The sequence below is a fragment of the Rhodococcus sp. MT28 genome, from assembly GCF_058792695.1.
On sequence record NZ_JBXAFD010000001.1, the window covers coordinates 841,071 to 897,200 of the forward strand.

The window sequence follows — 56,130 nt, forward strand, 5'->3', positions numbered from 1 at the left end:
TCCGGAGGTGGCCGCGGAATCGGCCGGGCCACAGCGGAGTTGTTCGCAGCTCGCGGCGCACTCGTCTGCGTCGGCGACCTCGACGAGGAGACGGCCGTCGACACCGCCGCATCCATCGGCGCACGGGCCCGCGGGTACGCTCTGGACGTCACCTCACGCGAATCCTGGGATGTGTTCGTCTCCACAGTGATCGGCGAATTCGGTCACATCGACATTCTGGTCAACAATGCGGGCGTGATGCCGCTCGGCAGCTTCCTCGACGAGTCCGACGCCACCAGTCGAGTAACCCTCGACGTCAATGTCTGGGGCCCGATTCACGGGATGCGCACCGTGCTGCCCGGCATGGTGGATCGGCGACGCGGCCACGTCGTCAACATCGCATCCATGGCAGGCAAGCTACCGGTGCCAGGAATGGCCGTGTACAACGCAAGCAAGTTCGGTGCGGTGGGCCTTTCCGCCTCTGCTCGTGTCGAATTCGCAGATTCCGGCGTCAGCGTCAGCGCCATCCTGCCCAGCGCGGTGCGCACCGGGCTCTCCTCCGGTGTGCCACTCGGAAAGGGCATGCCGACGGTTGAACCCGAGGTCGTGGCCAAAGCTGTCGTCGACACGGTCGCGCACCGGCGAGCCGAAACTACTGTTCCGCGTTACCTTGCGGGCTGGGACCTCATCGACGCTGTAGTACCCGAATGGATGATCAACATCGGACGCCGGGTGATCGACGATCGCCGCGCGCTGACATCGGTAGATCCGAACGGGCGTGCGGATTACGAAAAGCGAGTGGCACGTCAGGCCGAAAACGAGGAGCACGATCGGAGATGAAGCGGGTAGTTTCGTGGCCATGTACATCCGCCGCGAAACTTCTTCCGACCGTGACGCAATCTATTCACTGCTCGGGGCGGCGTTTGCCGACCAAGCGCCGCCCGGCGAGTCTCCCTACGAGATCGAACTGACACGTCAGCTCTTCGCCTCGAACGACTACTTACCGAAGTTGTCCCTTGTCGCCGTCGCCGGTGATGAGATCGTTGGTTTCGTGATCGGAACACGCGGATGGGTCGGTCCCGTTGAGGCGGTTGGCCTCGGCCCGTTGGCAGTCACACCGGACAACCAACGCAGCGGCGTCGGTTCGGCGTTGATGCACGCGGTGATCGGTGCGTCCGACGCTCTGGACGTGCCACTGCTCGCCCTCCTGGGCAGCACCGAGTACTACCCGCAGTTCGGGTTCGTCACCAGCACGGACGCCGGGATCGATTCTCCGGAAGCCGAGTGGGGCGAGCACTTTCAGATCAGGACCCTCACCACGCACCGCCCCGATCAGACGGGGAAGTTTTCATACGCAGCGCCTTTCGGGGTCGCTTGACCCTCAGCGCGATGTAAGAGTTCTTTGACATCCAGCGCACGTAGACCTACGCTCAGGCATGTCAAAGAACTCTTACACCTGGGAGGCTTCATGAGCACCACGGCACGGTGGAGCCTGATCATCGGTATCGGCGTCGCAGCAACGCTAGCCTTCAGCTTTTTTGCAGCATCGACCGCCGATGATCGGAAGACGTTGGCCTTCATCGTCTTCGCAATCGTCATGGCACCGGCTTGTATCGGGTCGGCGTGGGCCCTTTTTCCATCGGAGAACGACAAGGCCCCCGCCTACCCCGAGGACACCGTCGAAACAGAATGGAGTCGCAAGGCCGGCTTCGGCGCGTTCACCGACTTGATCACTGCCATGGGGATCGCGCTGATCGCGCACAATGTCTTCGGCGCTCCCGAACTGCCGCTCGTAATGTTTACAGCCCTCGGGCTGGCCGACTTCGGAATCCGGTACTGGGCAGTGTCGAGGGACCGCACCCCACAATCGAGATCTGACGAGATCTGATGCGCAACAACCTTCAAGAACTTCGTACGGCAGCCGGATTGTCACAGCAAGCGTGCGCCGACGCGCTCGGCATCACACGCCAGACCGTCATCTCGATCGAGAAGGGACACTTCGACCCGCGTCTGTCACTGGCGTTCCGAATCGCCGAATACTTCGACAAACGCGTAGACGACATTTTCTCCAGCTGACGCCGTCTCGAACTGACGGAAGATCAGTCGAGCTGCGGTTTCAGTCGAGCTGCGGTTTCAGTCGAACAGAGTTGGCGATCCGTTTTCGTCGTTCCCGTCTTCGACGGCCGTTGCCTTCTTGCCCGAGCCCTTGCGGACGACGGTCAACGTCGTCGTTCGACGCGACAACCTGTGCCCGTCACTGTGTTCGAGCAGCGCCATCCCCTGGCGAACTTCGACCACCGTCCACGGACCCGCATGGCCGGCTGCCTGCACGAGGTCACCGGACTCCACCTCAGTTGCCATGACCACTCCTTGTTCGTCGTGTCCTGCACGTTCTCCTTCCTATTATCGACGCGGCCACCTGGTAGTCGACGCGCAGGGTACCTACGCTGCAGCTGCAACCTTGACCGCATGGCCGACTTCGGCTCGGAATGCCGCGTATTCGGGTGAGCCTCGGAGATCGTCGGGATCGACGCCGGTTCGTGGCAGATCGATTTTCAGGTCGAGCGCGACCTTGCCCGGTCGGCTTGTCAGAACTACGACGCGGGAGCCGAGAAAGGCCGCCTCGTCGGCACTGTGAGTGACGAAGACACTTGTTCGCCCCGATTCGGCACTGACACTGCGCAGGTCCTCCTGCAGACGCTCGCGAGTGAGGGCGTCCAGCGCGGCAAAGGGTTCGTCCAACAGGAGCAACGACGTTTCGGCCGCCAAGGCACGAGCAATTGCCACCCGCTGCTGCTGCCCGCCGGAGATTTCCCAGATACGCCGGTCCGCAGTGCCGACCAGACCGACGCGGTCGAGAAGCTCGTCACGCCTTTGCCCGCGTTCGCTCTTCGCAACGCCGGCGTATTTGAGTGCCAGATCGATGTTGCCGCCCACCGATTTCCACGGAAAGAGCCGTGGCTGCTGAAACACCACTCCCGCACTCGACCCGGGAATCGGGTCGGATCCGGAGACCTGAACCGTTCCACTGGAAGGACTTTCGAAACCCGCGATCAGCCGCAGCAATGTGCTCTTGCCGCAACCCGACGCTCCGACGAGAACCAGAAACTCACCAGGTGTGACGTCGATCGATACGGGCCCGAGTGCCGTGACGGACTCTCGACCGTGGCCGTACCTGTGCGAGACGGTGTCGATTCGGATCGCGCCCGGGCGGTCGGGGGCGAATCCACCCGAGGCCTGCTGCGCGGTCACGCTACTGGTCAAGGACATCGGGAAGCCCCTTCACATAGAGAGCACTCTGAAAGACCGTCAGGTCAGGCACACTGTCGATCTGCTTCTGCTCGGCCAGGAATTGCGCTGCACTCTGCAGGTTCACTGCCAGATTCCCGGGAGCGCCCTCGGTGCCCAACCATTCCGGCGAGGAGATCTGCTCCGGAGTGAGGAACACACCCTGTTTCAACTGCGCTGCCGCGTCTTCCTTCGAGGCGCCTAATTGTGCGGCAACAGCTTCCGCTGCCGCGTTCGGATCAGTGGCGATCGTCGTGAGCGCGCGGGCCTGAACCTGGCGCCAGGTGTCGACGATCTCGGGGTGATCCTTGGCAAACGCAGTCGACACCACACCAAGATCGAGTGTCGGCTTTCCTGCTGTCGCGAGCTCACGGCTGGCGATCAACTGTGTTCCGTCCTTACGGAGTTCGTCGAGCGTGGGCAGCCAGGTGTAGACGGCATCGATGTCACCGCGCTGCCAGGCTGCGAGGGATGCTTGCGGCTGGAGATCCACCAATTGGACGTCGTCGGCACTGAGTCCGGCCTGGTTCAGCGCTGCCAGCAGACTGTAGTGCGCGGTCGAGGCGAATGCCGTGGCCACTTTCTTGCCGCGCAGATCTGCGACGGTCTTGATTCCGGTTGCGTTGCGCGCCACCAGGGCTTCGTTGTCGCCGGCCACGTCCAGAACAAACGCGACCTGATACGGAATGTTCAGCGGTGCCGAGAGGCCACGAGCAACCGGACTCGAACCGATTGCGCCGAAATCGATTTCACCGGCGATGAAGGCGGTGTTGATGTCGGCTCCCGAATCGAACTTCGTCCACTTCACGTTGTACTCGGGCAGTGCGTCTTCGAGCCAGCGATTGTTCTTGACTATCAAGTCGCCGCTCGGGAACGACTGGTAAGCGATACGGATCGTTTCCTTGGACGAATCCTGGCCCGAATGATCAACCGAGCACGCACCGAGAACAAGGGCAAGGACGCCGATCAGCACCGTGAACGCCGTCCGGGCAGCCCTTCCTTCATTGGGCGTCGAATTACTGCTGCGCTTCAGATTGCTGCTGGCGTGTTTCTGATTGTCAGTCATACTTTTCCCCTCCAGGGAACGGCGCGGCGCTCTGCAGCCCGCAGCAGTCCGTCGATGATCAGGCCGGAGAATCCGATGGCAAAGATCCCCACCAGCACGACCGGTGTGTTGTTGTAATTGCTTGCATCCTTGACCATTCCGCCGATTCCGGGGATGCCGTTGAACAGTTCGGCCGCGACCACCGACGAGTACGCCATACCTACCGACAGCCGAATGCCCGTGAAAGTTTCCGGTAAGGCCGACGGGACGACGACGTCCCGGATCACTTGCGCCCGTGAGGCTCCCAGGGCCCTGGCCGCTTCGACTAGTCCGACCGGCGCCGCGACCACAGCAGCTGTGGTGGCCACCGCTGCCGGCGGAAGAGCAGCGAGCGCCAGCAATGTAATCTTCGGCGCCTCGTCGATTCCCAGCCAGATCACCAACAGGAAGAAATACGCCAGGGGCGGCAGTGCGCGCAGGAACGTCAACCACGGTTCGAGCAGGCTCCGCAGCCATGTCACCGATCCCATGGCCAAACCGAGGATCACGCCCAATCCGACGCCGATGATCACACCGACCAGCACCCGTCGCAGCGTCATGTAGAGGTGCTCCCAGAGCAGGTAGCCCTGGTAGCCGCGCACTCCGTCGTGCGTGGTCATCGTGTTGACGAAGGCATGCCAGACCGTGCTCGGGAACGGCACGAAGGTCTCACTCCAGGTGCCGCTCGCGGCAGCGACCTGCCACAGGGCCAAGAATGCGATCACGGAAAGCACCGGCAGTCCGACAGTGGTCGCACTTGAAGTCCACGGCCGACGCGGCTCACGGTTCGGTTCCGTGACTGATGTTGGTTCTATTGCTTCGACAGGAGTCGACATCGCTGTTCTTCCTCGACGTACGGAAAATTCCGGCACACATGCAGCAACGGGCGCATATGCAGGGGCGAAGGCGCACAGAGCGGCGCCATTCTCACTCAGGAGAGTCGGAAGGAATCAACAGCAACAGCAATTGGCACCAAGACGGCACAGGTCGACGGCGATGCGTCGTGTCAGTGGCGTCGAGGGCATGGGGGTAATTACTACCTGTGTCTGCAATTACCCGCAAATGCGGGGGAAATAGGCGTCAGTCGGCCAAGCGAACCGACAGCGAATACATGAGCGGGATCTCGGGTCGTCCGGCCGGGACTCCCCAACGCTTGCCGCCGAGTTCAGCCATCTCCTCGAATCCTTGCCAACCGTTGGCGTACGGGTACTCGTCGAAGGACTCGAGCGTCAATCCGGCGCGCCGCAAAGCTCCTAGCACCTCGGAAATGGACCAGTTGAATTCACATGAGGGGAAAGGATTTTCGAAGTTCTCGACTCCGTTTCCCTCAGCGCCTGGCAAGATGAGATCGGCCGAATCTGCCACGTAGTCGCCCACGCCACGGGGTTCGGTCACGGGAGTCCCGCCTCCGTACGGGTATGTCAGCGACCACTTCTCGTCGAAACACATGGCAAACGGATGAAACTCCACCAGAACGAATCGACCGTTCGGCGCCAGAACACCGGCAATCCCCTCGGCCCACTCGTCGAGATCGGGTAACCAGATCACCGTTCCGTACGAAGAAAAGACTCGGTCGAACTTTCTCTGGCCAGCGGCAGCAGCGCGGAGCCACGCAGATACATCGGCACGCTCGAAATCGGCGGCAATATCGGATTCCGCGGACAAGGTTCGGGCGAAGTCGATCGCGGAATCCGCGATGTCGACGCCGGTCACCGCGGCACCGAGAGCGGCCAAACTCAACGAATCCTGACCGGAATTGCACTGCAGATGAAGAATCGAGGAGCCGTCGATCTCGCCGAGCAGCGCCAGTTCTTCCGGATACAAGGTCGACCCGCCGTTGCGAAAGAACTGTGCCTGGTCTCCTTTGTGACTGTTGTGAGCGACGGTCGCCGCATTCCATGACAACCGATTCATCTCCGCTGCATCCATCACTACTGCATCCACCTCTACTGCATCCACTTCTCGACCCACAACAAGTCCGCCCGAGTTCACCACGTCCCCGGTCACGTCGGCAATCGATTTACTGGGCTGGAAACCTATCCGAACGAAGATGCAACAGGTTACAGTTTTTCGACGGACCATCGAAGGAGAACCAGTGCGCTACGGACTCAGCCTGTTCACCAGTGATCGCGGCATCCGCCCTGCCGATGCAGCAAAGGCGGCGGAGGCGAATGGATTCGACGCCTTTTACGTTCCGGAGCACACTCACATCCCCGTATCTAGGGATTCCGATCACCCCGGAACCCAGTCGGCAGAATTGCCCGACGACCGTTACATGCGCACACTCGACCCCTGGGTTGCCCTCGGCACCGCCGCGTCGGTCACGAACACCATCCGATTGGGCACCTCCGTGGCCCTCCCCCTCGAACACGATCCGATCACTCTCGCGAAAACCATCGCATCGCTGGACCATCTTTCCGGCGGACGCGTGGTCTTCGGCGTCGGATTCGGCTGGAATGCAGAGGAACTCGCCGACCACGGCGTACCGCCCAACAAACGCCGGACCGCACTCCGCGAGTATCTCGAAGCCATGGGCGAACTGTGGTCGACGGAAGAAGCGTCGTACGACGGCCAATTCGTGAAGTACGGACCCAGCTGGGCGTGGCCCAAACCAGTTCAGAAGCCCCGTCCTCCCATCCTCTTGGGCGGCGGCGGCAACGAGAAGACTTTCAAGTGGATCGCAAAGTCTGCCGACGGGTGGATCACCACACCCATCGAGCAGGAGATCGACGGAAACGTGGAACTGCTCCGAAAGATCTGGGCCGAAGCAGGTAGAGTCGGCGAGCCTGAAATAACCGTCCTGGCAGGCAAACCCGATTCGGAGAAGCTCGCCCACTGGGAAGACATCGGTGTCACCGAAGCAATGTTCGGCACTCCGGACAAGAGCCCCGACGAGGTTGTCGGATACATGGAACGTCTGGCAGCCAAGCTCGGACGGTGAGGTCCGCCACAGCATCTTGACCTCAACTGCACTCGAGGTTTTAACGTCGGTATTGCACAAGACAGTGCAACGGCAGCAAAACCCGAGACAGAAGAGGGGCGAGGAGTGACCACAAAACTGGTTGGCACCCAATCTGTTTCGGACGACTCTGTTGATGCGGAGCCGTCCATCCGAAACTCCTTCGTCGAGGCGTTCCGGAACCATCCCGCCGGCGTCTCGATCATCACCGCAACGGGCGATGACGGCCCGGCCGGCATCACGTCATCGTCGGTGATCTCGATCAGCGCCGATCCTGCAGTTCTGGCGTTTTCACTGCAGTCGTTGCGAGGCTCTGCGAGCGTCATCGCTTCCGCCCGCAGTTTTGTTGTTCACCTGGCAAATTCGGCGAACGAACGACTGGCTTCCACGTTCGCAACCCGCGGCGCTGTGCGCTTCGGAGACGATATGCCCTGGTCGTTTCTCTCGACGGGTGAACCGTTCCTACATGGGACAGGCCACGCCCTGCGTGCGGTTCCCTTGAATGCCACTACATGTGGCGCCGCAGTGATCGTCACTGCACGCGTCGTCGACGTCATCGATCCGCAGCACGTGTCAGCGCCGCTCGTCTATCACAATCGAACCTATCGAAATCTCTCGACTCACAACATTTCCTCAAAGGAAGGCATGTCACATGACTGAATACGTTCTCCCCGACCTGGATTACGACTACGCCGCTCTCGAACCGCACATCTCCGGCGAGATCATGGAACTGCACCACAGCAAGCACCACGCCACGTACGTGGCGGGCGCCAACAGCGCAATCGAGCAGTTGGCTGCTGCGCGCGAAGACGGCACGATCACCGCGAAGGCGCCGCTGCTCAGCAAGAACCTCGCCTTCCACCTCGGCGGCCACACCAATCACTCCATCTTCTGGAAGAACCTCTCCCCCAACGGCGGTGAGCGGCCAGAGGGCGAGTTGGCAGCCGCAATCGACGAGCACTTCGGCACCTTCGACGCATTCGTCAACCACTTCTCCGCTGTAGCAACCACTTTGCAGGGGTCCGGCTGGGCGGTACTGGCCTACGACACGGTCGGGCAGCGCCTGGTCATCGAGCAGCTCACCGACCAGCAAGGCAACATCAGCATCGGTATCGTTCCGTTGCTCATGCTCGACATGTGGGAGCACGCTTTCTACCTGCAGTACAAGAACGTCAAGGCCGACTACGTGAAGGCCTACTGGAACGTCATCAACTGGGAAGACGTTGCACAGCGATACGCGACGGCCACAGCGGCGACGGGCTTGATCGTCCCCGCCTGATCGTCCCCACCCGATCACTGCCATATCACCCCGATCAGCCCAACTCGGCACGGTGGCTCCGTTGCCGAGCTGGGTTTTTACACCCCCGAGATCGATGTATGTGAAGGCAGGTAACATACACCGAGCGTGGCTGACTCGGCCGTCCGCCGATTCGACTCCGAGGGGAACCAGTGCTCGATATCAGTGGTTTGATCGCGACGTGGCGTCCGACGCTGGACACCGCAGCACGCAATGCATGGGGACTCTCGTTCGGCGACGGTGTCGAGAAGACCGAACGCACCCCGTCCGTACTGATCAGCGAAGGTCCACACCGCGATCTGTATCGCTTCGGCGCATTGTGGAGGCCAAGAGGTAACCCGGTTCTCCTCGTACCGCCCCTCGCGGTTTCAGCCGACTGTTACGACCTTCGTGCGGGCCAAAGCCTCGCCGCGCACCTACTGGATGGGGCGAACACGCCCTACCTCCTCGACTACGGGACCATGCGGTACTCCGACCGCGGGATGGGTTTCGAGGCCTGGGTCGACGACATCATCCCGGAAGCGATCCGTACGATCTCGGACCTACATGACGGCGCACCGGTTTCGCTGATCGGGTGGAGCCTCGGCGGGACCATGTCTCTGCTCACGGGCTCCGCTCACTCCGACCTGCCGATCGCATCGATCACGGCAATCGGAACGCCAATCGATTACACGAAGATTCCCGCTATCAGCCCCTTGAGGCTGATCGGCAAATACACGGGCGACACCCCACTCACGTCCGCGACCAATCTTGTCGGCGGACTACCTGCTCCACTCGTTCAGGCGAGTTACAAGGTGACGGCGTTGCAGCGCGAAGTTCTCAAGCCATGGTTCATCATGCGCAACCTCCACAACACCGAGACACTGGCTCGCATGGAATCGATAGACAAGTTCATGGCAGCCATGCCTGGATACCCTGGCAAGGCTTTTCAGCAGATCTGCGAACAACTCATGCTCGGCAACAATCTCTACAACGACGCCGTCACGCTTGCCGGACGCGAGATCAAACTGTCAGCTCTGAGCGTTCCCGTTCTCGCGATCGGCGGCACCACTGACGTGATTGCACCCATCGCTTCGGTGGAAGCAATCACGTCGGTCCTCACCGGCGCGCCGTCGGTCCGGTTCGAGAAGGCGCCGGGAAGTCACCTCGGGCTCGTTGCCGGCCCCACCGCGAGAGACTCCACCTGGGCGCACATCGACGAATTCTTGAAAGAGAATGCACCGCAGTTGGTTTCGACCAGCTAAATCACGGCGTTGTGATTCCCGCGGCTACAGCTGCCTTGTGCCAATCCGGGAATTCACTCAGCAAACGGGTGTACAACTGGGCGTCGTCGACGGTGTCGATGTCGTCCAGCGCGAAGAATCCGGCATTGTCGACCACCCTGCCGTCGAGGTCGTCGAGCTTCTCCAGCACTCCGTAGTTGGCCTTGCCGATTCCGACGAACTGCCAAAAGGCCGGGAGCCCAGACGCTTCGCGCATCAATTTCGTGATTTCCTTGCGCTCGCTGAAGCCACCGTCGGTGAAGAACAGGACGAGCGTCGGCGCCGAACCACGTGTCAGGCCGGAAAGAATCTCAGTCATGATCGGCACTTCACGATTTGCGGCGCCGATCTTGTCATAGTTGAATCCGCCGTGCGAGCCGCGCAAGTGCAGGTAGGTATCCGACCACTCTTCCGCGTCATGGACAGAGATCTCGGGGAGTTTGACGAAGCTGACTGCATACAAGTACGGCTCCAGCTTGCCGTCGTCATCGAGTTGGATCGCAACGGGAATCATGCGTTCGACAACACGATGCACCACTCTGGTGCGGTACTGCTTGGCCATACTTCCGGTTTTGTCGATCACCAGGACCACCCGTGCCCGAATTCCGTTGCCACCCTTCGTCAGCAGGACCTTGGCCACTTCGCGCTTTCGGAGGTCCAGCTTCTCCCGCTTCACCATGGAGAGTTTGGCTTCGTCGGGCACGGTCCGAATGCCGTCTGTCGTTTCAGCAGAGCCGGCGGGTCGAGCCTGCGGTTCCTCGTCGACCGACACTCCGAATGCTGTTACCAGGTCCGCCAATCCGCTGTCCCAGCCAGCTGACACGTTTCGCAGCTTCCAGCCCGCGCCGCGGTGATAGATCTCGACGAGAACCGCTGCCCTCTCACTCGTCAACCCCAAAGCCTGAGCCACGATGGCGGTGGAACCAACCTGCTCCACCACGACCCCAAGGCCCCAAGGCCCCCGACAGCAGACAGGGTTCCGTTTGCCGCCGCATCAAGTGCCACGGCAACACTCAGCTGATGGATGTCAGCGGGCAACCTCGCAATGTCGATTTCGATGACGCCGCCGGGCTCCAAGCGCACCGCGCCTTCGGGTGAGACCGGCTGATTGAAGAAGACAAAATCTGCGTCGTCCCGTACTTTGTTCCGTTCGTCGAGCTGGAACACCATCAGGTCTACCGTGCCCGGGGCGCTACCGTTCACCGCCACCTTCAGCGAAGTTCCCTCAACGACTGTGTTCGCTCCACGCGCCAGCTCCATACCGGAAGATTAGCTGGCCACCAAAGAATCCACGGCCCCGCGGTCGGAAGAATCACAGCACACTTTCAGCAATCGCGAGGATTCTCGAGGCAGACTGTTCGTGGAAGATTTGTCGCACGCGGGACCAAGAGCCTGAACATCGACAGAATCCTAGGGTCGATCAGGAGGTCAAAAATGCCGCACGGCCAGGCGCGCACCATCCCGATGTTGCCACTCTTGCCACCTCTGACGAATTTCGACGACGCAAGTCGCTCGGTCGTGTCCTACCTCGACGAATATCTTCCGCTGGCACTGTGGTCGATCACGCGGTTCGACGGGTCCAATCAAATCTTTCTCACCGTCTCACCCAACCCACTTCACATCGAAGTCGGCGAGACCCGGGCTTGGCCAAACACCATGTGCAGCGAGGTGGTACTCGGAAATGCGCCGCCAGTCTCATCGAATCGCGCGCTCGTGCGCGCACTGTCCCGTGATGGCAGGTGGGAAGGCATTGGCGCATACGTCAGCATCCCAATCCTCCACAACGACGGCAGTCTCTTCGGCACTCTGTGTGGCGCCGACCCGAGTGCGGGCGACTCCGCACTCGAGGACAACCTGGCCCTCCTCAATCTCCTGTGCCGACTTCTCGGAACCATTCTCGATGTCGACTATCAGCGCGCGCAGTCAGTCCGACTGGCCGAAACTGCGCAACTCGATGCCGAGACCGACCCGTTGACAGGTCTTCTCAATCGGCGCGGGTGGAATCGCATCCTCGAGGCCGAGCAAACTCGGTACCGCCAATTCGCCGATCCGGGAGCTATCATCATCGTCGATCTGGACGGCATGAAGACCATCAACGACGAACTCGGCCACGCCGCGGGCGACGAATACGTTCAAAGGGCCGGCAAGATCTTGGCAGCGTGCGCGCACCCTGGTGCGGTGGTTTCACGGTTGGGCGGAGACGAGTTCGGAATCGCTCTGCCCGATACACAGCCGCGCGCCGTCGACTACCTGCTCGAGTGTTTGGAGAAGGCGTTCCGGAATGCCGACGTCTGTTGTTCGATCGGTCGAGCCGACTTTTCCATGACCCAAAGCCTTTCCGAGACTTGGGATACGGCCGATGCGGAGATGTACCGCCACAAGCGCTCGAAGCACTGATTCGACTCCTCCACGGCCGGTTGGCACCGCATCGGAGGATCCCTTCGATGCGGTGCTCGGTCCGTGTTCTGTTGTCGCCAAAGAGGTTTGACCTCTCAGGTTTTGAAGGTGGTGTTCGCCGGCCTGGGTTGCTGTCCGGGGTCGATCGAGGGCGGCGGGATGAACCAGGGTTTGTTGTCGACTCCGATTCGGATTTCCCATTTCCCGACGAACCCTGATTTTCGGTGCATCAGCCGGTGGTGTGAACGGCACAGCAGGACCAGGTTGTTCATCACCGTCGGGCCACCGTTCGCCCAGTGCCGGATATGGTGCGCATCAGTCCACGCCGGCACGCACGTGCAGCCCGGGAAGGCGCAGCCCTTGTCTCGGGCGATCAACGCGACGCGTTGTTCGGCGTTGACCAACCTCTTTCCTGGTTTCGCATCGAGCGGTGCGCCGTGATCGTCGATCAGAACGGTGGAGAGGAAGCAGTCGCAGCCGAGAAGTCGGGTCTGTGACACGGACAGTGGCCCGAGCCAGGGCATGTGCCCGACATCAAGATCCGACAAGTCCAGATCGGGTGAGCCTTCGTCGTCCACATCAGAAGGCGACGCGGCGCAATCCCGATGCTCAGCGAGATCACGCGCATTGATGTGCACGTTCACGTGTGGACGCTGACCACCATCGGTACCGGTCTTGGCGCAATCGAGATAGCGGCGGATCAGTTCGGCGAACCCGTCCGCGGTGCGTTTCGCCGCCGACCGAGCATCGGGAGTCCCGTCCGGTGCCGGGGTGGGCATCGTCAAATTCGACAGGGCCGACAGCAGCATTTCTCCGGTGAGGGCGTCGAAATCACCACGCACCACCACCCGACCGTTCAACGTCGACGCGATCCGCAACTCATTCCGATCCACATCCTCGGCGGGCGGAATCTCATCCGATTCGAAAATGCGCTCTAACGTCGCGATCACGTTCCGCACTTTCGTGGTTGTCGCTTCCACTCCGGACGCGGCAGCCAACAACAAATCGATACAGCGAGGGAGCGCTTCCTCCGGCATGCCCTTCGGTGGTGACTCGCAGAACGCCACGATCAACACGGCATGATCGAACGAGCAATCCCCGCCATCGAACCGAGCAGCCACCGCCGGAAACGGCCGCAACGCCGCACCCAACGCGGCGATCTTCTTCCCGTCCCGAACCTGCAGCATCGTGTTGGCCGCCAACCAGGACCCCACACCGCGGCTGGCAATCACCTGATCATCCGGGCGCAACGACAACTCGTCCACCACAGCCACACGCACAGCTTCGAGGCGCAGAATCTCCGCACTCGCCTCGACCGCAGCAGCGCGCAACTCTGCAGCAGACAACTGCCACAACCGTCCGCGTAACCCCACCGCAGAACCAGACACCACATCCGACAACAAGACACTCATTGAATCCCCCGATCCCCTCCCCAAATCATACTCGAACATGCGTTCGAGTCAATACCTCACTACCAGCGCAAATAAGAGCAGGGAATAGTTCGACGGTCGCACGCGTATTATTTGAGTAAGCAATACTTGCGGTCGCAAATAAATGGAGGGCGTCACCGATGACAACTGATGAACACGTACGTGGTCGTGTGTGGCGCGACCTCGTCGTCTCCCACAGCGTCATCCTCGGCAAGATGGAGGCGGACCTTCGAACCACCACCGGACTCACCCTTGGCCAGTACGACGTTCTGCTCCGACTGCAGGAAGCTCCGGGAAACACGATCCGAATGGGCGATCTGGCCGAACTGGTCCTGGTCACCACCAGTGGCGTGACGCGCGTCGTCGATCGATTGGTCGAGGCCGGATTAGTGGAGCGCGTTAGACCGGACAACGATCGACGCGTCGTGACGGTATCGATGACGCCTGCAGGCAAGAAGACGCTTCGAAAAGCGTCCGCCATACACACGCGAGGGATCGCCGAATATTTCTCCGATCTCATTGAAACCGAGGAGCTTCCGGTACTCGAACGCTTCTTCTCCCGACTTGCCACACATCACACCAATCAAGGCGGCGCATGCGATGCGCACGTAGGACAGCTTTCCATCACCCCCACGAACAGATAGCGAGAAACAACATGGCTTTCGAATTGGGCGTCTACCATTTCGGTGAACTCACCCCAGATCCCACTACGGGCGCGATGATGAATCCCGGTGTCCACCTTCGCCATTTGGTGGAGCAGGCAACCGTTGCCGATCAGGTTGGACTCGATGTCTTCGGCGTCGGCGAGCACCATCGCACCGACTTCGCAGTCTCAGCCCCGGCAGTTGTGCTCGCGGCAATGGCTCAGGCTACCGACAACATCAAGCTGTCCAGCGCCGTAACCGTACTCAGTTCCGACGATCCCGTCCGTGTGTTCCAACAGTTCGCGACAGTCGACCTGCTTTCCGAAGGCCGTGCCGAGATCATTGCCGGCCGAGGTTCGTACACGGAGTCATTTCCGCTTTTCGGGTACGACCTGTCCCAGTACAACGAACTCTTCGCCGAAAAGCTCGATCTACTACTGAAACTGCGCGACGAGAACCCGATCAACTGGGAAGGACAACTTCGCGCACCACTGATCGACGGTGACGTGACGCCCCGCCCGGACCGTCAGATTCCGGTGTGGATCGCAGTCGGAGGTACTCCGGCCTCTGTCGTCCGTGCCGCGAAACTGGGCCTGCCCCTCTCACTGGCCATCATCGGTGGAAGCTACCAACAGTTCGAACCGTTCGTCGATCTGTACCGCAGGGCTGCAGCGGAGTTCGGACACGATCCGAAGAAGCTCGCTGTCTCGATTGCTTCGCCAGGATTTGTCGATACCTCGAAGCAAACAGCACTCGACACGTCGTACCCGTACTTCCAGGCCGGGTGGATGCAGAATCATCATCAGCGGGGAAACGGAGTTCCCATGCCGCGCAGGGCATACGAGGCGCAGGCAATCACCGCGGGTGCGTTCTTCCTCGGCGGCCCGCAGGAAATCATCGACAAGACGATGGCGCAGTACGAACTGTTCCATCATGACCGCATCATGATCCAGATGGGGTTCGGCAACGTGCCACAGAAGGACATGCTGCGTGCGATCGAGATCCTCGGCACCGAAGTAGCCCCCGTTGTGCGTAAGGAAATCGAATCACTGAAGTCGTCCCAAAAATAGGAGTTTCGATGAGCACACCGCTCAAAATTGTTGCCGTTGTCGGCAACCTTCAAAAACCCTCCAAGACTCGTGCCCTCGTCGACCTGATCGTCGAAACCTTGGGAGACTTCGAGCAGATCGACACACGAGTTTTCGAGATCGTGGATCTGATTCCAGGTCTTGCATCTGCTCTGGATCGCGATCACGTCGACTCAGTGACCGCCGAAGCGCTGGCAGCAGTCGAGTCCGCCGATATCGTCATCGCGGCGTCACCGGTGTTCCGAGGCTCGTACACGGGAATGTTCAAGCATTTCTTCGATCTCGTGGACCAGTACGCGCTTGCCAACACTCCGGTGATTCTTGCTGCGACAGGTGGCAGCGACCGCCACGCTCTCGTGTTGGACCATGCCCTGCGTCCACTGTTCGCTTTCTTCCAAGCGCTGACCGCTCCGGTCGGGATCTATCTCAGCTCAGGTGATTTCGACGGAACGACTATCCTCAACCCCGAGGTATTCGAGCGTATCGAGATGGCAGCAAAGGACGTCCTGCCGGTAGCGAGGATGCTCGCGGAGCGGGATCGAGTTGCGCTGACGTGAACACCCCTCATTCGCACAACACGGCAACAGTTGCCGGTCTGAGGATGATCGAACAGCTACGTCAGGTTCACGAACCTCTGCGAGCCGATATCGAGGTACTCGAGAATGCCCTGCAACTGTTTTCGGACGAAACCGCCGATCTGACTCGGATACCCGAGATGATCGACAATCTGACGATCGCGGATTTCGTCTGGCAACTACGGGTCAACTGCGACTTCTACTGCAACACGCTGACTCTGCACCACACCATCGAAGATCAACGAATGTTCCCGGTAATGACCAGGAACTTTCCCGAGTTGGCCCCTGCGGTCGAACGACTGCAGGCAGAACACAAGCTTGTCGGGGAGATCGTGTCGGAAGCCAAGCGTGCGTCGCTCGCGCTGAGCACCGAATCCTCCACGGTCAATCGGGCACACGCCGCAATCTCCGAATTGGCGGATCATATGCAGTCGCACCTCGATTTCGAGGAGGCCACACTCTTTCCGTACTTCCGACGGATGGATCGCGACTGGCATTACGGCTGATCGCGCACACTCAGTGATTCTTCAGCTCCATCGCAGTAGCGTCGAAAGGGCCACCTCATGTCAGGAGCCCCCCCATGACCACCCCGGATCAACCCACTGTCCAGCAATCCGTTCCTCAGCACCCGATTCGACCACCCGTCAATGCGGGCTGGGCAGTGGTCTCGCTGCTGTTCTTCTGGCCGCTTTCCTTCTCCGCTTTCACGCACGCCTTCAACGTGTATCCGCTGTGGGCTGACGGCGATGTGGCCGGGTCGCGGTATGCGTCCGATCGAGTGAAACGGCTCGGTCAGATCTCGCTGTGGATCGCAGGCGGCCTACTACTCCTGGTCTGCATCCTGTACGCGATTGCGGCAATCGTGTGGTTCGCCAACGGTGGCCACGATTACGGTCCGCGGCGTATGCGCTGAACAGCCACCCTGAAACAACAACAACACCGCCGAACATCACCTCATCAATCGATCGACGAACTCCATGGTCTGGTCCATCGAAGCGACCGTCGTTTGACCGTGGCTGATTCCGGCGAGTTCTTGATACTCGAACTGCGTTCCCCGCGAACGCATGTCGACCAGTTGCGCCCAGGTAAGGGCGACAGGAACCGTTGTGTCCGACACGCTCTGCACCACGCGCAGTGGACGGTCGTAGCCGTCGACCGGCACCTGCATCATCTCGCGGAACAGGTCGTACATGCGCGGCGTCCATACCGACCGAGAAAACAACGAGCTCAACTGGATTCGTTCGGCTCGAATGTGTCGGCCGAGATCTCCGGCGCACAGTGTCCGAGCCTTTTCCATCCACTCGATCCCCTGCGGCGAGAGAACCTCGCGAATGTTCTCTTCGGGTCGTTGATCGTCGATCCCAGCCAGGACGTACAGCGCATATCCCACCAGCCCGGTGATACCGATGTCGGGAAACAGCGGGCCGCCCAACGGAAACAGCCCTTCCATGTGTGTGGGGCCTGCGACGACAACCGAGCCACGGAAATCCAATTCCGGCGCACGAGTGGTGGCATCGTGTCCCGCGAAGTACGCCGCATGACCACCTTCGGACAAACCCGCGACCATCCACCGCGGACTCAGCACATTGCCGTACAACTCGTGCGCGGCCCGCACGATGTCGACGGCATTCGCGCCGGCGGCATGTCCGTCGAGATAGGCCAGCACCCCGTCGGTACCAACTCCCGAGTAGTCGGTAGCGACCACCGCGTACCCCTGCTCCAACCAGCGTTCGATCGGTTCGATCTCGCCCGGACCGAATCCGGTCGACGAGGGTGCACACTGATCCGCACTGCCCAAAGTTCCGTGGGCATAGGAGATGACGGGCCAACCGCCCGCCGGTGGGGCGCCTTCCGGCAGAAACACGGACCCTGACGACTCTCCCCATCTGTCAGCGGTACGCAGAGTTCGATAGACGACCCGCTGCGTCTCACCGGCGCCGACCGGAAACACTGCGGCCGAGAGTTCGCCATAGGACTCCAGCGCGCCCGCGACTTCCGGTTCGTCCGCCGTCGCCACTGCAACACCTGACCCCCACCCGAGACCCGACAACAGAATGCTCGCCACCACGGCCGCAACAGAGGTTCTACCCGAACGACTCACCACGCCAACCCCTCCCGACCTATGCAGAGCATGATGTCGATATGCAGATCATCATCACCGGTCACAGCCTGCCCGGACGTGAGTGTTCCGAAACCGCAACCTTCGAAGAGCGCAGCAACATCCACGTCGGCGTTCAGCGCCGAGGCAAGCCACACGAAATCCTCGACCTCGTACCGGGAGATACCGAGACAGTGCGATGGGAACTGACAGCGAGTCTGGAGCGAAAGTCCGGTGCCTGGGACTTACTCGGTCCATACATCCAGGGTCCACCTCGCGGACGCTTCATCTACCTGTCCTGGGTGACGGTATCCGATGACCAGACGTTCGAGATGTTTCGGCGCGCAAAGCTGATGCTCGACGCGATCCCCGAGCACATCGCCGAGGAGGCCGACGCTTCCGGCATGCTCCACGGAGACCTCGGCCTCACCGACGCCGCAGGTAAACCACTGTGTGCGGCTATCCGACCGCCGACGATCACATGGTCATCCTCGCCTTACTGAGCATCGTTCAGTAGTGTGGAGATCGAACACTTAGCCTGCCCGGTGGCCCCACACGATCGATACGGAGTCCGAACTGATGAGCACCGAACACCTCGATGTCCTGATCGTCGGCGCCGGCTTGTCCGGCATCGGTGCTGCGTATCGACTCCAGACCGAGCTTCCCGGCAAGTCGTACGCAATCCTCGAGGCCCGCGCGAACAGTGGCGGAACCTGGGACCTCTTCAAATACCCTGGCATCCGGTCGGATTCCGACATGTTCACGCTCGGCTACCCGTTTCGGCCGTGGACAGATGCCAAAGCAATCGCCGACGGTGATTCGATCCTCCGGTACGTGCGCGACACCGCGCGAGAGAACGGGATCGACAAGAAGATTCGGTACAACCGGAAGGTGACGGCCGCATCATGGTCGTCAGCTGACTCGACGTGGACGGTCACTGTCACGACCGGTGACGAAGATGAAACCCTGACCTGCAACTTCCTCTATCTGTGCAGTGGTTACTACAGCTACGAAGGCGGATACACCCCCGACTTCCCTGGACGTGAATCATTCAGCGGCGACGTAGTGCACCCGCAGTTCTGGCCCGAGGATCTCGATTACTCCGACAAGAAGATCGTTGTGATCGGAAGCGGCGCCACCGCAGTCACTTTGGTCCCCACGATGTCGCGCGACGCGAGCCATGTCACCATGCTCCAGCGATCACCGACATACATTCTGGCTCTGCCGTCCAGCGACAAATTATCGGACACCATTCGCGCAGTACTGCCGAATCAGCTCGCGCACAGCATCGCTCGATGGAAGAGCATCGTAGTGAACCTGAGTTTCTACCAACTGTGCCGGCGCAGTCCAGCGCGCGCAAAGCGGTTGCTGAACCTCGCGATCAGTCGCCAACTCCCGGAAGAGATCCCACTCGATCCTCACTTCACACCCACCTACGATCCCTGGGATCAACGCTTGTGCGTCGTACCGGACGGCGATTTGTTCAAAGCCCTCCGATCGGGCAAGGCCTCGATCGAGACCGATCGCATCGACACTTTCACCGAGACCGGAATTCGTCTCGCGTCAGGTCGCGAACTCGAAGCTGACATCATCGTCACTGCAACAGGATTGAAGATGGAAGCGTGCGGCGGGATGTCGATCGAAGTGGACGGCGAACCCGTCACCCTCGGTGATCGTTACGTCTACAAGGGCATGATGATCAGCGACGTACCGAACTTCGCGATGTGCGTCGGCTACACCAACGCCTCGTGGACTCTGCGAGCAGATCTCACGTCGATGTACGTCTGCCGACTGCTGACGGAGATGGACAAGCGCGGCTATTCGAAGTGCGTGCCGCACGCGAGCGAAGAGATGGACCAGCGGCCGATCCTGGACCTGGCGTCGGGGTACGTCATGCGTGCTGTGGAACAGTTCCCGAAGCAGGGATCGAAGTCACCGTGGAACATGCGTCAGAACTACATCCTTGATCGTCTTCACTCGACGTTCGGGAGCATCAACGACCACATGACGTTCTCGAAGGCGCCAGCTCGACAGTCGACGCCGGTACCGAGCAAGAGTTGAGCGGACCACGAACAACCAGGTAGAGCAATCGGGCGAAGCCACCAATCGATCCGACGACAAAGAACACACCCGAACCTGCGACTACTGCACAGAGCGCACCGAGAACGATGATCGCCGACGCCTCTACCATTCGACCGGCGGACTCCGATCCGAGAACGTGTATTTCATCAACTCCTTCGTCCATAAAACTATTTTCAGCCAACCGTCCAGCCGGTTTGTAGGGACTTTAGTCGCGAGTCGGATCAAAATGGACTCATAATTGCAGGTCAAGCGTTCAGTTGGCCATTCCGGCCGGATGATCTCCAGTCCGTTCCGTTGTGATGGTCGGCAACCGAGTGCTGGTCGAATACATGGACGATTCACGAATCGACACGGTCGTATCAAATCTCCGTGCCTCTCCACCCACTCTTACGCAGGGTGTGGCCCAGCAGCGTGATCACCAGTGAAAACATCGGCAGGGCAATGATCACCCTCGCGGCAAACACCCCCGATCTTCCCGGCCGCGTCCTTCGCAGCGACAAGATCAACGAACTCGCGCAGGCCTGACAGCTTGGCCTCGAAAGACGAAACCGCGGGCGACGAGTTCCAACGCCACGGCCACCGAGCAGGTTTGTGCCAACAACAACCCTGCCAATACAAGAATTTGCACAGCACCGGCCTGAACGGCCGATCCCGTCGCGAGCAACACACCGACAAAGGCTCCGGGCAATGTCACGAGGCCGACGGTGCGTGTCTGGTCGACTCCAGGCAGCAGAGCATCGGAGGCAGCGGTGCGGGCTACCTCCCACCGCGCATCGCGTTGGGAAAATCCAAGGCTCAGTGCTGCTTCCACTTCCCCGTACCGGTCGTCGACGGCGTCGAGTCCGCGTTTGGCTGCCATCGATGTTGCAGTCATCGCGCCACCCAGAACAATGCCGCCGATCGGCACCAGAGCGACGCCTTGCAGCGGAACCACTCCGGACAGCAGCATCAGTGGCAGAACCACACCGATTCCCGACGCCAACGCGATGGTCAGCCAAACTCCGGACGTCCCCGCGTTCGAGCGTCGTGCCGCGGTGAAAGACGCTGCAACGAACATGCCGACGAGCACGAGGAGCGCCGACCAGATGTGAGCCAAGGCGGCGGCAAGGATCAACGAAATCGCAGCCAACTGAAGAGCGCCACGAGCGAGGGCACCGGGGACCACCCGAACGCTACCGAGATAGGTGAATCGGTAGACGAGCGTGGCGACAAGTGCCATGACGATGCAGAGCACAGCCAGACGGATGCCGGAGTCGGCTATCGAAAGGCTCATGGGTCTCAGTGTTCCCTACGAGCCGAGTCCGATCCGAATTCGAGAACCGCTCAGAACACCCAACCGCGAAGGGCGACGAATCGCAGGCCACCGACAATTCCGCTCACGGCGATCACAAGCCCGGCTTGAAGAAGCCCGTCGGCGCCCGGGAGAAGGAAGCCGAGCGCACTGATGGCGGCAGAACTGGCGATCAACCCGACCAGTGCGAGTCCACCGCCTTCCCACTGCGCGGTGAACCAGTTGACGCGATCCGCGGCATGGAAGGTGAGCCGGCGATGCAGTTCGTTGGCCAGAATGGTGCTCAAGACTGCACCAACTGCGTTGGCGACCAGCGCTCCGTCACCGCGCAGCGCCAGAAAAGCGGCAAAGTACAAGATGTTGCTGGCTCCGCCGACGAGGGCAAAACGAACGAGCTGAGCAAAGGCGCCGTCGCCGGCAAGAGCGCGAAGCCTCGTTGCCGCGAAACCTGCACTCCGCGTACCCACCATCGAGATCGGATTGCTCCCGACCCAGATGTCAGACGTGCTCATATCGGCTTCTCTCATACGGACAATCGGAACCACACGTTCCGCTTAGTAATATAGCACTAACGGAATCGATCATTCCGCTTAGTGCCGTAGACTGTGAGGATGCCGACAACACACCCCGACGCTTCTCATGCGGGGACCTCGGCCGACTGCTCACAGCCGCGCCTTCGGTCCGACGCCAAGGCCAACCTCGAGCGCATCCTCAACTCCGCTCGCGAGGTGTTCGCTGCCCAAGGACTCGACGCCACGCTGGCAGACGTCGCGAAGCACGCCGGCGTCGGCGTCGGCACCGTCTATCGCCGCTTCGCCAGCAAGGACGAACTGATCCAGGCACTGTTCGACACGCGGTGTTCCGAGATCGAAACGATCGCCGCCACCGCCCGAGAGATGCCCGACGCCTGGGAAGGTCTTGTCTACTTTCTCGACGTGATCTCTCTGCGCATGGCAGACAACCGCGGATTCGGCGATCTCCTGATGGACGGACGCTTCACGTCCGACACCTTCGCTCGCGCGCGCGCCGGGATCGCTCGACACACTGCGGTACTTGTCAATCGCGCCAAGGAACAGGGCACCCTGCGCAGCGACTTCGAAGTCAACGACATTCCACTTCTCATGCAGGTCGTCAAGATGGCCCAGAAGTTCGGTGGCGACGAGGCCCCTCAGGCTTACCGCCGCGCACTCGGGTTCATGATCGACGGACTCTGCGCGTCCCGCACCGACCATCGGGAACTGCCCGTGCCGGCGCTGTCCTCCGAGCAACTCGATCACGTCCTTCATCGGTTTCAGGCAACGCCCGGGAAGAACTGCTGAGTCGATTTCGGGGTCGACGCCATTGCGGCGTCGACCCCGAAATTTGCTGTCAGTGGGCGATTACCGGTTCACCTTCCGGCGAATCCGGAAGCAGTCCACTCCGAAGAACCAGTCCGGTCAAGACCGCACCGACCGCGAATATGCCTGCGGCCCAATAGAACGTCGTGGTGTAACTCTCGACGGCGGCCTGCGCCTGAGTCAGCGGATTCATCTCGCGGCCCACCAGATAGTTGGTAGAAGCCGAGGCGGCAATCGTGCTGAGCAGTGCAGTTCCGATCGAGCCGCCCACCTGCTGCATCGTGTTGACCGTGGCAGATGCGACGCCGGCATCTTCGTGATGCACGCCTGAAGTTGCTCCCTGCATCGACGGGGCGAAAATGCTGCCCATGCCGAGTCCGGTGACGACGAGCCCCGGCAGAATGTGTACTGCATAGGTGCTGTCCACGGAAATCTGGGCCAGCAGCGTCATTCCGATCGCCGCGATGACCATTCCGCTCACGATCAGCACTCGCGGACCGACGCGCGGCAGCAAAACCGCTGTCGAAAGCGTTGCCGCTGTCACGATTCCGAACACCATCGGCATGAATGCGAGGCCGGTCATGATCGGGCTGTACCCGAGGATCAGCTGCATGTAGTACGTCAGGAACAGGAAGACTGCGAACATGCCTGCGCCGGAAAGGAAGATCGCCAGGTACGAGCCAGCCCGGATTCGGTCGAGGACCACCCGCAGCGGAAGAAGTGGGTGCTCGGACTTGGTCTGCCAGTAGATGAACGCCGCCATGAACACGACGCCGGCAACGAGCCACGAGATAGTGGGAGTTGCACTCCACCCGTCCGACTCGGCCTTCGAGAATCCGAAGACGATGCTGAACAAGCTGATCGACACCAGGATCGTTCCGGGGATGTCGAGCTTGGGTCGCGAGTCACTGGTGTGCGGCGCGAGCAACAGGACTGCTCCGACCAGAGCGATCGCCGCGAAGAAGAGATTCACGAAGAGGCACCAGCGCCAGTCGACCCACTCGGTGAGTGCGCCGCCGAGCAGCAGTCCGATGGCGCCACCACCGCCGGCAACGGCACCGAAGATACCGAACGCCTTGGCACGCTCACCTGGATCCGTGAATGTCACGGACAGCAGCGACAGGGCTGCCGGGGCAAGGAGCGCACCGAATACGCCTTGGCCGGCACGAGCGGCAACAAGCATTTCGAAGTTGACGGCTGCGCCACCGATGGCGGAAGCGACTGCGAAGCCGATCAGGCCGACGATGAAAGTTCGCCTGCGCCCGAACAAGTCGCTCAATCGACCGCCGAGTAGCAGCAAACTGCCGAACGCCAATGCGTATGCCGTGATGATCCACTGGCGGTCCGAATCACCGAACTCCAGTGAGCGCTGCGCAGCAGGCAGCGCGATGTTGACGATGGTGGCATCCAAGACCACCATCAGCTGCGCAATTCCCAGAACCGCGAGAACCAGCCACCGCTTTGCGTGGTTGTCCCCTGAAGGCGCTGAGGACTGCTCGAATTCAGTCCGTTCAGCAATGTCTGACATAGTCCCTCGCCCAACCTATGCGGAGATGGCTTCTCCGGTTAGCAAAAACGCTACACGAAAACGGAGAGGCTGTCTCCACTTGGCGGGTAGAGTGGGGACATGAGTACCGCAATGGAGCGCCCCCTTCGCGCCGATGCTGCACGTAATCGGCAGTTGATCATCGACGCCGCACGTGAATTGTTCGCCGAAGAAGGGATCGACGTCACACTCGACGACGTCGCCCGGCGCGCGGGGGTCGGCGTCGGAACGGTCTATCGGCGGTTCGCCAGCAAGGAAGAATTGATCGACGGAGTCTTCCAGCAGAACTTCGCCGACATGGCAGCGGCCGCGGACGCGTCACTTGCCAATCCGGATCCGTGGGACGGACTTGTCACCTTTGCCGAATTCGCCTGCAGCCGTATGTCGGTCAACCGCGGACTCAAAGACGTCCTGAACGGAACCGACGAGGGATGCGAGCAAGTCGCATGCCAACGATCCATCATCGAGCCGTCGGTCGAGAGGATCTTCTACCGGGCCCAGGAGGCCGGGATGCTGCGCCCCGACGCCGTACCGACGGACCTGTTCGGCCTCATCTTCATGGTGGGCGCAGTCACCGAATTTGCTCAGCCCGTCAACCCGACCGTGTGGCGTCGATACCTCTCGGTAATGCTCGACGGCCTACGCACGGAGGGCCTGCACCGTGACGCACTGCCCCTTCCTCCACTGAGTTCGGAAGAATTGCACGAGGCCAAGCAATGCCTGAAAGACCGCCGCCGTTGAGCGGTTCGGTCAGATCTGCTCACGAGGAATGAAAATCCACATCACGATGTAGATCAGAAACTGCGGGCCGGGCAGCAGGCACGAGAGTACGAACAGCAAGCGGACAGTCGACGACTTCCAACCGAAGTACCGAGCGATTCCGGCGCACACCCCACCGAACATTGCTCCCGAGCGGGCGCGGGTGAGCTTGCGGGTATTCATCGGGGAGGTCATGTGTTGTTTCCTTTCAACGGAACTCGCGGTTCATCCGCGTCGACCTCCACTATCCGCTGCCGATCCACCTGTGCGCATCAGGCCATGGACCCATCTTTTCCGACGCGGTGTGTCCTCAGGTACGAGTCCGTCCCCGCGTCTGACTCAGGGTTCTCCCCCACACCCCGGCCTCGGACCTCAGCCTCGCACCTCAGCAGGGAAACATGCGTCGAAGCCGTTTCGGAGCCGCAAAAGGTTGCCAGTTGTCGACGTCCTGCGCCAGACGATCGGCAACGGTCCACAACGCCGACGGGTTGTGGGTCAACCCCATGTGACTGCCTTGCACCGCAATGCTTTCCGACAGGCCTGCCGAGGTTTCACAGCACGCTTGCCATGGAACGATACCGTCGTGCCTGGAGTAGACCGACGTGGCGGGAACGGAAATAGGCGATCCCTGTTCGGATTCGATGCCGTCGACCGGAGGCAGTATCGCGTGATTGCCGGACAAACGAGCGTAGAGAGATCCGACTCTCGTCTGCTCCAGACTGGTGAGACCGAAAGGACTTCCCAGTGTCACTACCTGACGCACCGAATCCGGCAGGTCCCTCGCCAGCTTTCGAGCGTAGATACCGCCCAGACTCCAGCCAATTACCGACACCTTCTGCTCGTATCGATCTGCTACCTCGGCCAATGCGGCAGGCAGTCCGTCGACCACCGTCGCCGTCGGACCGGTGTTCAGACCCAGATTCCAACCGTGAACCCGGTATCCGAGAAAGCTGAGGTATGTCCTCAAGGCGAGAGTCGAAACGTCCGAAGTCAGCAATCCGGGGAGAACGAGGACCGGATGCCCGTCCCCACGCGGCGATCGAAGCAACCAAGGAGCCGCGAGAAGCAGTGAAGCGATGTCGACCAGTCCGCGCGTCGGCTCGCTCAGACACATCGCCAAGGATGGTGGCCCCGGAACGAGTGGGTCGACTTCACGAATCAGCGTCGATCGCTGCGCCCAATCGAATTCGGTCTCCGCGAAATCGATCGCCGAGACTTCCGCAACTACGGACACCTGAACTCCTGTCGGCCGGTGCCCTCGTCGGGGCGTGTGGTGGGGCGGTTCCGCGAGCTGTGTGCTCAACCCGCGGAACCTTGTCCTCATCCACCACCGGTAGCGAACCAGGACCCGTTCTGCCCACAGATTCGTGACCAAAGGCCTCTCGACCACACGAACACTGTGTGATCCAGAACACTAGTTTTGGTTACGTTGCATCTACGTTGCGTAGATGTTTCGTCGCTTCCTACGAGATTTCGTCCCACAGAAGCGCGACCCACGCGGTCGCGGCGCCGGCGTCCTAGCGAGCGCTCAGTTCGAGCAACTCTCGGGTGGCAGATTTTCGGCGGCCCACGTTGTCAGTTCACTGAGAGCGGGGAGCAGCGCCTGCCCCGACGCTGTGAGTTCGTACTCCACGGCGATGGGCGGACCTGCATCGACGCTCCTCGTCACCAGGCCTGCCCCTGCCAACTCCGTCAGGCGTTCCGAGAGCACCGAATCACTGATCCCGCCCACCGCGCGCTTGAGTTCGGAGAATCCCGCCGGCCCGTTCAGCAGCGTGCCGAGAATGACGCCGTTCCACCGTTTGCCCAGGAAGCCGAACGCGCGGGCCAGAGCCCCGTCACATGCGCGGGGCTCGTGTCCCGCTTCGCTCTTGCTTGCCACCCCACCATCCTAGCCACAGTGCTAACGTATCCGTAGGCACTATTTTTTTACTAGCAACTAGCTTTACCGGGTGATGCTCGGTCGAGCTACCACGGAACGGAAACCCCCGATGTCTCTCGACGCAGCCACGCCATTCACCGCCCAGCAACTCGACGAAGCCGGCCGCGAACTCCTCTTCACTGCGGCTCGCACCGCCAACTCCTTCTCGAACGAACCTGTGACCGACGACGAACTGACTGCGATCTGGGAGCTCGCGAAGTGGGCACCGACCGCGGCCAACACCAATCCGCTACGTGTGCTGTTCGTCCGTACCGAGGAAGGCAAAGCACGCCTCGTCGAGCACATGGCAGACGGCAACAAAGCCAAGACCGAGGCCGCTCCTGCAGTTGCCGTTCTGGCGGTGGACACCGAGTTCTACAAGCACATCCCCAACCTGTTCCCCATTCGCCCGGAGATGAAGGACTACTTCGAATCCGACGAGGCTGCCGCCAGTTCGACGAGTCGGTTCAATGCCGCACTTCAGGCCGGCTATGTGATCCTCGCGATTCGCGCACAGGGTCTGGTCGCCGGCCCGATGGCCGGGTTCGACGCCGACGGCATCGACGGCGAATTCTTCGCAGACGGACGTTTCAAGACGATCCTCGTGGTGAACATCGGCCATCCCGGTGAGAACCCCTGGTTCGATCGTCTGCCGCGCCTCTCCGATGAGGATGCGCTCAGCTGGGCCTGAGGCCAATTCGGACAAATCAAGCAATGCGGGAGAGTTCTGCGGAACTCTCCCGCTTTGCCATCTCCAGCGCGTTTCAACTCTGCTCGCAGTGGGTACATACCCGCGTCTCGCAAAATCTCACGTCCAGAACAACATCCGACACGCTGCAATCGGAATTAGTTGCAGTATCTCAGTTTTTGGACGACAGTCGAGGGAAACCCCTCGGCCTACGGAGGCTGCGGGGAAAGCCCTTGTGCGCCGGTCGGTGTCGAGGGAAGACGTTCGAGCGAGCAGAAGTCCGAAGAAAGTGGGTTCGGAAATATGGGCGCCCTATGGGATTTTGTCGTTGCACGACGACAACAATTGATGACCGACTCGTACCTACATGTTTCAGCAGTTATCCAGTCCGTGATCATCGCGACGATTGCCGCCGTGATCATCGGTATTCTCGTCTACCGGAGCCCGGCGGGATCCTCCATCGCTACGGCGTTGGCCAGCACGATCCTGACGGTTCCTTCATTCGCCCTCCTCGGACTGCTCATTCCGATTCTCGGTCTCGGCGTCGCTCCCACGATCACCGCGTTGATCTTGTATGCCCTGCTCCCGATCATTCGGAACACGATCATCGGTCTGGATGCAGTCAACCCGGCGATCACGGACGCAGCCCGCGGTGTCGGAATGAATCGCATGCACGTACTGAGTCGAATCGAGCTACCGATCGCGTGGCCGTCGATCCTCACCGGCATGCGGGTCAGTACACAGATGCTCATGGGCATCCTCGCCATCGCGGCGTACGCCAAAGGTCCTGGTCTGGGAAACCTGATCTTCTCCGGACTCTCGCGTGTCGGTAGCCCGAATGCTGTTCCGCAAGCGCTGGTCGGCACCGTACTGATCGTCATTCTCGCTCTGATTCTCGACGGAATCTACGTCGTCATCGGTCGTCTCACTACTTCGAAGGGGCTGCAATGACTGAAACCATTCCGTCTGACGTATCCACAGATCAGAAGGTATCCGGGGTCGAGATCGTCCTGGAGTCCGTCACCAAGCGGTACCCGGGCCAGAAAGCTGCAGCGGTGGACAATGTTTCGCTGACTGTTCCGGCCGGTGAAATCGTGGTCTTCGTCGGACCTTCGGGTTGCGGCAAGACGACGACGATGCGCATGATCAACCGCCTGATCGAACCTACCTCCGGCAAGATCACCATCGACGGCAAGGACGCGCTGTCGATCGACCCGGACAAGCTCCGCCGTGGCATCGGGTACTCGATCCAGCAGGCAGGCTTGTTCCCGCACTTCACGATTGCGAAGAACGTCGCGACTGTCCCGGGTCTGATCGGTTGGGACAAGAAACGTATCGCAGCGCGCACCGACGAGATGCTCGACCTCGTAGGCCTCGATCCCGATACCTATCGCGACCGCTACCCTCGCCAATTGTCCGGCGGGCAGCAACAGCGTGTGGGCGTGGCGCGGGCGCTGGCTGCCGATCCTCCGGTGCTGTTGATGGACGAACCTTTCGGTGCCGTCGATCCGATCACCCGCGGCCTGCTCCAGGACGAACTGATGCGTCTGCAGTCGGAGTTGGGTAAGACCATTGTCTTCGTCACGCACGATTTCAACGAGGCAGTCAAACTCGGTGACCGTATTGCCGTGCTGGGCAATCAGTCCAGCATCATGCAGTACGACACTCCGGAAGCGATTCTCGCCAATCCCGCAAACGACATGGTCGCCGGATTCGTCGGGGCGGACGCCTCGCTCAAGCAGCTGACCCTGACACGCGTGCGCCAGATCAAACTCAAGCAGTGCCTCACCGCCCGCGAAACCGATTCGGTCGATGATTTGAGAACCGCACTCGCAGCGCGTAAGTGGAAGTGGGCCCTGATTCTCGATCAGCGCGGACGGCCGCTTCGCTGGGTCTCGCCCGGCCACCTCGCCCATGCGTCGACTCTTCGAGGTGTCGGTAACGAGATCGGCGAAGCCGTGTCCATCCAGTCCACCCTGCAGGATGCGTTGGAAGCTCTTCTCGCAGAGAGCAATGCGTCCACCGTGGTCACCGGACGGCGTGGCGAGTACGTCGGTCTCATCACCATCGACACACTGGTCAGCCATCTTTCCGAAATGCGCGAGGAGCATGCGCACGACCACGACGAAGAGCCAGACACCGAGAACGTCGAGGGTTGAACATGACTGCCACGACAGAGGAGCGCGTCTCCGCGCCTGAGATGGAACCGGACGCCCCCGATCTGGGTGCGGCCGAGAACGCCGCCACGCGCCGTGCTGAACGGATGCGACTGTATGTGCAGCCGGTCATCGTCCTGATCCTGGTTGCGGGCGTGTTGATCTGGGCATTCAGCCGAGATCTCAACGCGACGCAGAAGGCGAGCATCAACCTCGACAACATCGTCACTCTGACCTGGCAGCACGTACTGATCACCGCCGCCGTGGTCATCATCGTCGTCGCCATCGCGGTTCCACTCGGAACCCTGCTGACCAGGCCGAAATTCACCCGCCTGGCACCGTTCTTCGTGGGAATAGCCAACATCGGAGCCGCAGCGCCTGCCATCGGCCTGCTCGTGCTGTTCTATCTCGCGACAAGAACGACCGGCTTCTGGATCGGCGTGTTTCCCATCGCGTTCTATTCGTTGCTTCCGGTGCTGCGCAACACCATCCTCGGCTACCAGCAAGTGGACAAGACCTTGATCGATGCCGGGCGCGGGCAGGGAATGTCTTCGCTCACGGTCCTGCGTCAACTCGAGTTCCCGATGGCCGTCCCGTACATCCTTGCAGGACTGCGTACTTCGCTCGTTCTGGCCGTCGGTACCGCGACGCTGTGCTTCCTGGTCAGTGCCGGCGGACTCGGCATTCTGATCGACACCGGATACAAGCTCCGCGACAACGTCACCCTCGTTGTCGGTGCCGTACTGGCGGTGTCGCTGGCCTTGCTGATCGACTGGCTCGGCGCGCTCGCCGAAACTTATCTCGGGCCCAAGGGATTGCGATGACCAAGACTTCGATCACCAGAACGTCGGGCTGGAAACTCGCGGTTGCCACGATCGGCCTCACACTTGTCGCTTCGTGTGGTCTCGAGTCCGGTGGCGCACTGCCCCTGGCCGTCGGCCCCGGCAGCATCGAGCCAGTTCCGGAGCTCGAGGGTGTGAAGATGACCGTCGGCTCCAAGGACTTCACCGAGCAGATCGTGCTCGGGTACGTCATCGAATTCGCGATGGCCGCTGCGGGCGCGGATGTTCGAGATCTCACGAACATCCAGGGCTCGAACAGCACCCGTGACGCACAGTTGAACGGCCAGATCGATCTTGCGTACGAATACACCGGAACCGGCTGGATCAACTACCTCGGCAACGAGACACCGCTTCCCGATTCGCAGGCGCAGTTCGAGGCCGTCCGCGATGCGGACCTTGCTGCGAACGACATGGTGTGGACCGATCCGGCGCCGATGAACAATACGTATGCATTGGCGATGAGCAAGGAGACCGCTGAGAAGACCGGTGTCAAGACCGTTTCCGACTACGCGAAGTTGGTCGAATCCGATCCCGGAGCTGCGGTGACGTGCGTCGAGACCGAGTTCAACGTCCGCCAGGACGGATATCCCGGCCTGGCAGCGAAATACGGTTTCGACGCCTCTCGTGCCCAACGCCAGATCCTGCAGACCGGCATCATCTACCAGGCGACAGCCGATGGCGATCAGTGCAAGTTCGGCGAGGTGTTCACCACCGACGGTCGCATCATCGCACTCGATCTCGTTCTGCTCGACGACGATCTCCAGTTCTTCCCGAAATACAATCCGGCACTGGTGATGAAAAAGGACTTCGCGGAAGCACATCCGCAGGTAGCAGAAGTCATGGCACCGATCTCGGAGCGACTGACCAACGAGGTGATGACCGAGCTCAACCGGCAGGTCGACGTCGACGGCAAGGAGCCGGCGGACGTGGCCCGCGACTGGCTGGTCTCGGAAGGCTTTGTCACCGCGCAGTGATCGGCTGACCGCAACCCAGCCGAGTAGTTACCGTTTGTGTCCGACGCAGAACACCCGCCGGAACGGAAAGAGCGTTCCGGCGGCTGTTGCGGGGTAGGCCTCCCTCAGCAGATCGGAATACTGACGCTCGAACTCCGGAGCGTCAGCTTCGCCGAGAACGTCGAGCACGGGCCGTAACCCCGTCCCCCGTACCCATCCGAGCACCGGGTCGGCACCTGCCAGCACGTGTACGTACGTCGTCTCCCAGGCGTCGACGTCGAATCCGTGTTCTTGGAGACGCTGCGCGTACTGAACTGGACTGTCGACGCCTTCCGGGCCGCGTAGGACGCCACCCAGTCGCTCACTCCATTCCGCTGATTCCGCGAGATCTCGCATGAGCGCATGGGACGGAGCATCGAAGTTACCCGGCACCTGCCACGCCAGCCACGATCCGGATTCCAGGGTGTCCGTCCACTGGTCGATCAGCTCGCGATGGCTCGGAACCCACTGCAATGCAGCGTTACTGACGACCACGTCGTAACCGGTGGCGTCGAAGGACATGATGTCCCCCAACTCGACGGTGACGTTTCCCGGTAGGTCTGTAGGGGCCTGCGCGACCATTTCGGGAGACGAGTCGAATCCGGATACCGAGGCGTCCGGCCATCTTTCCCCGAGCATCGCGGTCAGGGTGCCTGATCCGCAGCCGAGGTCGGCTACCCGCGTCGGGTCTTCGGTGGCCACCCGTGACACCAGGTCCACGAACGGGCGTGACCGCTCACCCGAATAGCGGCCGTAGACTTCGGGATTCCACGTGACAGTGCGCATGAACCCATCCTGCACCCTGCTCCTGAGAATTGCCGCCCGTCAGATCTCGCTCTTCACGATCCGGCCATTCGAAAATCACCGACGCGGCACCACGGTGGACAGTACGTTCGGCAACCTCGACCAGTCCGCGGTGATGTAACTTGCGTGCTGCCCGGCCAACAGGTCGAGACGCTCGCTCGCCTCGGTTTCGGTGGCATGGGTTCCGTCGATCTGCGGAGCGACCTTGTGCGCGTCGGTCATGACGAGCAGGTAGCCGCGATCGTGGTACCAACTCGGATCCACGACTCCGGCGGTGTAGTCGAGAGCGTCGCCGTCGAAAATCACGAACCACGGACGGATCCCCGGGTCGGTATAGCGGTCGAGACGTGGGTCTCCCGGTGATGCACGGTGAACAGCGGGAAAGGCGGCGCCGAGTTCGACGAGCCCGGCGGAGGACAGATCTCGCAGGTGCGTCGCATACTGCCGGTCCGTCCACTCCGTATCGATAGGGTTTCCCTCCTCGATCGTTCCCGGTATCAGCTCGAACAGAAATTTCCCGGTCATTTCGGAGGTGCTCGGCCATCCACGCTCGGTGACGGCGGCATCCGGGGTGGAGTAGGACTCCCCCATCAAATCGGCCGGCGTGAAAACCGCGTCTCCGAGAGTCCCGAGAATCAGGGCGTCGAGATCCGCGGGCCCACGTCCGTACCCGGCAGTGAACCCGTCCTTGATTTCCAACTTGATCATCACGGGCGGATGCTCGGGATTGGCCTCGTGCCACGCCCGCATATCTGCCAGGCATCCACGGAATCCCTGATCTCGTAGACCGCTTCGCAACCCGGATGCGTCCTGAGCGCCGACGCAGTTGCTGTCGCTCACCACCGGATTCATGTGCGACACACGCCAGTCCGGACCGCCCCCGTTGGTCCACAGGTCCAGCTCGAGCAACGACGCCCCGGAATCCAAAGCGTCGGCGAAGTACGGAAACGTCGCCTTCTCGTAGGAATTGTGGACCCCGACTGACGTGGTCTCGGAAAACGAGCGCACTTGGTTCGTAGTCGTTTCGGCGCCGGCAGAGGGCGCCGAGACGACCGCCACGAACGCACTCATACCGGCTACCAGGATTGCTCGCATGTTCGACACTCTCGCAGAAATCACCCCACGGCAGGATGGAATCGTCAGAGTTAACTGGACAATCGTCTAGATTGCACCGGAGTGGGGCATGATTTCAGGCGGTGAGTGAGGGCAATTGTCAGGCCAATAGCATCAGTGCCGGAACTGATCCGAGTCAGAGCACTCGCCGCACACTCGCAGGAGGAATCGCATGCAGCTGACTCAATTCGTTCACCGATCCCTACGAGCGTCGCCCGAAGCGGTGATGACGATCTCCGATGGCCGAGTGCGCACGTCTCGCGAATCGGTCGACCGGATCAAGAGGCTCGCGGGCGGGCTGCAGACGTTAGGCCTGCGCACCGGTGACAGAGTCGCGATCTTGGCATCGAACTCCGACTACTACCACGAGGCGCTCCTGGCCTGCTGGTGGTTCGGAGCAGTGGCCAGTCCGGTCAATTCTCGCTGGAGCACGGCGGAAATCACATACGCCCTGGAAGATTCAGGGTCGACGGTATTACTCGTGGACGAGAATTTTGCTTCCGTCGGATCTACCCTTCGCGAGGCGTGTCCAGGCCTGACCACTGTCGTCTACTGCGGCAACGACCGAGTTCCGGACGGAATGCTCGACTACGAACAGGTGATCGCGGAGGCGATTCCGGTCGACGATCTGCGCGTCGGCGGCGACACGCTTGCACTACTTCTCTACACCGGCGGGACCACCGGAGTGCCGAAGGGCGTGATGATCAGCCATCAAGCGCTGATGACCTCGGCGCTGGGCACTCTCGCGGCAGGCGGCGTGGCAATCAGCAACGGAACGAACCTCGCGGTGAACCCTCTGTTTCACATTGCCGGGATCGTCGGATGGTTGGCTCAGTCGCTGATGGGTGGAACCCAGGTCTTCGTAGCGAACTTCAGCCCACGGACGTTCCTCGAGGCCGTGGACCGCTATCGCCCGACAACCGTGGGTCTGGTGCCGACAATGCTCCAGATGTTGGTCGCCCACAAAAACGAAACGGGCGAAGACGCAACCACCTACGATCTGTCCAGCGTCAGGATCCTGAGATACGGCGCTTCGCCCATATCTCCGACGCTTCTCGGGCAGGTCATGCAAATGTTCCCCAACAGTTCCTTCGCTCAGGGCTACGGGATGACTGAAACCGCGCACATCAGCATGCTGAGTCCAGCCGATCACCTCGAAGGTGGTGATCTCCTCCGCAGCGCTGGTCGCGCGCTCCCTCATTGCGAGGTGAAAATCGTCGACCCGGCCGGCTCGGAACTCCCACCCGGCAAGGTGGGCGAAATCGTCACGTTCGGCAGCCACGTCATGCTCGGCTACTGGAACAAACCGAAGGAGACCGCAGAAGTGCTCCGCGACGGGTGGATGCATACCGGCGACGCCGGATACCTCGACGCCCGCGGTTACCTGTTCATCGTCGATCGCATCAAGGACATGATCGTCACCGGTGGCGAGAACGTCTACTCCACCGAGGTCGAAAACGCTCTGGCACAACACGAATCCGTCGCGGCCTGTTCCGTGATCGGTCTGCCCGATGCCCAGTGGGGCGAGCGTGTCCATGCCGTGGTCGTCCTTCGGCATGGTTTCGACGCCGACGCCGACGAACTGCGCGCTCACGTGAAAACGCTGATAGCCGGATACAAATCTCCGCGCACTTTCCAATTCGTCGATGCATTGCCGCTGTCGGCAGCAGGCAAGGTGCTGAAGCGCGATCTTCGTTGCAACGCAACGTAATCCTTTACGACGGTCAGGATTACAGCTTCAATGTCGGTTCTGGGTCGGTGATCAAGCGGTGCAGTGACGGCGACGCCGCTACGGCCTCTCCTAGTTGCGTCGCACTCGCGATTTCGTCGCCGAACTCCGATCGCCAGGCGTGCAGTCGACGCGTCAGTTGTTGCAATCGGTATTCGCGGGTCATGCCGATTGCACCGTGTGCCTGGTGGGCGGCGCGGACGCTCACGAGCGCATTCTGCGAAACCACCAATTTGGTTGCGCTCACTTCGAAGTCGGCGTCGCCTCTGATGAGTGCATGTGCAGTGCGATCGACGGCCAGCGTGGACATCGAAGCCATCTGAGCAAGCGTCACGATATGCTGCTGGACTGCTTGAAACTGCGCGACGGGCCTACCGAATTGCACCCGGTCGGACACATAGCGCCGGGTCAACGTCGACGCCGACTCCATCGCTCCCGACATCTGCACCGAGCGCAAGAACGCGCCGAGCTTGCTGAGAATCCGGGCATCGACCGGGTTGTCGCCGTCAATGGTCCGCGCTTCGGAGAACGTCAGGCTCTCACGCGCTTGCCCCGCAAGATCCGTCCCGCCACCGATCTCGGCGTCGGAGATGTCAAGGAGTACGACGCGATCACCGAGAACTGCTGCCAGCACTGATGCAGCGCTACCCCACGGCACGTCGTGAAAGGTTCCCGAGAGGACACCGTCGTCGGTCCGGCGCACATCGTCGCGCGGCGAACCCGGGGCGACCGTTGCGATTCCGGAGGGCACGGGTAACCCGCCCGCTGTTGCCAGCCTGCCCGCGAGGTACGTCTCGGCGAGCGGCAGCGGCGCAGCGTGCCTCGCCGCCGCGCGCTGGACAGTCACGGCGTCGAGGAGCGAGCCACCGGAACCACCAACCGATTCGGGAAGACCGACCAGAGGTAACCCTAGTTCGACTGCCGCGCTCCATAATCCGGCGGGCAGACCGCCGATCTCCGCCTGCGCTACCACCTCGATGCCGGACTTCTCGGCGAAAAATTGCTCGACCATCGATTCGAGGTCGGCGTCGAATGTGTTCGCGTTGATCTGTGACCCCGAATTCATCGGTCCAACCCTTTCATGATCACGGTGCGGAGAATTTCGTTGGTACCGCCGCGAATCGACCACGACGGCGCCACCAGCACGGCCCGGGCGAGCAGCGACTCGTACGGATCGTCGGATGCAAGGTCCGGAGCCCGGCCGAGGTGCCGCGCGACGGTCGCAACACAGTCCTGTTCGAAGCGTGTTGCCATCTCCTTGATCAGCGCGGCCTCCGTGACCGGCGAGCGACCGGCGTCGACCATCCGTGCGATGGACAGCGACATCCCGCGAAAAGCCCAGCAGCGTGCGGTAATCGAGCCCAGATCGGCGAGAGCAGCTGGACCGCCTTGCGCTGCTTGGTTGGCCGCGAAGTTCTCGAGGACCGGCATCAGCGACATCCAACGGTCGACGCCACCTCGCTCGAGTGCGAGTTCACCGGTGTTTTGTCCCCAGCCCGCTCCGACGTCTCCGAGGCGACGCGAATCCGGCACGAAAACATCCTGGAACGACACCTCGCAGAAGTCCTCACTACCGTCGATGAACGGAATGGGTGAGACGGTCAGACCCTCGCTGTCGCGATCGACGATCAGCTGAGTGAGTCCGTTGTGCTTGTCTGCCGAGGTTCGAAGCAGGGCGAGTATGTGTGTGGCATGGAAGGCGCCGGTGGTCCAGATCTTGGTGCCGTTGACTTTCCAGCCACCATCGACACGTTCGGCGCGAGTGCGCACCGATGCCAGGTCCGAACCCGAGTCGGGCTCACTCATCCCGATCGAGAACGAGAACTCACCGCTCGCGATACCGGGAAGGAAGTACCGCTTCTGTTCTTCCGTGCCGTTGGCGGCGATGCTCGGACCCGACTGTCTGTCTCCGATCCAGTGATAGCCGACCGGCGCTCCCCGCGCGAGAAGTTCTTCGACGACGACCAGTCGATCCACTGCTGACCGTCCGCCCCCGCCGTATTCCTTCGGCAGCGACATGCCGAGCCACCCACGTCGACCCAGATCTCGCGAGAACACCGGATCCACCGCTCCGGCCATCCCGAGTCCGAGCGAGTAGGTACCGGGGGTGAGTCGCTTGTCGAGGTACTCCCGCACTTCAGCCTGAAGAGCAAGCTCCTCGATCGTCAGTTCTGTTGCGTCGAAACGCATGACGTCTCCGATCAGTTTCGTGAGTCGATCCGCCGCCCGTGGCGCTTACCCGAATTTTTCATGCGCCCAGCAGCAGGGCGCAGCCGATCTCGAAGAGTCTGTCCGACAGGTCGTCGCGACGGCGAAGCCGGCCGATTCGGACGGCGTTCTCCACAACTGTCAAAGTGGCATTGACGGTGATCCTGGCGGTGGCGGACTCGAGGCCCGGACGGACTTCTTCGAGCATCTTGACCCATAGCGCGACGTACTCACGTTGATTCTGTTCACACGTGCGGCGGAACTTGTCCGGTAATTGGTCGAGTTCGCTGATCAACAACCCGATCAAATGACGCTCGTTGATCGCGAAATCGATATGTGCGGCAAGCAATCCGGACAGCGCGTCCTCCGGGCCGGTTGCGGCGCCGAGAGCCTGTGCAACGCCGAGCCGGCGACGCTCGCCGCCCCTCGAGACCGCAGAGATCAGCAGGTCGATCTTGGCATCGAAGTGGTTGTACACATTCGGGCCTGTCGTCCCTGCAGCCTCACCGATGTCCTCGGTATTGACTGCTTGATATCCACGCTCGTCGAACAGCCGAATTGCTTCGGTCAACAAGAGTTCACGTCTGGGTATCACAACGGGCAGGTGACCCGTTGCCGCCACGACTTTCACTTCTGAGCGACCCAGTTCCGCGTATGCAGCGCGGTCTGCCAACTCGACAAGCAGCAGTTCCATCTGACGCCTCGGCAAGGACACTCGATGCGAAGACACACTGTTGAAGACTGCGATGACAGCCCAGGCGAGCAGATAGCTGTCTTCCTCGTCGAGGTCGGGACGCTCAATTCGGATCAGCGCTGCATCGCGCGAAGCTGCACTCTTGAGGGTCGAACGCATTTCCTCACGTTGCTTGTCAGGCAGATAGCGTGCCTCTCGCTGCCACAGGAGCGACAGACCCCGACGTTTGGACACCGATGCCGCAAGTTCGGTGATCAGTGTTTTCAGATCCTCGGCACCTGCGACCCGATCGTAGAGCGATTCGATGCCTGCGTTGACCGCGGCGTAAAGGAGATCCGGCTTGTTCTTGAAGTGCCGATAGAGCGCAGGTGCCGTGATTCCAACTGCAGCGGCCACCTGAGCGACAGACACGTTGTGATAACCGTGCTCACGGAAAAGCTCACCTGCAGCCGCAAGAATCTGCTGCTTACGGTCGCGGGGCCTGCGTACGACCATCGTGACTCTCTCCTTCGCGGCAGCGGACAAGCTCAGAGTACCGAGCCGAGGAATGAAGCAATGAACCGAACCGTCTACAGCAGCGACGATCCGATGCACCGTTCACGAACACGGAATCCCGCTCAGGAGTAGATGAACGACTCGACCATCCGTCGTTCGGCGGCCCTGTCTGCGAGAGGCCATGCCAAGAGCATCAACACGATCCGAACCACCCACTGCGACTCTTGACCTTCAGGATCCAAGCCCGCAAGTTCCAGCGCAGTACGCGGCAGCAACGGCGAGGACACGAGATACTCGTCGATTCCGTTGGCCCGCGCTGCCGCAAGACCGTGGCTCATGGCAGCGTCGGATCTGATCGCGTCGACGGCGACGAGGATCGACTCCACGATGCGCTCGTCGCCGTGCAGTGATTCGACGGCAGTCGCGACCTGGCTCGCCACGGATGCCGCGCCTCGTGACAACAACCCCTCGCGGATCGCGGACTTGCCACCTACGTAGCGGTAGAGCGTTGCTCTCGAACAGCCTGCGCGGGCAGCGACGTCGTCGGCGTTGAACCGATCGAATCCCCGTTCTCGAATCAGCTCCGCCGCAGCCGCGAAGATGCGCTCGGTTGCGAGTTCACTGCGGTTACCTCCGGCCAGCCAGTCCGCGGCGCGACGCTCGTTTGCACCGGTCACTCTCCGTCACCTCGTCTCACTCTGAGACAGATTCAATCAGAAATCTCTATGCCAAGGAAGGCGGTGGGCCTCTGACCAGGGAGAAGCATGGAAGGCCCAACGTGCGTGAGATTTTGACAAAATACCAGTTCAGAGACCTTTTCCATCTGTTGACTTCTCCTTCCTGTCCGTGAAATCTTCCCTTCGTGACACCATCGACGCTCGACATCAACCCTTTCCTGCCGTCGAACATCGACGACCCGTACCCGCTATACGACGTACTCCGGCGCGAGCACCCCGTGTATCGAATACCCGATACCGACTTCTATCTGGTGTCCACGTGGGAATTGGTCACAGAAGCCGTTTCCCGTACCGACGACTTCTCCAACAACCTCACCGGCGTGCTGGTTCGAACACCGGACGGTTCGGCCGTGACCTTCGACATGAACGGCGGCGGCCAAGCTGTTCACGTTCTCGCGACTGCCGACGAGCCCGACCATCAACACCAGCGCAAACTTGTCTTGCCGACACTGGTCGCCAAACGTATCCGAGCACTCGAGCCGACGATGCTCGCGTACACGCAGCAGTTGTGGGACAACGGCTTCGACGGTCGACGTATCGAATGGGTCGCGTCGGTAGCGGACACGCTGCCTCTACAGATGGTTGCCACACTGATCGGCCTGCCGGCACTCGACGTCCCCCAATTGCTGACGTGGTCGTACGACAGCACCGAACTTCTCAGCGGCATCGTGACCGCAGAACGGTTGACAGGCGTCGTCACCTCGGCGGCCGAACTCACCGGGTACCTCTACAGCAAATTTCGTGAGGCACGGGCTCACCCGGTGGATGATCTACTCGGAGACCTCGTCCGTTGCTGTGACGCAGGCGAACTCAGCGAAGACGTGGCCGTGCTGATGTTGGTGCAACTCGTCGGTGCGGGTGGCGAATCGACCGCCGGACTGATCGCCAACTCTGCACGGTTGCTCGCCGAGCGCCCCACGATACAGACGCAGCTGCGCGAGGACCCTCTACTCGTGGGCGCGTTCCTGGAAGAAACGCTCAGACTCGAGTCACCCTTTCGCGGACATCACCGACATGTCAACGCGGACACAACACTCGGCGACGTGGCGCTACCTGCCGGCAGTCACCTTATACTGCTGTGGGGCTCGGCGAACCGCGATCCTGAGTCATTCACCGAACCACAGGTGATGAACCTCGACAGGGTCAATCCCCGAGCGCATTTCGCCTTCGGTAAAGGAGCACATTTCTGTGTCGGGGCCGCGCTGGCTCGTCTGGAAGCAAAGACCGCGATCGCAGTCCTTCTCGAAAACAGTTCGCACGTCACAATCGATTCCGAATCCCCACCACGTTGGGTCCCCAGCATGTTCGTGCGCCGCCATCAGAGTTTGCGTCTCGCTGTCACCGGATAGTTTCACTCAGTTGTCGAAATTGTGGGCTATCCAGTCGATCGTCTGCATTCCGAACAGATCAGTTCCCCAACCGTATGGATCCGTGAATGCGCGATCCATACTGCAGTCCGTGGGCTGATAGCTCACGTCCGTCCCTCGGCTTCTGTACGTGTCCGCCAGTTCTCGCGCATCAGCTGCCGGCACAAGTGACATCGGGGAGTCGTCCTTTGCGCACGAAGCTATCAATACCTTCGACGCCGGAGCACCGTGACCCAATACGTTGTCGTCGTACGCGCGCTGGAAGCTGGGTTCTGTGGTCGGATCGATTCCCGGCTCGAAAAGGCTCGCCAGCGGTACGAACGGAAGCGTGAAGTACGCCGGCATCTGGCACTCATCCCGGTACACGTCGGCAATCGCTCGGCCCACGGGATTGAGCTTGTCGTTCAACTTCATCTCGGGGTACCAGGGTTCGAGGCCAAGGAGCGTCGCAAATCCGAAGCCGGCACCGACCGAGGAATCTGTTGTCTCCATGAATGTTCGGGGCTTGATCACCATTCCCTCGAGGACTGTCGAGACGATGTCGAGTTCCGGTGCGTAGGACTGCGCAGATTCGGCGGCGAATGCAGTACCGACTCCACCACCAGCGATTCCGAACAACGCAATCTCCGCCTCAGGATTCAGCCCGGAATCCTGCACCTGAAATGCTGCACGCACAGCATCCAACTGCGCGTGCCCCGCGAACTTGCCCGCGAAGACGCCGTGAGGATCGCGGTCTCCGTTGTTCCCGACGTCGGATATCACTACGGCATAGCCTTTTCCGAACATCAGTGCCAGCGGACCCAACGCCGACCAGGAGGCGCCGTCCAACGGATCGCCGCCCGTCCAGTGCGAACTCGGATGACAGTAGCCGCCGACGCTGTCGTTGGCCTCCTGGTAGCTGATGACTTTCTTCTCCGATGCCGGTGTTCCGTCGATCGGGATCATCATGATCCCGGTGCTCACCACCGGCGTCGAACCGTCGATTCCGGTTGTAACGTACATGATCTTGTAGGCGTCGAGCTGTCCCGGTTTGTATCCGGTGAACAGTACATCCACCTTCTTCGACTTCAGGAGATCACCGGGACGCTCGGCGCCGGTCAACACCGGCTCGTCGTAAAACGGATCATCGGGCGTGAGTGCAGTGAAGATCTCCTCTTCGGATGCGAACTCCCCCGACCTGAGCGCACCGACCGTGAACCCGTTGAAAATCTCTCCCAGAGTGGGAGTATCGGTCCGAAACTCCTGGGATGCCGGAGCTTGCGCATCGTCTGGAACACCACTGCCTGGGGCCTCGGCCCCAGCAGTCGCAGGCAGAACCAGCGCAACGGTCAGCGCTACCAGCGGGGCAAACCTTCGAAATCTGGCACCCGACATCACTGAACCGTCACTTTCAAACTGGAGAGGGCCGATTCGAGAGTTTGTGGGAGGCTCATCATCGGGCGGTGACTCTCCAATTGAATTTCGTAGGGAACACTCAATGTGGCTACGAGCCGTGGCCAATCTTCTTCGACCATCGCTCGGTACTTCGGCAAGAGCTGCGAGGTGATGTAGTCCCACCGGTCCTCGTACACCGACCAGTTCCAATCCGGGAGGGGCAGTGTCACTGTCGCGGTGCGTCCGTCCGCCAGTGTCGTCGCGAACTCGAGAGACCGAAACGAGCGAGGCGGTACGACGCCGGCGACCGAAGGTGAACCGGCGACAGTCGATGCGTAAGTGATCGCCTCTCCCACATCACCTTTGTAGGCGCGCACGGTATCCCACTGGTCGCGGATGACCATCCCTTGCTCACGTTGGAGCAGTGCTACGTTCCCACGTGCAATCCGATTCGAATCGCCGGAGGCTACATCACGCCAGGCGTCCATGACATCCTGACCGAACAATCCGGCACTCTGCATTTCCTCCAGCGCGGGAAGTCCTTCATCCACGTATGCCTGATGCATCGGCATCAGATCCGAGAAGATGTTCTTCTGCATCACCAGGATCATCCCCAGCACATAATCCAAGTCGTCCGCCGTGACGTTCCTGCCCACCGCGGCGAGTGCGCGCAGCCCTGCCGGCAATTGGTTCAGCGCTTGCACGCCAACCTGATCCGTGACCTGAGAAACTATCGAATTGGCAACATATTGCAGATTCGGAAACGAGTACATGTCCGCCATCAGTTCGAAGTCGATCAGTCCCCCGCCGAAGTCCGCACCAACCTGTCCGCCCATGCCCGCCCACTGCAATTCCGGGTGACCGAGTTGCAGATCCTCGTAGTAGCGGTACGACTTCACCAGGTTCGTGCGATTAGCCGACACTCCGGCGCGCGGATTCCACGATGAGAGATCGATTCCGGCGGCTTCCGTGGCAGCGACCAATCGATACTGAAACAGCAAGGCCGCATAGGATTCCGGACTGCGACCACTGGCGCGGGCTTCTTCCACAAGGGCTTGCAAGGTGCCGAGATCAGTCGGCAACGCGGGATGGACACCGCCCGGACCGTGTTCGGCATTCCGATTCACCAAAGGCAAATTCACGTACTCGTCCAGCTCGGACGCCGACGCTGAAATCTGTACCGAGAGCAACGCGGACATCGCCAGCGCACATGCCGTCGCGGCTGCGAATACGTCGCGCGCCCAACGACGTCGCCGAACACCTGCCCCCAGGTTCATCCGCATATCGATCCCTGTACTCAGGTCGGCATAGCCCCAATCGACTCCGACACCAAACACTTACTTTGCAGTAAGATAACTCGAGCCCCGAATAAGTGCCAATACACTGCGAACGCTTCAGGCATCTCTACACGTCGTTGCCGTCTGCAGTTGGTTTATCCAGTTCACGGGCGGCCGAAACCTCTCCAGCGGGCGACCAGCCGGTTACCTGATTGCCCGACACCGTCGGAACATGCGCAGCTACGACTGTGCCCCCGGGTCCGGAAACTCGGGGGCACAGTCCAGACGTCGAGTGATTGGCCGCTACCCGAAGTCAGGCATGTTCTGCCCGCTGTCCTTGTAGAACTTCCATGTGCCGTCCTGCGGTGACTCCATGATGCGGTAGACCTCGGTTGCCCCGACAATCCACAACTGGCCGTCGTACCAGTGCAGAGTGGAACCCGATTCGACACGGCCACTTGCGAGTTCGTTGCCGTCGGCGTCGACCACTGCAACCTTGTTACCACCCGCAGTCCAGCCGCCGGTGAGGCCGCCACTCTCGACTGTGTCCGTCAGAACCGGCTTCGGATCAGCCGAGGGGGTGGTCTCCGGCGACGTGGTTTCCGGGGTGGTCGGTGCCGGAGTTGTCGTGCTCGGTGCCGTCGTGGTCGTGGCCTCCGTTGTGCTGGTCGGCTCGGTAGACGTTGTCGGATTGGCGGTCTCGCTCGTGGACGGAGCTTGGGTGGTGGTCGTCTCCAACGCATCAGGCTCGTTCGGCACCATCGCTTCGGCCTGCATCCTGCTCAGAGGGTTCGCCCCGTTCGGTGCAGGGGTGCTCGGATCCCAAGTGGAGACGTTCTCCCATGCCTGGTTGCCAACGCCTGTCCCGGCTCCGCCTTCGCATTGGGTTTTGCTGTTGACCCAGTTCTTGAACGACATCCCCTGTCCGTTGGGCGCGACAGCAAAACCGGACGACTTAGCCGGCCCGTTGAGGGTGTAGACGCGGACATACAGCCCGGTGCGCCCGTCATCGGCCAACCGCCAAGTGCGGGCATCAGTACTAGAGAAGGTTTTCGAGGTTTTGACTGTGTTATTCGACCTGTTCATCACCTCGACGTAGTAGCCCGTCGCTCCCGGCACCGCCGCCCATGCGATATCTCCCCGAGGATCCCAGTCCCAAGTTCCCCAGTAGGTGGTGCAGGTCACTGACGAGGTCAGCGGAGTCGGATAGAAGTTGCCCGTCGCCACCTGTGCGCCAGTCGAATTGACCACGTCAGTTGGATTTGCCAACGTCCCAGTGGCCTGAGCCAGACCGAAAGCCATTGCAGCAGCGCCGCCGACAGCGATCAACGACCGCAGCGACTTCATGCGGGTGCTAGCCCGTCGCATTTCAATCATTATGAGCCTCCTGAAGCTCCCCGCAGGTTTCGTCAGCATCGACGCGGGCGTCATTTGTAGTGGCGGCGCGGGCATTCTCCAGACGCCGGTCTTTAGTTCGTCCAAATGCGATGACCAGCACCGCGCCTACCAATCCGCCGCCAAGGAAGGTTGCGAGCGGGCTGGAAAGCCAAGCAACGACATAGCCGAGCCCGCCGACGCTGATGAACACTCGGTCGGCCTCGGTGATGGTGTAGGGCAGTCGATCAGCCACATTGTTGGCATCGCCCTTGAGCGTGGCGAGCACGGTGTCCGCTCCTGCCGATTCGAGTTCGACCACGCGGTGGGTGATGCGCACGCCTTGGTCGTTGTCGACGCTGATCACGTCGCCGACAGCCAATTCAGTTGCAGGCACGGTCTTCGCCAGCGCCAGCGCACCGGTGGAAATTGCAGGTTCCATCGAACCCGAGCGAAACACCAGTGGTTTGATCCCGAATATCAGGGACGCGAGAGTGGCGATTATGCAGATGAGCCCGGCGACCGCAGCCACATTCAAGGCAATTTCCTTGCCACGACTGCGTCCCACGCTCACCTCCTCATCGGTGCTGTCCATCGCGATGATCACTGCCCCGTTGCGGTGAAGTTGAAGCCCAGATCGGCGATCTTGAACTGCTCCGTCTGACCCGCGGTCGAATCGACGGTCACCTTGATGCACACCTGCTCCGAAACACCGGCAGCGAGTGATCGGCCAGAGACGAGTGTCGGGTTCCCGGAGAACGCTTGCTGCGTCCCGATGATCGGTCCTGAACAGGTACTGCCGTCGTTGGCGCCGGTCTGATGTAGGGAAACCTTGAGCTTCCCGATCAGCGCGGACGAACCCGTGGCCGTTGCCGATACCGCCCACTGGAAGTTGGCAGTTCCGGTGTTCTGAACCGTCAATGCCCCAGCCTCACTCTGGCCTGGCAGCATGCTGTTGCGCTTGAGTTCGGTGAATTGGTGTGCGGGCCGCTGGTTGTCGACTTTCAGCTGGACCGACGAAGTGCTGAACATGCCGGTGGTCGCAGTAGCGCTGTCGGACCACGCCGCCATCGTGCCGACCGCTCCGAGGCCCAGGACCATGCCCAGTGAGAGCACGGCCCGGGTCCGTATCCAACCGGTCTCGCCCAGACGGCTTCGCATCCGCGCCCCGAGACGCGCGTCGCCGCCCGATTTCTGTTCTGTAGACATTCTGCTGTCCTATTTCGATTCGGAGGTTGGTGCCGATGGATCGGCGGGCAATACCGGCGCGCCGAGTTCAGGGCCGGAAAGAGTCGGGTCTGTGCCACTTTCGTCGTCACCGGCCTTGCCCCGCTTGTCGCGGATGCCACTGACGACCATCCACACGGCATATACAGCCAGGCCCGCAGCTACGCCTGTGGTGAGAATCGAACGCGATTGCCCGTTGATCACCGAGTTCACCCGGCCCAGATACGGCACCGAGTAGATGACCCGACCACGGATCTGCTCGGGCACCAGCGACCACGAGTCGGCGACGGGGTTGTTGTCGCCGCGAGTGTGGATGCGACGCTCCCCTTCCCCCGTGTAATAGATGCCTTCGATGCGGTGGGTGACCACCGCTGGATCGCCGGAGACGGGCTGGAACGTGATCACGTCCCCGGTGGTCAGATCCTCGTTGGGGGTCGGCTTGACCACGATGAGCGTGCCAGGGGGCATGGTCGGTTCCATCGAACCGGTGAGAACCGTGTACGCGGTGGAGCCGGTGAGTCGAGGGATAACGACCATCACCGCGAGAATGCCGACCATCAGCAGCAGCAGTACCCACGAGACGATGGTGCGAGTCCACCACCATAGGGTGGTCTTGTCGTCTCCGCCTTGTTCGGGATCATGTTGCCGCTCAGATGTTTCCACGTGTGCGCTGTGCCGGGGTCGATACTCGGCACGTTCGCCTGCACGCCGGCTTCTCGCGGTGACGGTCATGACTGGCTCACTGAGCTTGCGTCGAAAGTGAACGTCGCGTTGGACTGCTGGCTCGCTGCCGCGCCCTGGCCCAGCGTGGCCCGCAGGCACAACACCTGCATCTGCCCGGCCGGAACCAGCTGTTCGGAAAAGGCCGCGCCGTCCATGGCACCGTTGTAGAGCTCAGTGCCCACGTCGCCAGTGGCGGTGCAGGCCGCCTCGTTGGCTACCTTGGCCACGCGCAGGCTCAGCGGCGGTGGGGTGGCGCCGTTGAGTACAACATCGGAAAGCACGTAGTTCATCTGCACGTTGCCGGAGTTGATCACCGGCAGAGGCATCTGAATGCTGTCGCCCGGGCCCTTGTTGTCCAACTTGAACCCATCGAGGTTGAACTGCTTGACCCCTTCACCGCCGGCAGAGATATCGAGCATGCCTGCCTGGATAGTGCCGCCGGTCGATTCTGCGGTATCGCGCCACAGCGCGCCGGTCTGCTGCACCGAGACGAACCCGATGAGCAGAACCGACGACGCTGCGATCGCCCATTTGTACTGGGTCTTCACGTGACCTTCTTTGGCTTAGTTGAGCGTCTGCTCGAGGGTGACCGCGCCGCCGGCGAGGCTGGCGGTCTTCGTCTGACCGGTGTTGTCGCCCGCGGCCCCCGCGTTGAATGTGATGGTGGTCGTGAACGTTGCCGCCTGATCCAGGCCGGCGGTGTATGTAGTCACGGTGCCACTAGCCGGGGCCACGGTCAGCTGATTCAGCGTGACGAGGTCTCCGGTGACCCCCGTGAGCGAAGGCGTCAACTTCGCCTTCAGGTTCGTGCCAACGAGGTCGATGCTGTAGTTCGCGGTGTAGGTGACGACATCACCGGGCACAATCAGGTCGCTCGCGGGATTGAAGGTACTGCCGTTTGCCCACTTCCACACGCCGGCGCCGACCTGCTCGACCGACAGCGAACCGGCGCCAACCGTCTGCGGAGCGCCACCGTTGGTAGACGAGTTCCAAGCGGCCATGGTTCCGGCACCGCCTGCGAGCAGAACGGCAGCCGCACCAGCGGCGATGGCACCCTTTGTGGTCTTGTTCATCTGGTATTCCTCCTGTGCAGTTCGCGGCGGGACATCCGACGCGCTTGGTTGAGCCCGGGCCGTGCGGATGTGCACTCCGGTGAAACAGCCCCAGGAAGGGGCATGGGAAATGAAGCCGCCGAATTGAATTCGGTGACCGAGAAGGTTGGCGATGCGCGGAGATGGTCGAGATCGCCCCGCGCATCGCGAGGTCTAAGTGGCCGGTTGGGCCGGAGTGGTTATCCGCCGAGGCTGCCGAACAGGTCGAGACTTCCGAGCGAACCGGTGCTGCTTCCGAGCGAACCGCTGCTGCTGCCACCTGGATCGGTGGTTTTCGCCGTGACCTTCACCGTCACCGCGGTAGAGGCCGGGCTGGTCCCACCCTCATTTGTCGCAGTGGCGGTGATCGGATGACTGCCGGGCGTGGTGATCGTCAGGTTGCAGCTGAAGTTCCCACTCGTATCCGCGGTGGCGGTGCAGGTGGCGCCGCCTCCGGTCACGGTGACGGTACTGTTCGGCTCTGCCTTGCCGGAGACCTTGACGGGTGTGCCCGCCTCTACTTCGGCCGAACCCAGAGTCAAACCGGTCGGCGCACTGGGAGCAACAACGACGGGCTCGCCCTCCACCAGGACGAGACCCCAGCCGGGGTTGATCTCGTATCCCTGCAAAACTTCGCCGGCAGGGATGCCAATCATGAAACCAGCCATCACGTTGGCGTTCTGTGCGAGAGGCGTTTTCACCAGCTCGATCCGCGTCGACGAATTCGCATTCGGCCCGATCACGAACTGCTGGCCGACCTGGCCGTCGAGCTTGCCCCGCACTGTCGCAGTGCCGCCGCCCGAGACGGACCAGCTCTCACTGAAAAGAGTGAGCGTGGCAGGAAGGTCGCAGACATTACGAACGTTGAAGGCCAACTGCGTGCCCTCGTCACCGGGGATCGGGATGTAGTCGGTTCCACTGGGATCGAAGGCCGCCGGCTTCACCCAGGGTCCACCGTTCTGGGACATCTCCAGGCACTGGTCAGTGATGTCGTCGCCCGGGGCGGCCGCGGCGCTACCAGGTGCAAGCAGCGCACCCGAGGTCGCGAGGAGCAGTGCAGCCGGCAGAGCCGCCAACACAGCAGTGGCGCGCCGGGGGAGACGGGATTCTCGTCCGTCCCCGACCGGGAAAAATCGAGGCATGTGAAGACTCATTTCGTCTGTCCCGTTGCCGGGCATTGGGTGAAGAGATGGCGGAACGAGGTACATCCGCCATCGGTGCCAAACATGTTGCAGAAAGCTTGCGAGCCGAACCGTGACGCTGTGCATGCCCTCGCTCATACATAGCAACCGCTCCGCTTCGGATCAATTTTTATCACACGTATCAGCTTTTGTGGCGGTTTTACTGGTCAAACGTTCAGAAGGAATTTCGACATCCCTCAAGGGCTAATTCTGCACCCTGACCAGTACCGTTAGAAATAGTTAGCTGTGCATCGCAACTATTTACCAAAAAGTGTTCTGCGATCGAACGGGCGATTCATTCCGATCCAAACAAGAACAAGTTCTAGATACTCTTGGTATGTCCGGGAATCCACGAACGAACTCGCCGAGAACAGCGACCCTCGAGCAAACAGAAGGATCGAGCCGTTTCGAGACCCCCGCATTTCGTCCACTAGCGCCACGGACACGGGCGCCATCGATCGCTGCGCCCCGCCGGATCGGCCGGCCAGGACAAACTCTCGCGCGCTCCGAAACCAGCACTCCACCAATAACTTTGTCCGACCATCGAATCGCGACTGCCCGTTCTGCATCCAAAGCTGTGGGCCGGGAAGCAAATTCGCTCCCCGGCCCACGTGCATCTACAGTTGCGAAGCCGGTAAGGAGTTGACTACCGGCACCCAACCCCAAGGTAAAACGACGAGCATCTACGCCCCGAAGACGGTCTCACCTCCGACAACCGTGCGCAGGACCGACAGTTCATTCAAGTCTGTCGATTCGCTGCGCAGCGGATCTCCGTCGAGCACAACAAAATCCGCCAAAAGTCCCACCGCTATCCGACCTTTGTCCGATGACTCACCGGTGAGACGAGCGGCTGCGCTTGTGTAGCCGGCCAGCGCCTCGGACGCGGAAACCCGCTGCTCCGCACCCAGAACATGACCTTCTGGCGTCACACGATGTACGGCGGTGTTCATCGTGAAGAGCGGGTTCACTGGAGTGACAGGGCAGTCGCAATGCAGCGCGTAGGCAAGCCCCGCCGCCACGACCGACGCCACGGGGCTGATCCGCTCGCCGCGGCCCGGTCCGAGAAAACGATCGCGGTGCCGGTCACCCCAGTAGTAGACGTGGTTCACGAAGATCGACGCCACCACCCCGAGTTCGACCATCCGCGCGATCTGATCTTCCCGCAACGTCTGAACGTGCTCGAGGCGATGCGAGACTTCGATGTCCGGGTGCGCCGTCCGTGCCGCTGCAATTGCGTCCAATGCAAAATCGATGGCCTGATCACCGTTGGTATGAATCGCAACCTGTCGGCCGGCGGCGTGATGTTCCTCGACGAGTGCCCCGAGCGCACCTGCCGGGATTGCCATTCCGCCGCAGTGGCATCCGCCCAGATCGTGGTACGGCGCGGTCAGCGCAGCGGTGTGCAACTGAATCGACCCGTCCGAAATGAGTTTGACGCCGCCCACACGAACTCGGTCTGTCGAATCGGCGAGTTCACCCAACTGATCGTGCACCCCGTGGCCGAGATAGAGGCGCGCACGCAGCCTCAAGTCACCATCGGCGTCGAGTTGCCGGTACGCCTCGTACATCTCGGCCGTGACGTACATGTCGTGGAAACTCGTCACGCCCACCGACGCCATGACTTCCTGCGCCCGCAGCATCGCGATCTTGGACGCGTCCGGGTTCATATCCGGAACAAGTCCGTGAACCAGAGACATCGCCGGAACCTCGCACAGTTCACCGGTGGGTACACCGTCGCTGTCCCGAACGATGACACCACCTTCCGGATCGACCGTGGTGGCATCGATTCCGGCCTTCTCCAGTGCGACCGAGTTGACATAGATCCCGTGAGTAGACAAGTGCCGCACCAGGATCGGATGCTCGGTGGAAGCTTTGTCCAGATCAGCTACGGTCAGGCCTCGATCTTCCGCCACGAGGCTGTCGTCGAAGCCCCACGCTTCGATGGGCTCGCCAACTGGTGTGATCGCGGCCCGCGCGGCCAACGCCGTGATCAACTTCTCGATGGTCGGGCACGTATTCGTCGTTGCGTCGACCCCACTGAGCATCAAACCCCACATCATCGGATGAAGGTGCGTCTCGATGAACCCCGGCACAACCACCGCTCCGGCGAGATCGACAACGGAGGTTTCGGAATCGGTCAGCGCCGAGATCTCGGCGTCAGTTCCGAGGGCGACAAATCTGCCGTCCTTGACTGCCACAGCGGTGGCGTTATCGCCGACCGCACCGTCCATGGCCCTGATGTCGCCGTTGATGTAGATGTGGTCAGCCGCCGTGGTCATACGCTTGTCTCCATTCGTTTTCCGACAACAGTCGTCGAGGATTTCTTCGCGGGTATCCGCGTCGCCACAACCACTCCGGCCAAAATCATTCCGGCACCCGCAAGTTGGACGAGAGTTGGGGTCTGCGCAAGCATCACCGCGCCGAACAACAGTGCTGACGCCGATTGCAACACGAGGCTGGCGGCGACTGCACTGGCAGGCAGACGCTGACTGGCGCTGGCTACCAGCAGCCACCCGATCACCTGAGATACCAACGCGAGCAGCACAAGCCAGCCTTGAGCTACGAGTGAAGGGGTCAGATCCAAAGTTCCACTCACGAGGCCGTATGCACCTGCCGTAAGGGCAGTGGCTCCCGTCGAGACGAACATCGGCAACGCCGTTCTGCCCGCCGCCCGAGTAGCCAGACCCATCAGGAAGATGTAGACCGCGTACGCGCCTGCGGCGATCACGGCAAACGACACTCCGACAGCAGGATTCGACCCGGTGAGCGTTGTGCTCGCCCCGGCTACCAGAGCAACTCCGACAAAGAGCAACGGAAGGCTGGCGACCAGTTCCCGGCCGATCCGTTGGCGCAGAACAACGTAGCCGAGGATTGCGACGAACAGCACCTGCAAATTCAGGATCACAGTCGAAAGACCTGCCCCGATCGAATGAATCGACTCGTGCCAGAGCACCAGATCGATTCCGAGGAACGCGCCGGCAAGTAGAGACTTCACGATCCAGGGCGCCGAGATCGAAGGCCGGGGTGACCGACGACGCTGAACGAGCACGAGCATGCCGAGAGGGATGAGCGCATAGAGACACCGAAAGAATGCACCCGTCGACGGAGACACTCCTGAGAGTTCGTAGAGCACCGAGGTCAACCCGAGGATGCATGCACCGGTGACGACTACGCGCAGGTCACGACGGCGTAGTTGATCGCCGGACGGCTCGCGTGGCGATACTTCATCACTCATGGTGATAATGTATCACCGACGCGAAGCCTGTCATACAGGGAAGATGCGTGCATGAGAACTCCGGTTACCCGTGAACGCGTGATCGCTGCCGCAGCCGATCTCGTCGACAGCAAAGGCGCCGACGCTCTGGTACTGAGTCAACTCGCCGAGACCCTCGACGTCCGGCAGTCAGCCCTGTACAAACACGTCGACGGGGTCGACGACGTCCACCATCAACTCAGCCTCCTCGCACGCAACCTTCTCGCCGAACAACTGCGTGCCGCCGCGGTCGGTCTCTCGCGCGACGACGCCGTCATGGCGCTCGCGGACGCATGGCGTGCGTTCGTCCGAGTACACCCCGGGCTCTACGCCATCACCGACCGCTACCCCACTGCACCGCATCCCGATCTGGTCTCCGCCGTCGGCGAGGTGGTCGACGTCATCAACAAGGTGATCGCGGGATACGGTCTGAGCCCGGATGATTCGGAGCAGGCGGCGTGGTCTCTTCGCAGTGCGCTGCACGGCTTCTGCATCCTCGAATCGGTAGAGGGACAACCGGCCGGCACCGACCCGGATCGGGTGTATCGACGACTGGTCGAACTTCTCTGCGCCGGTATTGCTCGTATGTAGATACCGGCTCCTGTTATCGTCGGATGAAACAACACAGACCAAAAAGGATCAGACATGGTTGGTGAACTCGACATCTCCGGATAAAACCGGGCATGACGGCCACCGGCAGACGCCTCGGAGCGCTGCCGTCGTGGCCATGTTGTCGTTCACTTACCCGACTCTTCGCGGAGCAGCGTTGCCGCGCCCGCACAACACCTGAGGTCTATTCATGTCCGATACCTACATCGTTTGCTCGAATCTGTCTTTTGCCTGGCCGGACGACACTCCGGTCTTCGACGAATTGTCATTCACCGTGCCCGGCGGCCGAACCGGGCTGGTGGCCCAGAACGGCGTCGGGAAAAGCACTCTGCTCAGATTGATCGCCGGCCAGTTGCGGCCGCGCGCCGGCAGTGTGTCCGTCGACGGCGTTCTCGGATACCTTCCGCAGGACCTGCCACTGACGGGCGATCTGACCATTGCCGAGGTCTTGGGCATCGCCCCGATTCTTGACGCGCTGGACGCTGTCGAATCCGGGGACACACGAGAAGAACACTTCACGACAATCGGGTCCGACTGGGATATCGAGGAACGAACGCGAGCCCAACTCGGTCGACTCGGTTTGGGCGACATGACGTTCGATCGTCGCCTCGACACTCTGAGCGGCGGGCAGGTCGTCTCGCTCGGACTGGCGGCGCAACTCCTGCGACGCCCCGATGTCCTTCTCCTCGACGAACCCACCAACAACCTCGACCTGGACGCGCGCCGCAGGCTTTACGACGTTCTCGACGACTGGAGTGGTTGTCTGTTGGTGGTCAGTCACGATCGAGGCCTACTCGACCGCATGGACCGCATCGCCGAACTTCACAGCGGCGAGATCAGCTTCTACGGTGGCAATTTCACCGACTACGAAGCCGCGGCACGCTCGGCTCGCGAAGTGGCGGAGAAGAACATCCGCAACGCCGAGCAAGAGGTCAAGCGCGAGAAGCGCGAACTGCAGCAGGCCCGAGAACGTGCTTCGCGACGCGCAAGTAACGCTGCCCGCAATCTCGGGAACGCGGGCTTGCCCAAGATCTTTGCGGGGACCATGAAGCGCAATGCTCAGGAGTCGGCCGGCAAGGCCAACGAGACACACCTCGCCCGGGTCGACGCGGCGAAGGAACGACTCGACAAAGCGGGCCGCGCTCTTCGAGACGACCAGACGATTTCACTCGAATTGCCTGGCACACATGTACCCGCCGGCCGGACGGTGTTCCTCGGTGAGCGAATGCAATTCGCGTTCGGTGATCATGCGATCTTCGCCGACTCCGGAATCGACCTGGCCATTCGAGGACCGGAGCGTATCGCGTTGACCGGGCCGAACGGCGTCGGAAAGTCGACGTTGCTACGCATCGTCAACGGGGATGTGGCGCCGACTTCCGGTGAGATCACGCGAGCCGACGGTCGAGTGGCATACCTGTCGCAGAGGCTCGACCTACTCGACCCCGCACGCACCGTCGCAGAGAACTTTGCCTTGTCTGCTCCAGGCCTACCGGCACCGGAACGCATGAACATCCTGGCGCGCTTCCTCTTTCGGGGTGCGGGTGCTCATCTTCCCGTCGCTGCACTCTCGGGCGGTGAACGACTGCGGGCTACATTGGCGTGCGTTCTCTTCGCCGATCCGGCCCCGCAGCTGCTTCTTCTCGACGAGCCGACCAACAACCTCGACTTGGTGAGCGTTGCTCAACTCGAAAGTGCCCTGAATGCATATCAGGGGGCGTTCGTGGTGGTCAGCCACGACGAGAGATTCCTGGCCGAGGTCAAGGTCGAACGCTGGCTCAGGCTCTCGGACGGCCGTTTGACCGAGGTCGCCGCACCAGGCGCAGTGGGCTGACACGAGAAGTGAACAGGCGAAAGGCCTTCACACACGATGTGTGTGAAGGCCTTCGTCTGCACTACTGGTCAAGGCGTCCTGGTGTACACCGGATCGTCGAAGGATCGACGTTGCGTCACCCAGTCCGTGGACAGGATGTTCTCGATCACGTCTTCACGGGATTCGTCGAACACGACAATCCGATCGGCGATTCGCCATTCACCGTGGCGCCTTTCGAACCTGTCGACGTAACGGCATTTGATCGTCGCAAGCGTCTGCACCGTATCCGTACCGGAACGCTCTTGCCGCAGAAAGCACAAACAGTACGACTCGCACTGAGCGACATCGCCGTTGACGTCGATCAGTATGTTGGAAATGCAGTGAATCGACGAGTCGATCGTCTTATGTCTGAGCTTCATGTCTTCGATCAGCCCGTCGACGGTTCCGATGTAACCGCCGTGGTTGTCTATCGCGTCGTCGAAGTAGCAGAGGGCCACGCTGTCGAAATCCTTCCGATCGACGGCCCGAGCGTAGCGATACAGAACTTCGGTGATTTCTTGCTTGTCAGCGAGGGACACGGTCAGGCTCCTGTTCTACCCGATGATCAATCAACCTGCAGTTCAACACCCTTGGTCTCCTTGATGAAGAAGACCGTGACGAGGGTGATCACCGCACAGAAGACGAAGTATCCAGCCGGAGCGAGAGAGTTACCGGTCAAGCTGATGAGATAGGTGGCGATGAAAGGCGCGGTGCCACCGAGGAACATGTTGGTGACGTTGTTACCCAATGCCAGACCGCTGTACCGCACAGATGCTTTCAGCATTTCGACATAGGTCACGTACGAAGCACCGTTGACAACGGAAACGCAGATGAAGAGCACTGACTGACCGACAACCGCCTGCCAGATGCCAGAACCGGCCATCATCATGAACATCGGGATTCCGAGAACCACTGCGGCGGCACTACCGGCGAACAGCACCGGCCGACGCCCGTACTTGTCTGCCATGTATCCCGAGATCGGCAACGTGATGACGCCGAGAACCAGTGCAAGAGAAGTGGAAAGGAAAGCAACGCGCGACGAATGACCGCCGGTGGTCTGCAGGTACGTCGCGGCATACACCGAGGCGATGTAGTAACCGCCGGTGATGAGTGCGCCCAGCAGGATGATCTTGACGACGCTGCCACCGGAGGTGCTGAGCAACTCACGGATGGGAAGCTTCTTGGTCTCACCCTTGTCCTGCAGTTCTTCGAACTGAGGAGTGTCTTCCATCTGGCTGCGGATCCAGATACCGATGCCACCGATCAGCAGGCTGAGCAGGAACGGGATACGCCAAGCCCATTCGAGGATC

61 protein-coding genes (2 of these 61 running past the window's edge) are annotated in these 56,130 nt (G+C 61.1%); 27 read left to right on the top strand and 34 right to left on the bottom strand.

Annotated features, from left to right (window positions below; genetic code table 11):
• The 4 genes from AC1Q6C_RS04015 to AC1Q6C_RS04030 form a co-directional block, all read left to right on the top strand.
• Window positions 1–819, top strand: the 3' portion of a protein-coding gene (locus AC1Q6C_RS04015; RefSeq protein WP_007733788.1) for an SDR family oxidoreductase. It extends 60 nt beyond the left edge of the window; only the last 819 of its 879 coding nucleotides appear in the window; the start codon falls outside the window, past its left edge; its stop codon occupies window positions 817–819.
• Between the two features lie 19 nt (window positions 820–838).
• On the top strand, window positions 839–1,357 hold the full coding sequence (locus AC1Q6C_RS04020; protein ID WP_050654796.1) for a GNAT family N-acetyltransferase: 519 nt from the start codon (window positions 839–841) through the stop codon (window positions 1,355–1,357).
• 90 nt (window positions 1,358–1,447) lie between these two features.
• Window positions 1,448–1,867: a hypothetical protein gene (locus tag AC1Q6C_RS04025; protein WP_054187716.1), complete on the top strand. Its 420-nt coding sequence runs from the start codon at window positions 1,448–1,450 to the stop codon at window positions 1,865–1,867.
• Window positions 1,867–2,055, top strand: a complete 189-nt coding sequence (locus tag AC1Q6C_RS04030; RefSeq protein WP_003940277.1) for a helix-turn-helix transcriptional regulator — start codon at window positions 1,867–1,869, stop codon at window positions 2,053–2,055. The genes AC1Q6C_RS04025 and AC1Q6C_RS04030 overlap by 1 nt, the downstream gene beginning before the upstream one ends.
• 57 nt (window positions 2,056–2,112) lie before the next feature.
• Here the strand turns inward: AC1Q6C_RS04030 and AC1Q6C_RS04035 are convergent, their stop codons facing one another.
• From AC1Q6C_RS04035 to AC1Q6C_RS04055, 5 genes are all read right to left on the bottom strand, one after another.
• A complete protein-coding gene (locus tag AC1Q6C_RS04035) occupies window positions 2,113–2,340 on the bottom strand; it encodes a hypothetical protein (RefSeq protein WP_007733785.1) in 228 nt (75 codons plus the stop codon).
• An 81-nt stretch (window positions 2,341–2,421) separates the two neighbouring features.
• Window positions 2,422–3,249 (bottom strand): ABC transporter ATP-binding protein, encoded by an 828-nt coding sequence (locus AC1Q6C_RS04040; protein ID WP_007733784.1) that lies wholly within the window; start codon window positions 3,247–3,249, stop codon window positions 2,422–2,424.
• Complete coding sequence (locus tag AC1Q6C_RS04045; RefSeq protein WP_054187717.1) at window positions 3,233–4,333, bottom strand: taurine ABC transporter substrate-binding protein; 1,101 nt, start codon at window positions 4,331–4,333, stop codon at window positions 3,233–3,235. Before AC1Q6C_RS04045 ends, AC1Q6C_RS04040 begins: the two co-directional genes overlap by 17 nt.
• Window positions 4,330–5,187 (bottom strand): ABC transporter permease, encoded by an 858-nt coding sequence (locus AC1Q6C_RS04050; protein ID WP_003939782.1) that lies wholly within the window; start codon window positions 5,185–5,187, stop codon window positions 4,330–4,332. The genes AC1Q6C_RS04045 and AC1Q6C_RS04050 overlap by 4 nt, the downstream gene beginning before the upstream one ends.
• 244 nt (window positions 5,188–5,431) lie before the next feature.
• Window positions 5,432–6,358: a class I SAM-dependent methyltransferase gene (locus AC1Q6C_RS04055; RefSeq protein WP_003940163.1), complete on the bottom strand. Its 927-nt coding sequence runs from the start codon at window positions 6,356–6,358 to the stop codon at window positions 5,432–5,434.
• Between the two features lie 88 nt (window positions 6,359–6,446).
• On the opposite strand from AC1Q6C_RS04055, the gene AC1Q6C_RS04060 reads away from it, so the two are divergent.
• From AC1Q6C_RS04060 to AC1Q6C_RS04075, 4 genes are all read left to right on the top strand, one after another.
• Window positions 6,447–7,292: an LLM class F420-dependent oxidoreductase gene (locus tag AC1Q6C_RS04060; RefSeq protein WP_030535221.1), complete on the top strand. Its 846-nt coding sequence runs from the start codon at window positions 6,447–6,449 to the stop codon at window positions 7,290–7,292.
• Between the two features lie 105 nt (window positions 7,293–7,397).
• Entirely contained in the window at window positions 7,398–7,970 is a 573-nt protein-coding gene (locus tag AC1Q6C_RS04065) for a flavin reductase family protein (protein ID WP_003940431.1), read from the top strand.
• Window positions 7,963–8,589: a superoxide dismutase gene (locus tag AC1Q6C_RS04070; RefSeq protein ID WP_064687666.1), complete on the top strand. Its 627-nt coding sequence runs from the start codon at window positions 7,963–7,965 to the stop codon at window positions 8,587–8,589. The genes AC1Q6C_RS04065 and AC1Q6C_RS04070 overlap by 8 nt, the downstream gene beginning before the upstream one ends.
• A gap of 170 nt (window positions 8,590–8,759) precedes the next feature.
• Entirely contained in the window at window positions 8,760–9,851 is a 1,092-nt protein-coding gene (locus AC1Q6C_RS04075) for an alpha/beta fold hydrolase (protein WP_007733778.1), read from the top strand.
• A gap of 1 nt (window position 9,852) precedes the next feature.
• Here the strand turns inward: AC1Q6C_RS04075 and AC1Q6C_RS04080 are convergent, their stop codons facing one another.
• Both AC1Q6C_RS04080 and AC1Q6C_RS04085 read right to left on the bottom strand, forming a co-directional pair.
• On the bottom strand, window positions 9,853–10,809 hold the full coding sequence (locus AC1Q6C_RS04080; protein WP_492666388.1) for a vWA domain-containing protein: 957 nt from the start codon (window positions 10,807–10,809) through the stop codon (window positions 9,853–9,855).
• Window positions 10,758–11,129 (bottom strand): TerD family protein, encoded by a 372-nt coding sequence (locus AC1Q6C_RS04085; RefSeq protein ID WP_492666389.1) that lies wholly within the window; start codon window positions 11,127–11,129, stop codon window positions 10,758–10,760. Before AC1Q6C_RS04085 ends, AC1Q6C_RS04080 begins: the two co-directional genes overlap by 52 nt.
• Window positions 11,130–11,303: 174 nt before the next feature.
• Here AC1Q6C_RS04085 and AC1Q6C_RS04090 point away from each other — a divergent pair, with 174 nt between their 5' ends.
• Complete coding sequence (locus AC1Q6C_RS04090) at window positions 11,304–12,266, top strand: sensor domain-containing diguanylate cyclase (protein ID WP_030535217.1); 963 nt, start codon at window positions 11,304–11,306, stop codon at window positions 12,264–12,266.
• 95 nt (window positions 12,267–12,361) lie between these two features.
• Here the strand turns inward: AC1Q6C_RS04090 and AC1Q6C_RS04095 are convergent, their stop codons facing one another.
• On the bottom strand, window positions 12,362–13,678 hold the full coding sequence (locus AC1Q6C_RS04095; RefSeq protein ID WP_492666390.1) for an HNH endonuclease signature motif containing protein: 1,317 nt from the start codon (window positions 13,676–13,678) through the stop codon (window positions 12,362–12,364).
• A gap of 158 nt (window positions 13,679–13,836) precedes the next feature.
• Between AC1Q6C_RS04095 and AC1Q6C_RS04100 the strand changes: the two genes are divergently transcribed.
• From AC1Q6C_RS04100 to AC1Q6C_RS04120, 5 genes are all read left to right on the top strand, one after another.
• On the top strand, window positions 13,837–14,340 hold the full coding sequence (locus AC1Q6C_RS04100; protein WP_230359038.1) for a MarR family winged helix-turn-helix transcriptional regulator: 504 nt from the start codon (window positions 13,837–13,839) through the stop codon (window positions 14,338–14,340).
• An 11-nt stretch (window positions 14,341–14,351) separates the two neighbouring features.
• Window positions 14,352–15,410, top strand: a complete 1,059-nt coding sequence (locus tag AC1Q6C_RS04105) for an LLM class flavin-dependent oxidoreductase (protein ID WP_230359039.1) — start codon at window positions 14,352–14,354, stop codon at window positions 15,408–15,410.
• A gap of 8 nt (window positions 15,411–15,418) precedes the next feature.
• Entirely contained in the window at window positions 15,419–15,985 is a 567-nt protein-coding gene (gene msuE / locus AC1Q6C_RS04110) for an FMN reductase (RefSeq protein WP_019745144.1), read from the top strand.
• The gene (locus tag AC1Q6C_RS04115) at window positions 15,982–16,509 is read left to right on the top strand and encodes a hemerythrin domain-containing protein (RefSeq protein ID WP_030535215.1); all 528 of its coding nucleotides are present in this window, start codon (window positions 15,982–15,984) and stop codon (window positions 16,507–16,509) included. Before msuE ends, AC1Q6C_RS04115 begins: the two co-directional genes overlap by 4 nt.
• Window positions 16,510–16,583: 74 nt before the next feature.
• Window positions 16,584–16,916, top strand: a complete 333-nt coding sequence (locus AC1Q6C_RS04120; protein ID WP_007731480.1) for a CD225/dispanin family protein — start codon at window positions 16,584–16,586, stop codon at window positions 16,914–16,916.
• A 36-nt stretch (window positions 16,917–16,952) separates the two neighbouring features.
• On the opposite strand, the gene AC1Q6C_RS04125 is transcribed toward AC1Q6C_RS04120, so the two are convergent.
• The gene (locus tag AC1Q6C_RS04125; protein WP_042922323.1) at window positions 16,953–18,107 is read right to left on the bottom strand and encodes an alpha/beta hydrolase; all 1,155 of its coding nucleotides are present in this window, start codon (window positions 18,105–18,107) and stop codon (window positions 16,953–16,955) included.
• A 38-nt stretch (window positions 18,108–18,145) separates the two neighbouring features.
• Here AC1Q6C_RS04125 and AC1Q6C_RS04130 point away from each other — a divergent pair, with 38 nt between their 5' ends.
• Window positions 18,146–18,604, top strand: coding sequence for a DUF5990 family protein (locus tag AC1Q6C_RS04130; protein ID WP_042452701.1), 459 nt, complete (start codon window positions 18,146–18,148; stop codon window positions 18,602–18,604).
• Between the two features lie 76 nt (window positions 18,605–18,680).
• Entirely contained in the window at window positions 18,681–20,162 is a 1,482-nt protein-coding gene (locus AC1Q6C_RS04135) for a flavin-containing monooxygenase (protein WP_065351364.1), read from the top strand.
• Between the two features lie 523 nt (window positions 20,163–20,685).
• Here the strand turns inward: AC1Q6C_RS04135 and AC1Q6C_RS04140 are convergent.
• Complete coding sequence (locus AC1Q6C_RS04140) at window positions 20,686–21,456, bottom strand: ABC transporter permease (protein ID WP_042452705.1); 771 nt, start codon at window positions 21,454–21,456, stop codon at window positions 20,686–20,688.
• Window positions 21,457–21,506: 50 nt separating this feature from the next.
• Window positions 21,507–21,944, bottom strand: a complete 438-nt coding sequence (locus AC1Q6C_RS04145; protein ID WP_020908979.1) for a GtrA family protein — start codon at window positions 21,942–21,944, stop codon at window positions 21,507–21,509.
• Window positions 21,945–22,085: 141 nt separating this feature from the next.
• Here AC1Q6C_RS04145 and AC1Q6C_RS04150 point away from each other — a divergent pair, with 141 nt between their 5' ends.
• A complete protein-coding gene (locus AC1Q6C_RS04150) occupies window positions 22,086–22,793 on the top strand; it encodes a TetR/AcrR family transcriptional regulator (protein WP_007731468.1) in 708 nt (235 codons plus the stop codon).
• A 49-nt stretch (window positions 22,794–22,842) separates the two neighbouring features.
• On the opposite strand, the gene AC1Q6C_RS04155 is transcribed toward AC1Q6C_RS04150, so the two are convergent.
• Entirely contained in the window at window positions 22,843–24,339 is a 1,497-nt protein-coding gene (locus AC1Q6C_RS04155; protein WP_003940566.1) for an MFS transporter, read from the bottom strand.
• Window positions 24,340–24,438: 99 nt separating this feature from the next.
• On the opposite strand from AC1Q6C_RS04155, the gene AC1Q6C_RS04160 reads away from it, so the two are divergent.
• Window positions 24,439–25,098, top strand: a complete 660-nt coding sequence (locus AC1Q6C_RS04160) for a TetR/AcrR family transcriptional regulator (RefSeq protein WP_019745154.1) — start codon at window positions 24,439–24,441, stop codon at window positions 25,096–25,098.
• A gap of 9 nt (window positions 25,099–25,107) precedes the next feature.
• Here AC1Q6C_RS04160 and AC1Q6C_RS04165 read toward each other — a convergent pair whose 3' ends face one another.
• From AC1Q6C_RS04165 to AC1Q6C_RS04175, 3 genes are all read right to left on the bottom strand, one after another.
• On the bottom strand, window positions 25,108–25,311 hold the full coding sequence (locus AC1Q6C_RS04165; RefSeq protein WP_003939828.1) for a PspC domain-containing protein: 204 nt from the start codon (window positions 25,309–25,311) through the stop codon (window positions 25,108–25,110).
• Between the two features lie 190 nt (window positions 25,312–25,501).
• A complete protein-coding gene (locus tag AC1Q6C_RS04170) occupies window positions 25,502–26,350 on the bottom strand; it encodes an alpha/beta fold hydrolase (RefSeq protein ID WP_020970664.1) in 849 nt (282 codons plus the stop codon).
• A 294-nt stretch (window positions 26,351–26,644) separates the two neighbouring features.
• Window positions 26,645–26,998: a winged helix-turn-helix transcriptional regulator gene (locus AC1Q6C_RS04175; protein ID WP_007731459.1), complete on the bottom strand. Its 354-nt coding sequence runs from the start codon at window positions 26,996–26,998 to the stop codon at window positions 26,645–26,647.
• Between the two features lie 109 nt (window positions 26,999–27,107).
• Between AC1Q6C_RS04175 and AC1Q6C_RS04180 the strand changes: the two genes are divergently transcribed.
• From AC1Q6C_RS04180 to AC1Q6C_RS04200, 5 genes are all read left to right on the top strand, one after another.
• Complete coding sequence (locus AC1Q6C_RS04180) at window positions 27,108–27,728, top strand: malonic semialdehyde reductase (RefSeq protein WP_007731458.1); 621 nt, start codon at window positions 27,108–27,110, stop codon at window positions 27,726–27,728.
• Between the two features lie 300 nt (window positions 27,729–28,028).
• Window positions 28,029–28,676, top strand: a complete 648-nt coding sequence (locus AC1Q6C_RS04185; RefSeq protein ID WP_019745160.1) for an ABC transporter permease — start codon at window positions 28,029–28,031, stop codon at window positions 28,674–28,676.
• Window positions 28,673–29,884: an ATP-binding cassette domain-containing protein gene (locus tag AC1Q6C_RS04190; protein WP_007731456.1), complete on the top strand. Its 1,212-nt coding sequence runs from the start codon at window positions 28,673–28,675 to the stop codon at window positions 29,882–29,884. Before AC1Q6C_RS04185 ends, AC1Q6C_RS04190 begins: the two co-directional genes overlap by 4 nt.
• Before the next feature lie 2 nt (window positions 29,885–29,886).
• Window positions 29,887–30,705: an ABC transporter permease gene (locus AC1Q6C_RS04195; protein WP_003939758.1), complete on the top strand. Its 819-nt coding sequence runs from the start codon at window positions 29,887–29,889 to the stop codon at window positions 30,703–30,705.
• Window positions 30,702–31,697: a glycine betaine ABC transporter substrate-binding protein gene (locus tag AC1Q6C_RS04200; RefSeq protein ID WP_492666391.1), complete on the top strand. Its 996-nt coding sequence runs from the start codon at window positions 30,702–30,704 to the stop codon at window positions 31,695–31,697. Before AC1Q6C_RS04195 ends, AC1Q6C_RS04200 begins: the two co-directional genes overlap by 4 nt.
• Window positions 31,698–31,724: 27 nt before the next feature.
• Here AC1Q6C_RS04200 and AC1Q6C_RS04205 read toward each other — a convergent pair whose 3' ends face one another.
• Together AC1Q6C_RS04205 and AC1Q6C_RS04210 are read right to left on the bottom strand one after the other, a co-directional pair.
• Complete coding sequence (locus AC1Q6C_RS04205) at window positions 31,725–32,501, bottom strand: trans-aconitate 2-methyltransferase (protein WP_492666392.1); 777 nt, start codon at window positions 32,499–32,501, stop codon at window positions 31,725–31,727.
• A gap of 75 nt (window positions 32,502–32,576) precedes the next feature.
• Entirely contained in the window at window positions 32,577–33,614 is a 1,038-nt protein-coding gene (locus AC1Q6C_RS04210; RefSeq protein WP_492666393.1) for a phosphatidylinositol-specific phospholipase C domain-containing protein, read from the bottom strand.
• A 190-nt stretch (window positions 33,615–33,804) separates the two neighbouring features.
• Between AC1Q6C_RS04210 and AC1Q6C_RS04215 the strand changes: the two genes are divergently transcribed.
• On the top strand, window positions 33,805–35,343 hold the full coding sequence (locus AC1Q6C_RS04215) for an acyl-CoA synthetase (RefSeq protein WP_065351365.1): 1,539 nt from the start codon (window positions 33,805–33,807) through the stop codon (window positions 35,341–35,343).
• Between the two features lie 19 nt (window positions 35,344–35,362).
• Here the strand turns inward: AC1Q6C_RS04215 and AC1Q6C_RS04220 are convergent, their stop codons facing one another.
• From AC1Q6C_RS04220 to AC1Q6C_RS04235, 4 genes are all read right to left on the bottom strand, one after another.
• Window positions 35,363–36,427: an acyl-CoA dehydrogenase family protein gene (locus AC1Q6C_RS04220; RefSeq protein ID WP_492666394.1), complete on the bottom strand. Its 1,065-nt coding sequence runs from the start codon at window positions 36,425–36,427 to the stop codon at window positions 35,363–35,365.
• Window positions 36,424–37,551: an acyl-CoA dehydrogenase family protein gene (locus tag AC1Q6C_RS04225; RefSeq protein WP_021332062.1), complete on the bottom strand. Its 1,128-nt coding sequence runs from the start codon at window positions 37,549–37,551 to the stop codon at window positions 36,424–36,426. Before AC1Q6C_RS04225 ends, AC1Q6C_RS04220 begins: the two co-directional genes overlap by 4 nt.
• A gap of 58 nt (window positions 37,552–37,609) precedes the next feature.
• The gene (locus tag AC1Q6C_RS04230) at window positions 37,610–38,758 is read right to left on the bottom strand and encodes a TetR/AcrR family transcriptional regulator (protein ID WP_172403437.1); all 1,149 of its coding nucleotides are present in this window, start codon (window positions 38,756–38,758) and stop codon (window positions 37,610–37,612) included.
• Between the two features lie 122 nt (window positions 38,759–38,880).
• A complete protein-coding gene (locus AC1Q6C_RS04235; RefSeq protein WP_492666395.1) occupies window positions 38,881–39,435 on the bottom strand; it encodes a TetR/AcrR family transcriptional regulator in 555 nt (184 codons plus the stop codon).
• Window positions 39,436–39,620: 185 nt separating this feature from the next.
• On the opposite strand from AC1Q6C_RS04235, the gene AC1Q6C_RS04240 reads away from it, so the two are divergent.
• A complete protein-coding gene (locus AC1Q6C_RS04240; protein WP_492666396.1) occupies window positions 39,621–40,844 on the top strand; it encodes a cytochrome P450 in 1,224 nt (407 codons plus the stop codon).
• Between the two features lie 6 nt (window positions 40,845–40,850).
• Here the strand turns inward: AC1Q6C_RS04240 and AC1Q6C_RS04245 are convergent, their stop codons facing one another.
• The 11 genes from AC1Q6C_RS04245 to AC1Q6C_RS04295 all read right to left on the bottom strand — a co-directional run bounded on the left by AC1Q6C_RS04245 (window position 40,851) and on the right by AC1Q6C_RS04295 (window position 52,344).
• Window positions 40,851–42,236, bottom strand: a complete 1,386-nt coding sequence (locus AC1Q6C_RS04245; RefSeq protein ID WP_492666397.1) for a lipase family protein — start codon at window positions 42,234–42,236, stop codon at window positions 40,851–40,853.
• On the bottom strand, window positions 42,236–43,519 hold the full coding sequence (locus AC1Q6C_RS04250) for a hypothetical protein (protein ID WP_162114524.1): 1,284 nt from the start codon (window positions 43,517–43,519) through the stop codon (window positions 42,236–42,238). Before AC1Q6C_RS04250 ends, AC1Q6C_RS04245 begins: the two co-directional genes overlap by 1 nt.
• Before the next feature lie 297 nt (window positions 43,520–43,816).
• The gene (locus AC1Q6C_RS04255) at window positions 43,817–44,881 is read right to left on the bottom strand and encodes a hypothetical protein (protein WP_270008872.1); all 1,065 of its coding nucleotides are present in this window, start codon (window positions 44,879–44,881) and stop codon (window positions 43,817–43,819) included.
• A 1-nt stretch (window position 44,882) separates the two neighbouring features.
• Window positions 44,883–45,494, bottom strand: a complete 612-nt coding sequence (locus AC1Q6C_RS04260; RefSeq protein ID WP_080726729.1) for a signal peptidase I — start codon at window positions 45,492–45,494, stop codon at window positions 44,883–44,885.
• On the bottom strand, window positions 45,491–46,096 hold the full coding sequence (locus AC1Q6C_RS04265; protein WP_021332053.1) for a SipW-dependent-type signal peptide-containing protein: 606 nt from the start codon (window positions 46,094–46,096) through the stop codon (window positions 45,491–45,493). Before AC1Q6C_RS04265 ends, AC1Q6C_RS04260 begins: the two co-directional genes overlap by 4 nt.
• Window positions 46,097–46,105: 9 nt before the next feature.
• Complete coding sequence (locus AC1Q6C_RS04270; RefSeq protein ID WP_223304718.1) at window positions 46,106–46,777, bottom strand: signal peptidase I; 672 nt, start codon at window positions 46,775–46,777, stop codon at window positions 46,106–46,108.
• A 65-nt stretch (window positions 46,778–46,842) separates the two neighbouring features.
• Window positions 46,843–47,385, bottom strand: coding sequence for a hypothetical protein (locus AC1Q6C_RS04275; protein WP_019745195.1), 543 nt, complete (start codon window positions 47,383–47,385; stop codon window positions 46,843–46,845).
• 15 nt (window positions 47,386–47,400) lie between these two features.
• Entirely contained in the window at window positions 47,401–47,910 is a 510-nt protein-coding gene (locus tag AC1Q6C_RS04280; protein ID WP_019745196.1) for an alternate-type signal peptide domain-containing protein, read from the bottom strand.
• Between the two features lie 218 nt (window positions 47,911–48,128).
• On the bottom strand, window positions 48,129–49,070 hold the full coding sequence (locus AC1Q6C_RS04285; RefSeq protein WP_003939877.1) for an Ig-like domain-containing protein: 942 nt from the start codon (window positions 49,068–49,070) through the stop codon (window positions 48,129–48,131).
• Window positions 49,071–49,792: 722 nt separating this feature from the next.
• Window positions 49,793–51,388, bottom strand: a complete 1,596-nt coding sequence (locus tag AC1Q6C_RS04290) for an amidohydrolase (RefSeq protein ID WP_492666398.1) — start codon at window positions 51,386–51,388, stop codon at window positions 49,793–49,795.
• Complete coding sequence (locus tag AC1Q6C_RS04295) at window positions 51,385–52,344, bottom strand: DMT family transporter (RefSeq protein ID WP_228401301.1); 960 nt, start codon at window positions 52,342–52,344, stop codon at window positions 51,385–51,387. The genes AC1Q6C_RS04290 and AC1Q6C_RS04295 overlap by 4 nt, the downstream gene beginning before the upstream one ends.
• A gap of 51 nt (window positions 52,345–52,395) precedes the next feature.
• On the opposite strand from AC1Q6C_RS04295, the gene AC1Q6C_RS04300 reads away from it, so the two are divergent.
• Entirely contained in the window at window positions 52,396–52,953 is a 558-nt protein-coding gene (locus tag AC1Q6C_RS04300) for a TetR/AcrR family transcriptional regulator (protein WP_003940110.1), read from the top strand.
• Window positions 52,954–53,161: 208 nt separating this feature from the next.
• The gene (locus AC1Q6C_RS04305) at window positions 53,162–54,802 is read left to right on the top strand and encodes an ABC-F family ATP-binding cassette domain-containing protein (protein WP_058226218.1); all 1,641 of its coding nucleotides are present in this window, start codon (window positions 53,162–53,164) and stop codon (window positions 54,800–54,802) included.
• A 68-nt stretch (window positions 54,803–54,870) separates the two neighbouring features.
• On the opposite strand, the gene AC1Q6C_RS04310 is transcribed toward AC1Q6C_RS04305, so the two are convergent.
• Complete coding sequence (locus AC1Q6C_RS04310; protein WP_030535188.1) at window positions 54,871–55,359, bottom strand: nuclear transport factor 2 family protein; 489 nt, start codon at window positions 55,357–55,359, stop codon at window positions 54,871–54,873.
• Between the two features lie 26 nt (window positions 55,360–55,385).
• Window positions 55,386–56,130, bottom strand: partial view of an MFS transporter gene (locus AC1Q6C_RS04315; protein WP_007731424.1) — the 3' portion only. The gene runs 569 nt beyond the window's last position; the window shows 745 of its 1,314 coding nt (coding positions 570–1,314); the start codon falls outside the window, past its right edge — the gene reads right to left on this strand; it ends in the stop codon at window positions 55,386–55,388.

Coding starts and splice junctions, on each gene's coding strand:
- AC1Q6C_RS04220 (WP_492666394.1), bottom strand. CDS start 36,427: ATGAATTCGGGGTCACAGATCAACGCGAACACATTCGACGCCGACCTC.
- AC1Q6C_RS04190 (WP_007731456.1), top strand. CDS start 28,673: ATGACTGAAACCATTCCGTCTGACGTATCCACAGATCAGAAGGTATCC.
- AC1Q6C_RS04195 (WP_003939758.1), top strand. CDS start 29,887: ATGACTGCCACGACAGAGGAGCGCGTCTCCGCGCCTGAGATGGAACCG.
- AC1Q6C_RS04230 (WP_172403437.1), bottom strand. CDS start 38,758: ATGGTCGTACGCAGGCCCCGCGACCGTAAGCAGCAGATTCTTGCGGCT.
- AC1Q6C_RS04265 (WP_021332053.1), bottom strand. CDS start 46,096: ATGTCTACAGAACAGAAATCGGGCGGCGACGCGCGTCTCGGGGCGCGG.
- AC1Q6C_RS04280 (WP_019745196.1), bottom strand. CDS start 47,910: ATGAACAAGACCACAAAGGGTGCCATCGCCGCTGGTGCGGCTGCCGTT.
- AC1Q6C_RS04210 (WP_492666393.1), bottom strand. CDS start 33,614: ATGCGAGCAATCCTGGTAGCCGGTATGAGTGCGTTCGTGGCGGTCGTC.
- AC1Q6C_RS04040 (WP_007733784.1), bottom strand. CDS start 3,249: ATGTCCTTGACCAGTAGCGTGACCGCGCAGCAGGCCTCGGGTGGATTC.
- AC1Q6C_RS04095 (WP_492666390.1), bottom strand. CDS start 13,678: ATGAGTGTCTTGTTGTCGGATGTGGTGTCTGGTTCTGCGGTGGGGTTA.
- AC1Q6C_RS04285 (WP_003939877.1), bottom strand. CDS start 49,070: ATGCCTCGATTTTTCCCGGTCGGGGACGGACGAGAATCCCGTCTCCCC.
- AC1Q6C_RS04135 (WP_065351364.1), top strand. CDS start 18,681: ATGAGCACCGAACACCTCGATGTCCTGATCGTCGGCGCCGGCTTGTCC.
- AC1Q6C_RS04300 (WP_003940110.1), top strand. CDS start 52,396: ATGAGAACTCCGGTTACCCGTGAACGCGTGATCGCTGCCGCAGCCGAT.
- AC1Q6C_RS04200 (WP_492666391.1), top strand. CDS start 30,702: ATGACCAAGACTTCGATCACCAGAACGTCGGGCTGGAAACTCGCGGTT.
- AC1Q6C_RS04295 (WP_228401301.1), bottom strand. CDS start 52,344: ATGAGTGATGAAGTATCGCCACGCGAGCCGTCCGGCGATCAACTACGC.
- AC1Q6C_RS04290 (WP_492666398.1), bottom strand. CDS start 51,388: ATGACCACGGCGGCTGACCACATCTACATCAACGGCGACATCAGGGCC.
- AC1Q6C_RS04070 (WP_064687666.1), top strand. CDS start 7,963: ATGACTGAATACGTTCTCCCCGACCTGGATTACGACTACGCCGCTCTC.
- AC1Q6C_RS04150 (WP_007731468.1), top strand. CDS start 22,086: ATGCCGACAACACACCCCGACGCTTCTCATGCGGGGACCTCGGCCGAC.
- AC1Q6C_RS04090 (WP_030535217.1), top strand. CDS start 11,304: ATGCCGCACGGCCAGGCGCGCACCATCCCGATGTTGCCACTCTTGCCA.
- AC1Q6C_RS04085 (WP_492666389.1), bottom strand. CDS start 11,129: ATGGAGCTGGCGCGTGGAGCGAACACAGTCGTTGAGGGAACTTCGCTG.
- AC1Q6C_RS04140 (WP_042452705.1), bottom strand. CDS start 21,456: ATGAGCCTTTCGATAGCCGACTCCGGCATCCGTCTGGCTGTGCTCTGC.
- AC1Q6C_RS04205 (WP_492666392.1), bottom strand. CDS start 32,501: ATGCGCACTGTCACGTGGAATCCCGAAGTCTACGGCCGCTATTCGGGT.
- AC1Q6C_RS04130 (WP_042452701.1), top strand. CDS start 18,146: ATGCAGATCATCATCACCGGTCACAGCCTGCCCGGACGTGAGTGTTCC.
- AC1Q6C_RS04305 (WP_058226218.1), top strand. CDS start 53,162: ATGTCCGATACCTACATCGTTTGCTCGAATCTGTCTTTTGCCTGGCCG.
- AC1Q6C_RS04250 (WP_162114524.1), bottom strand. CDS start 43,519: ATGCGGATGAACCTGGGGGCAGGTGTTCGGCGACGTCGTTGGGCGCGC.
- AC1Q6C_RS04145 (WP_020908979.1), bottom strand. CDS start 21,944: ATGGTGGGTACGCGGAGTGCAGGTTTCGCGGCAACGAGGCTTCGCGCT.
- AC1Q6C_RS04105 (WP_230359039.1), top strand. CDS start 14,352: ATGGCTTTCGAATTGGGCGTCTACCATTTCGGTGAACTCACCCCAGAT.
- AC1Q6C_RS04050 (WP_003939782.1), bottom strand. CDS start 5,187: ATGTCGACTCCTGTCGAAGCAATAGAACCAACATCAGTCACGGAACCG.
- AC1Q6C_RS04100 (WP_230359038.1), top strand. CDS start 13,837: ATGACAACTGATGAACACGTACGTGGTCGTGTGTGGCGCGACCTCGTC.
- AC1Q6C_RS04165 (WP_003939828.1), bottom strand. CDS start 25,311: ATGACCTCCCCGATGAATACCCGCAAGCTCACCCGCGCCCGCTCGGGA.
- AC1Q6C_RS04160 (WP_019745154.1), top strand. CDS start 24,439: ATGAGTACCGCAATGGAGCGCCCCCTTCGCGCCGATGCTGCACGTAAT.
- AC1Q6C_RS04255 (WP_270008872.1), bottom strand. CDS start 44,881: ATGCGACGGGCTAGCACCCGCATGAAGTCGCTGCGGTCGTTGATCGCT.
- AC1Q6C_RS04120 (WP_007731480.1), top strand. CDS start 16,584: ATGACCACCCCGGATCAACCCACTGTCCAGCAATCCGTTCCTCAGCAC.
- AC1Q6C_RS04020 (WP_050654796.1), top strand. CDS start 839: ATGTACATCCGCCGCGAAACTTCTTCCGACCGTGACGCAATCTATTCA.
- AC1Q6C_RS04030 (WP_003940277.1), top strand. CDS start 1,867: ATGCGCAACAACCTTCAAGAACTTCGTACGGCAGCCGGATTGTCACAG.
- AC1Q6C_RS04185 (WP_019745160.1), top strand. CDS start 28,029: ATGGGCGCCCTATGGGATTTTGTCGTTGCACGACGACAACAATTGATG.
- msuE (WP_019745144.1), top strand. CDS start 15,419: ATGAGCACACCGCTCAAAATTGTTGCCGTTGTCGGCAACCTTCAAAAA.
- AC1Q6C_RS04180 (WP_007731458.1), top strand. CDS start 27,108: ATGTCTCTCGACGCAGCCACGCCATTCACCGCCCAGCAACTCGACGAA.
- AC1Q6C_RS04155 (WP_003940566.1), bottom strand. CDS start 24,339: ATGTCAGACATTGCTGAACGGACTGAATTCGAGCAGTCCTCAGCGCCT.
- AC1Q6C_RS04225 (WP_021332062.1), bottom strand. CDS start 37,551: ATGCGTTTCGACGCAACAGAACTGACGATCGAGGAGCTTGCTCTTCAG.
- AC1Q6C_RS04045 (WP_054187717.1), bottom strand. CDS start 4,333: ATGACTGACAATCAGAAACACGCCAGCAGCAATCTGAAGCGCAGCAGT.
- AC1Q6C_RS04215 (WP_065351365.1), top strand. CDS start 33,805: ATGCAGCTGACTCAATTCGTTCACCGATCCCTACGAGCGTCGCCCGAA.
- AC1Q6C_RS04035 (WP_007733785.1), bottom strand. CDS start 2,340: ATGGCAACTGAGGTGGAGTCCGGTGACCTCGTGCAGGCAGCCGGCCAT.
- AC1Q6C_RS04025 (WP_054187716.1), top strand. CDS start 1,448: ATGAGCACCACGGCACGGTGGAGCCTGATCATCGGTATCGGCGTCGCA.
- AC1Q6C_RS04245 (WP_492666397.1), bottom strand. CDS start 42,236: ATGTCGGGTGCCAGATTTCGAAGGTTTGCCCCGCTGGTAGCGCTGACC.